This is a genomic window from Hyphomonas sp. UBA3195, assembly GCF_002366485.1.
Classification (GTDB): Bacteria; Pseudomonadota; Alphaproteobacteria; order Caulobacterales; family Hyphomonadaceae; genus Hyphomonas.
The window spans coordinates 1-57,671 of sequence record NZ_DEXB01000029.1 but is presented as its reverse complement, the minus strand read 5'-3'; the positions used below and the strand labels follow the sequence as shown (position 1 = coordinate 57,671).

Genomic DNA, 57,671 nt, shown 5'->3' with positions numbered 1-57,671 from the left:
GGCCAGCTTTTCATTACGGGCCGGGCCAAGGATCTGATCAAGTCCGGCGGAGAATGGATCAATCCCACCGAGATCGAAGCGCTCGTCTCCGGCCTGCCGGAAGTCGCCTTCGCCGCTGTCGTCGGGCGCGAGCATGAAAAATGGGGCGAGCGCCCTGTACTGCTTGTCCAGTTCCGCGATGGCGAGAGCCTTGAAGATAACAACTTGCTGGAGGCGCTAAGGGATCGTGTGCCCTCCTGGTGGCTGCCTGATGAGGTGATCCGTGTGCCAAGCATGCCACTCGCTGGCACTGGAAAGATCGACAAGATTCGCCTTCGCAGCCTTTATGGATCAGCCTGACACGGGAGGAGCTTACAATTGACACGCTTGAAACCGACCCTCATCGCCGTTGTCCTCGCCGCGCTCACGCTCTCCGGATGCTCGGCCAAAGAGGCTAAGTCCTCCCAGACGGCACTCGCAGAGAAAATCGTCCTGCCGGGCCCTGTTGTCAGCGTCGCGCAGGGCGAGATCGAAGGTGTGAACCAGGACGGCATCAATGTTTTCCGCGGAATTCAGTATGCCGCCCCCCCGGTTGGTGAATTGCGCTGGGCGCCGCCGATTGCGCCTGCTGCGTGGGAGGGGGTTCGCGACGCCAGCGACTTCGGGCCGAGCTGTATTCAGCCGCCGGTGCCGCCTGTCAGCGTCTATTATGATCCGCCAGAAAGCGCGTCGGAGGACTGCCTTTCCCTCAATGTCTGGGCACCTGAACACGCAGAAGATGCGCCGGTCATCGTCTGGATCCACGGCGGATCGCTTCGTATCGGCGGTGCCGCGCAGCCTGTCTATGATGGCACGGCTTATGCCGAGCGGAACGTGGTCTTCGTTTCAATCAACTACCGTCTCGGCGTGCTCGGCTGGCTCGCGCATCCCGAGCTAATTGAGGAGAGCCCGGGGGGACTGTCGGGTAATTATGGCCTGATGGACCAGATTGCCGCGCTCGAATGGGTTCAGGACAATATCGACCAGTTTGGCGGTGACCCGTCCAACGTCACCGTGATGGGCGAATCCGCGGGCGCGCTCAGCGTGACCTATCTGCTCACCAGCCCGCCTGCCGAAGGCCTGTTCGACAAGGCGATCATCCAGTCCACCAATACCCGCAATTTCGCAGAGCTCGGTGAAGCAAGCTACGACCTGCCGGCTGCAGAGATGGAGGGCGTAAACCTGTTCAAGACACTCGAACTGAAAACGCTGGACGCCGCGCGCGCCGCCGACCCGCAGGAGCTCACCAATCGGAGCACAATGGCAGGCTATGCCCCCGCCGGGACGATTGATGGCACTTACGTACCGCGCCAGCTAAATGAGGCATTTGACGATGGCGAATTCGCGAAAGTGCCCGTGCTCGCAGGATTCAATAGCGGCGAAGCGCGCACCTATCGAATGCTCCTGCCCAGGAAGCCGAAGACGCCCGAGGCCTACGAAGACGCGATACGTGCGCGCTATGGTAACGAGGCGGAGGCCTTTCTCGCGCTCTACCCGGCCGATGACATGGAAGAATCCATGCTGGCTGTGAACCGCGACAATGTTTTCGGCTGGTCAACCGAACGTATCGTACGCAGCGCGGCGCAAGCGGGCGAACCCGCCTATCTCTACGTCTTCGATCATTGCTATCCGGCTATGGAAGCGCGCGACCTCTGCGCCTTCCATGCGAGCGAAGTGCCCTTCGTGTTCGGCACGGTCGGCACCCCGGAATCCTATCCGCCGCGATGGCCGCAGCCGGAGGTGGACGAGGTTGAAGCGCTGGCCTCAGTTCTGGTCGACTACTGGGCTTCTTTTGCTTCGACAGGCCGGCCTGAAAGCGCCAATGGGCCTGCCTGGGCGCCCTATAGTGACGACGAGGCCTATCTCCATATCGGGGATAAGCCGGAGCTGCGCCATGACGCCTATTCCGGCATGTTCGAATTCCATGAGGCGCTTTACCAGAAGCGGCGTGCGGCCGGCGAAGGCTGGTTCATGCGCGTCGGGCTGAATGCAGAGCCGATCGAGTAGGCGCGGACAGCCTCAATGGCCGGCCTTGTTCGGCGCAATCAGGGTCATCTCTGTCTCGTAATTGTCGGACCAGTTTTGCGGCGGCAGGGGCAGGGCGCGGCTCTCGCGCTCGCGCGCCGGCGTGAAGGCCGGGCGGGGGTCTGCCGAGCGCACCTGTTCGAGCCAGATGACTCCGTCATATTTGCCGCTGTTTCCGCGGGTTGTGACGAGATCGAGATCGCCATCACCGTCCATGTCGGTCGCAGTGAACGCGTCATACATTCCACGTACGCGCCGCGAAATGTCATGGCGTGTCCACTCCGTCGTCGGATGTCCGGCGTTCTCGAACCACACGATCCGGCCTACCGAAGAAGACGCTGTCACTTTGGGCTCGTCATAGTCGCGCGACGCGCCGGAATAGCCGCCTTCCAGGATATTGAGCCCTGAATAGCCGCCTGTGATTGCGTCGAGGTCACCATCGCCATCAATGTCTGCAAGTTCGATCCCGATGATGACGTCCGGCAAGATGTCGCCGATGCGATAGTGGACCCATGGCTCGTCGAGGCTTTCGGGTTGTTTTAGCCAGCCAAGCGAGGCCATGAGCGGCGAGCCATTCACGGGGAACGGTGTCTCATAAACCGCAACAGCGAGGTCGAGCCTGCCGTCGCCATCAATGTCCTCAAAGTCGCTCTGAAAGGCGCTGGACGTGCGTTGCCAACCTTCGGGCGCTGTGAGGCCGGGTATAATTTCGATCGTGTGCGGCAATACTTCTATGCCGCCTCCCTCGCGCGGACCCGTATTCTCCAGCATTGTCATTGTCTGGTGCAGGCGGGCGGCAGCAAGCACATCCATGTCGCCATCGCCGTCCACATCGACTGGCATGGCCGTGTTAGGCACGACTTCGCGCGAGAGAACCTGCTCTCGCCAGCTTGAAGGCTCAAGCGGGTCGCCCTCAATCAGGAAAAGCGAAGTCGGTCGTGATGCAGAGGGAAGCGATGGATCAATAATGTCTGACGCGCCCTTGTTTGCACCGAGCACATCCATCTTCCCATCGCCATCGACATCGGCGATGAAGGCACGCAGCCAGGAGCCACGATCCTGTGTGACCGGCGGAATGAGGTTCTGCCAGGACTCAGACCGCGCGGCCTCGCCCGGGTTTTGGAAATAGATGAGATGGGCCTCTTCGCAGGCTGCGACGAGATCCGGCCAGCCATCCCCATTTAGATCGCCCACGGCCACGTCTTCGATTGCCGCGACCTCCGCGCCCTCGCCAATCGTTACATTGACCCAGACATCCGGACCATCTGTCGCGAAGGCGATACGCAGATGGTTGGAATCCTCATGGACCGAAACGATGTCGGTCCGACCGTCGCCGTCCATGTCAGCCATTTGGAACCCGTCGCCGCCGCGGATCGGGATGCCGCCATTCATGTCTTCATCATCGACCCGATGCTCGATCCAGGAGATGAACTGCCCGTTCGGCGTTTTCGCCCGTGTCGGCGTGTCGGCGACGCTCATCACTGAAGCTGGCATCTGCGCGCAGGCGGCGAGCGCCAACACTAGCGTGGAGGCGCTCGCGATCCGCATCAGACTTGCCGCCTGGCGATATCTTCGCGGACCTTGTTCGCCGCCAGAATGTAGTGGGTGACCGACCATATCGCCGCGACCGTACCACAGATCAGCATGGCCGTGCCAAGCGGCGCCACCATGCCATTCCGGGTGAAAACATCGCTGAGGAAGCCGACGATGACAGGGCCAAGACCGAGCCCGATCAGGTTCAGCACGAAGAATAGCACCGCCGATGTCATTGCTCGCATCCGTCCGTTGACGAGATTGTGCGAGACGGCCAGCACCGCGCCGAGATAGGCGGCGGAAAGGAAGTGGAAGGGCGCTGTCATGATCAGGGCGAAATAGACCTCGCCGGAGAGCAATATTGCGAGCTGCACCGGAACAAGAAGTGAAGTCAGGATGGCGGGCACCCAGAGATACCAGCGCACATCCTTTGCCCCGAACTTGTCAGCCATCCAGCCGCCGCAGAAGGAGCCAAGCCCGCCGCCAAATCCGGTGGTGAGTGCCATCCAGGCGCCGATCGTGCCGATGTCGAGCTCGTAGGTTCGCAGAAAGTAGGAGGGCAGCCAGTTGCCGATGCCGTAGATGATGAAGGCTTGCATACTGGCGGCCAGCGCAATGTGTCGGAAAGAAATGCGCGACCAGAGTAGTCGGGCCACATCCCCAATCGGTGGGGCAGGCTCGACCGCTTTCGTGTCGCCTTCGGACCAGCCGCGGATCGGTTCACGAACCGTCAGGAGAACGAGCAGGGCGAGTGCGACCCCCGGAATACCGACCACGAAGAAGGCAAGGCGCCAACTGAACGCGTCGGCCAGGAAACCGCCTGCTGCAAAGCCAATCAGGATGCCGATATAGATACCGATGGAATAGACCGACAGGGCAAGCGCCCGATTCTTTGGCTTGAAGATATCCGAAATCATGGAGTGCGCCGGCGGGCTGCCACCCGCCTCGCCGACACCGACACCGACACGCGCGAGCAGAAGATGGGTGTAGTTTGCCGCAAGCCCGCACATGGCGGTCATCACGCTCCAGATCGTCAGCGCGAGGGCGATGATGGTTCGCCGGTTTCCCTTGTCAGCCCAGCGGGCGATTGGAATACCGCAGATGACGTAGAATAGCGCGAAGGCAAAGCCTGTCAGCAGGCCGAGCTGTGTGTCCGAAAGGTTCAGCTCCGCCTTGATCGGCTCCTGCAGGATGACGAGTAGCTGGCGATCAACAAAGTTGAAGACATAAACGACAGTCAGGACCGCCAGCACATAATAGCGATAGAATGGCTGGGTATAAGGGGTATTGGTCGTGTCAGCGTCGTCGTCTGGTGATTTTTCGTGGGCAGTTTCCGCACGTGGCGCATGGATAGTCATATGTCCTCCCGCGGGCTTCAACGTCCCGTCATTTGCTTCGTTCTAGAGGGATCTCCAGAACAAACTTGTATCTGGGAAAGATACTCACTCAAACGAGAGTGAAGTCAATATCCCTATCCATTTGAGCCAGCAATCCTTGGGTTTAGTAGCGGCTTTGATCGCGCGGGCTTGCGCTTCGGAACTAGGCGCTCCGTCCGATATAGCCCAAGCTGGTTGCTACACGGACGGCTTGAGCGCGACCGGAAACCGACAGCTTTTGCCCTGCATTTGTTAGATGAAAGCGAATCGTAGGCACAGAAATTCCCATAATCGTTGCGATCTCGCTGTCCGTTTTGCCAATGGCAGCCCATTTCAGGCACTGAATCTCTCTGCGAGTCAGATCGACCAGTTCTGGGAGGGCAATATGTGAGTCATTTTCCCGGTAGGCGGAGAGAAATTTAAGCGTTAGTTGATGCATGCTTGCAGCGTGCGCTATGAATGTTTTCGCAATGTCCGCAACCGCTTTGTCGCCAGCCCAGACGATCGCGCCCAGCACGCCATAAGGCATGTAACATGGGCAAATAATTGCACTGGCAACCCCGTACGCATCATATTCAGCATTCTCGTTGAAGACGTCCAGCGCTCGGTTCGTTCGCCAGCTCTTCAATGCCTTGCCGTCAAAATAGAAGGGTTCGGCACAGATTCGCGCCGCTTGGACAAATCCTGAGCGGAGGGCGAAAGTGCGATCATCCCAATAGTGGAAATCCGGATCGAACCATTTGAACAGGCTCTCCGCATAAGGCGAGCCATCCTTGTCAAGCATGGGGTTTGGGTCGCTGACATCCGCTGATGCGGCGATGTAGGGAAGACCTGCGCGGTTGCCAAGCTTGACAACTTCCATCGCCAAAGCGTGCACGTGATGCTCTGAGGTTTTCGGACCGGTTACCGATGGGATAGAGGGTTTCATACCTATTGGTTCTGGTAGCTTGAGCCGTGACGGTCGAAGTCGCTAGTGTTCATGGCGACCATGGGAGATATTCGATGAATCTGGGCCTATCTGATAAAGATATCGCGTTCCGCGAGGAAGTGCGAGCCTTCCTTCGCGACAATCTCACGCCAGAACTGGCCGCTGCTGGCAAAAAGGCCACTAGTGTTTTCGTGGAGCCTGAATACACACTCGCCTGGCAAAAGAAATTGCACGCGAAAGGTTGGGCGGCGCCGAGTTGGCCTGAAGCGTATGGTGGGCCCGGCTGGACGGAAATGCAGCGCTACATATTTGCATCGGAATGCGCCATCGCCGGGGCACCTCCGTTGGCACCCATGGGTCTTAACATGGTGGGACCCTGCATCATCGGATACGGGACGCCTGAACAAAAGGCATTCTTCCTGCCGCGTCTGTTGGCGGGGGACGACTATTGGTGCCAAGGGTATTCTGAACCGCAATCAGGGTCCGATCTGGCGTCTCTGTCTCTCAAGGCGGAACGAGATGACGACCATTACATCCTCAATGGATCGAAGATCTGGACGACGCATGCCCACCATGCAAACCGCATGTTCTGTCTCGTGCGAACCGACCACACAGGCAAGCCCCAGCAAGGCATCACCTTCCTCCTTCTCGAGATGTCGGCACCCGGTATCACCGTCGATCCGATCATCACATTGGCGGGCGAACATGAATTGAACCAGGTGTTCTTCGATGATGTCCGCGTTCCGGTGTCGGGCAGGCTTGGCGAGGAAAATGACGGCTGGACCGTCGCGAAGTACCTGCTGGAATTCGAGCGCAGCGGCGGGTCGTCGGCCGGTCTCGAGGCGGCGCTGAATCGACTTCGCGCCCATGTTTTGGAAAGCGGTCTCGAAGAGCCGGGATTACGTACCCGGCTCGAGACAACCGCCATTCTGCTCGACGCCATCCGAGTGACCGAACAGCGCATCGTGGCGTCGCTCAGCGCGGGTCGGCCGCCGGGCCCTGCCGCTTCGATGCTCAAGGTACAAAGAACGGAGATGATGCAGAAGATCGACGAGATCGCGATCGAGGCTGCAGGCCCATATGCGGCTGTTCATGAACCGGCGACCTGGCATCCGGAATCAAATCTGGACCCGGTCGGACCAGATGCGCTCAGCGTCGCCATGGCGAAATACCTCAACAATCGAGCCGGTTCGATTTATGGCGGATCGAATGAGGTCCAGCGCAACATCATGGCCAAGGCGGTGCTTGGATTGTGAGACGGCCCTATCAACCTTGATAGCTTGCCGGGAGTGACCGTTTCCGAGGAACCTCTCCCTACAGCTCCAAACATAGGAGCATAGGGAGGAAAATTTGGAAAACCGGTCTAAGTACTTGAAATCGCTATGCTTGGGAGTCTCACTCATAGCACTCTGGGCAAGCTCGCCCGCCATCGCACAAGAGGCAGACACCCCCTCCGCCGAGAGCAGCGAAGATTCGCAAAGCTCCATGAAGCTGGAGTCCATCACGGTCACGGCCCAGAGGCGGGAAGAATCCGCCAATGATGTCCCGATGTCGATCCAGGCATTTGGCGGGGACCAACTCGATACGCTCAGGGTCAATGAGGTCGATGACCTGCAAGCGCTCGTGCCAAGCTTCTCAGTCTCGCAAAGCTATCAGGGCGTGCCGACCTACACCCTCCGCGGTATCGGCTTCAATACCATCAACGTCTCTGCAACTTCGACCGTCGGCACCTATGTAGATGAAGTTGCCTATCCCTATCCCTTCATGAATTCGGGGCCGATGTTCGATATCGAGCGTATCGAGGTTTTGAAGGGGCCGCAGGGAACTTTGTTTGGCCGCAATACGACGGCGGGTCTGATCAACGTCGTGACGAACAAGCCGGTCGATGAGTTCCAGGCAAGTGTCTCCGCCGACATCGGCAACTACGACACCTGGAATCTCGAAGGCATGGTGAATGTGCCGCTTGCGGAAAACGTTCAGGCGCGTTTCGCGATCCGCAGTGAGAACAGCGACGAAGGTTGGCAGGAGTCGATTTCCCGCGGAGAAGACCGGGGAACGGTCGATAAGCTCGGCTTCCGTGCGGCGCTCGCGATTCAGCCAACAGACAAGCTCGAAATTGATCTGTCCTACAATGGCTGGATCAACAAATCCGACACGATCGCTGGGCAGGCAATTGGCCTGACGCCCAATACCGACCCGACATTCATCGTGCCGGGAACCAACGGCCCGTCGACGGCATCAGGCTTCAACCAACCGGGCCTTGTTGACTTTATCAACAGCAACTTTCCGACCAATGCTGAACAGGCCGACTGGGCACCTTCATACCTGCGGTCAGCCGATATCGGTGCAGGCGAGGGCATTGACGGTCCGCATGAAGAGAATTCGAGCTTCGATGCCATCAAGCTTGGCGTAAGCTATGAGTTCGACAATGAGATGCGGTTGGTGTCACTGACGGGCTATAATAAGCTGGATCGAGAAGCCGTGCTCGATTGGTCTGGCGTGCCGTTTCAGATCCTGCTTCAGGACATCGAAGGCGAGATCAAATCTTTCAGCCAGGAGCTTCGCCTTGAAGGTTCAACCGACAAGGTCGACTGGTTGGTGGGGGCCTATTATGGCAAGGACGAGACCACAGACGGCAACCGCACAATGCTGCGGGACAACGCCAATTCCAACTTTGTAAGTACGGCGGCCTACCTGTTGACGGTTGACCCGACCGCTCTTGGTTTCCCGCCGCAAATGGCTGGTCTCGTCTCCTTGGTAAACGTCGACCCTGAAACAGGTCAGCCCTATTCGGCTGCCGAATTGCTCTCTTCCTTCCAGACCTATTACGATACCGGGGACTTTGAATCGACGACTACCAGCATCTTCGCAAATGCTGATTGGGAATTGACCCCGGAATTTTCCTTGACGACCGGTCTTCGTTATACGGATGACAAGCAGGAATATGTTGGTTGTTCGGGAGACGTGAATGGTTCGATGCAGCCAAACGTCAATGTATTCAACCGCGTTTTCTTCACAGCGATTTACGGTCTGGCTACGCCACCAGCGCCATTGCTCGAAAACGGATGCAATACCTACGACCTTGAGACCAACTCGTTCACTGCGGTGACATCGGACGTTAAGGAAGACAATGTTTCGTGGCGAGTGGTTGGCAATTGGACGCCAGCTTCATTGGAGAACACGCTTTTCTTCGCATCGGTTTCCAAGGGCTACAAGTCCGCCTCAACTCCGGTTAACGCAGCCTCCAAGTCGGAACAGAATGCCCCGGCAACGCAGGAAAGCCTGCTGGCATATGAAGTTGGTGTCAAAGCTGGGCTGTTCGACCAGCGCATGCAAGCGAATGCGTCGCTGTTCTACTACGACTATACTGACAAACAGGTCTCGTCCTTCTTCCCGGACCCAATTTATCGTGCCCTGTCACGCCTTCAGAACGCCCCGGAAGGAGAGGCTTACGGTCTGGATGCGGAGCTGACATGGTTGGTGGCAGAACACCTGACGGCCATTGGCGGCCTGACGCTGCTGCAAACGGAATTCGGATCATTTGAGACGTCTGATGCATTCGGCCTGCCGACCAATCGTCAAGGTGATCCGTTCATGTACAGCCCGGAAACGACCGCCAGCCTGACATTGATGTATGACCGACCCGTTTCGGACACACTGGGTTTCAGAAGTGCGTTGAGCGGACGTTGGCAAAGCGAGTCTACCGCGGGTGATCCAGATGACCCTCAGTATGACATAGACTCCTACGGTGTGCTCAATGGCAGCGTCGGGATCTACTCACTTAACGACAATTGGGAAGTTTCCGTCTGGGGCAAGAACCTGACCGACGAGTACTACTGGCAGCAGATCGCATCCAACGCCAACGTTGTTCTCCGGTTTGCCGGGCGTCCGCGCACGTATGGTGCATCGCTCAGCTATCGCTTCTGATTTCCTCTGAAAACTGGCTGCGCCTCCATATCTGTGGAGGCGCAGCCTTCCTTTTTTAAGTGAATTCAGGAGTGCCGCTGAGAGGTGCCCTGAGAAACCCTTGGGGTCGGGAAAACCAAATTAAACAATCGCGACTATCGGGAGAATTCAAATGAGTCACGAGGGCGCCCTTACGAGCGCGGATTTTGACCAGATGCCAACTCTGGGTGACATCGCGCGCTTCCATGCGCGTGAAAGGCCGGATGCCATTGCGCTGAGCTTTGAGGGGCGGGATACCACCTTTCGTGCTTTTGATCGTCTTACGAACAAAGTTGCAAATGCCTTGATAGCATCCGGCGTGAAGCGGGGTGAGCGCATTGCTTACATTGGCAAGAACAGCGACCACTATTTCGAACTTCTATTCGGGGCCGCCAAGATGGGCGGTGTGACGTTGCCGATTGGATGGCGGCTCGCGCCGACGGAGATGGCCTATATTATCGGAGACGGTGAGGGATCACTCGTTTTTGTTGGTCCTGAAGTTGCTGATCAGGCCAGAGAAGCGCTCGCCGAATTGAAGCATCCCCCAAAAATCATATTCATGGAAGACGCCGGGCCCGAGGGCTTTGTCATTTGGAGGGATAGCGAAAGTGACACAGATCCAAGTGTCCCGATAGCATCGGACGACGTTGCACTCCAATTGTATACATCGGGGACCACAGGCAGGCCAAAGGGCGCCATGCTCAGCCATGACAATCTCCTCGGCGGTCGCCGGGAATCTGTGGAGGCACACCTGCCCTGGAATGAGTGGGGGCCAGACGATGTCAGCCTCGTAGCTATGCCCGTAGGCCATATTGGCGGAACCGGCTGGGGGATTGTGGGCTTGTTCAATGGAGCGAAGGGCATCATCGCCCGAGAGTTCGACCCGTTCCGTGTGCTCGATTATATTGAGCAGGACGGCATCTCAAAAATGTTCATGGTACCTGCCGCGTTGCAGATCGTTGTGAGGCAGCCAAATGCCAGGAGCGTGGACTACTCCCGCCTGAAATACATTTTGTATGGTGCGTCGCCGATCCCTCTCGACCTGCTGCGCGAGTGCATGGAAGTCTTCGGCTGCGGCTTTTGCCAGCAGTACGGCATGACCGAGACGTGCGGAACGATCATCTACTTGCCGCCTGAGGATCATGACCCGAACGGAAACCAGCGGATGCGGGCGGCCGGTATCCCGATGCCGGGGGTGGAAATCCGTATTGAAGACAATGAGGGGAATGTGCTTGCGCCTCATCAGGTAGGCGAGGTTGTGACTCGGTCGCGTGCCAATATGAAGGGCTACTGGAATCTGGATGAGGCGACGCAAAAAACGATCACATCGGACGGATGGCTTCATACAGGAGACGCAGGCTACCTTGATGAGGACGGCTATCTCTACATCCACGATCGCGTGAAGGACATGATCATTTCAGGCGGGGAGAATATCTATCCAGCTGAAGTCGAGAATGCTGTTTACGGCCATCCGGACGTTGCCGAAGTGGCAGTTATCGGCGTGCCAGATGAAAAATGGGGAGAGGCGGTGAAGGCGGTTGTGGCGCTGAAGCCCGGCGCGGCGTCAGATCCGGAATCAATCCTCGCATTCGCGCGTACGAGAATCGCGGCGTTCAAGGCTCCTAAAAGCGTTGACTTTGTCGAGGGTCTTCCCCGCAATGCGTCAGGGAAGATATTGAAACGGCAACTGCGCGAACCCTTTTGGGGCGGTAAAGACAGGGCCGTGAACTAAAAACACTTTGGGAGAAAACCATGGTCATTCAAACCCGCTTAACGAAAGAATTCGGCATCGAGCACCCTATCGTCCAAGGTGGCATGCAATGGGTCGGATACGCAGAAATGGTGGCACCCGTCGCAAATGCTGGAGGACTTGGGTTCCTGACGGCGCTGACCCAACCCACCCCGGAAGACCTTGCTAAAGAGATCGCGCGCACGAAGGAGATGACGGACAAGCCTTTCGGTGTGAACCTCACCATCCTGCCCGCAATCAAGCCACCCCCTATGCCGAATACAGGCAGGCGATCATCGAGGGAGGGATCAAGATCGTCGAGACAGCGGGCTACAAGCCGCAGGAACATATCGACCATTTCAAACAGCATGGCATCAAGGTGATCCACAAATGCACGGCCGTGCGTCATGCGCTGTCAGCCGAGCGGATGGGCGCCGATGCGATCTCGATTGATGGGTTTGAGTGTGCGGGTCATCCAGGGGAGGATGACATTCCCGGCTTGATCCTGATCCCGGCGGCGGCACGCAAGGTCAGTGTCCCAATGCTGGCGTCTGGTGGATTTGCAGATGGCGCGGGGCTCGTCGCAGCCTTGGCGCTCGGCGCCGATGGCGTCAATATGGGGACCCGGTTTTGTGTCACGCAGGAGGCTCCGATTGACGAGGCGTTCAAGCGACAAATGGTTGAGAATGATGAGCGCATGACCAATCTGATCTTCCGGACGCTACACAATACGGCCCGGGTCATGAAAAATGCCGTGAGCGATGAGGTCGTGGAAATCGAGCGCAAGGGCGGCGCAAAGTTCGAAGACGTCCAGCACCTGGTTGCGGGAGTTCGCGGGCGAAAGGCCATGGCGGATGGAGACACGGATGGGGGAATCTGGTCGGCCGGCATGGTGCAGGGGCTGATCAACGATATTCCAACCGTGAAGGAACTTATCGACGGTATCGTTTCTGACGCAGAGTCGATCATTCATGGACGCCTGGACAGGATGACAGTCTGATTAGCACGACTGTGTGGGGCCCCTTGGGCTCTGAGGCTATATTGTTGGATCACGCTCGTCATAAGCGAGATGTGGAGCGAAAGATCCAGTTTACTCGTCACCGGTTGAAAGCCTCCCTGGTTTGATAGGGAGGTGGCTTATTGAATGTCTTCTCGACGCAATCGATAAAAAAGAGAAGCAAACGCAATGAGGCGAATACAAATGGACAGTCGGGGACTGGGTGCAACGCGGGCACATTCTCGCCTGTAAATTGGATCGGTGTGACTGATTGTTGTGCAAGCGAAGGGCGCCAAGCATTAGTTCTCTATTGTTTTGCACTATCCGCTTGTCTTCCATCTTTGTCTCTGATCGGTAATAGTCATGACGATGCCGTCATAGGTCATTTCGACGTCCGCCGATGGACTTTCGAGTGTAGAGCGACCGGCCAAGCTGCGCCGGTTCTGTTCCTCAAAGTTATCAAGCCCGAGCCGTTTGGGCTGGGCAAACCATCGCGGACCTTCATCATGATCTCATATTCAGACACTACTCTTTCCTCTCCCCAGCGCGGCGTATTCGCCGGATCCGCCGCGCTCCTTGCCTGTTTGCTCGCTGCCTGTGGTGGCCCGAGTACAGATGCTCCGTCAAGTTCCCCCAGTTCATCCGAGTCGACAGCCTTGGTTATCCCGATGGAAGGGCTTGAGAAAACCGAGCTTACCTTCGGCTTCATCAAGCTTACCGACATGGCCCCGTTGGCGATTGCCTATGAGAAGGGCTTTTTTGAAGATGAGGGGCTGTATGTAACACTTGAGCCGCAAGCAAACTGGAAGGTCCTGCTGGATAGGGTCATCGACGGCGAGTTGTCGGGCGCGCACATGCTGGCGGGCCAGCCACTGGCGGCGACCATCGGCTACGGCACAAAAGCCCATATCGTCACGCCGTTCTCCATGGATCTGAACGGCAACGGTATTACTGTCTCAAACGAAGTCTGGGAAAAGATGCGTCCTAATATTCCGAGCATGGAAGACGGGCGCCCGGTGCATCCCATCAGCGCCAGCGCTCTGAAACCTGTGGTCGAGGAATATGCCGCTGATGGCAAGCCGTTCAACATGGGCATGGTGTTCCCAGTCTCTACGCACAATTACGAGCTGCGCTACTGGCTGGCTTCGGGGGGCATCCACCCGGGCTTTTATTCGCCCGATGATGTGTCGGGCCAGATTCAGGCCGACGCCCTCTTGTCTGTCACACCCCCACCTCAAATGCCCGCAACGCTCGAAGCTGGCACGATTTACGGATACTGCGTGGGTGAACCATGGAACCAGCAAGCAGTCTTCAAGGGGATCGGCGTGCCGGTCATCACGGATTACGAAATCTGGAAAGACAATCCGGAAAAAGTCTTCGGCATTACCGCTGAATTCGCGGAAGAAAATCCAGTGACGACGAAGGCAGTTACACGCGCCCTTATCCGGGCAGCTATGTGGCTGGACGAAAATGACAACGCGAACCGGGCTGAAGCGGTGGAGATTCTGGCGCGTTCCGAATATGTCGGCGCGGACGCGGATGTGATCGCCAATTCGATGACGGGCACGTTCGAATATGAGCGTGGCGACAAGCGTGAGGTGCCAGACTTCAATGTCTTCTTCCGCTATAATGCAACGTACCCATACTATTCGGATGCGGTCTGGTATCTTAGCCAGATGCGGCGGTGGGGTCAGATCTCCGACAGCAAAGATGATGCGTGGTACGACGCGACGGCGCGCGAAGTTTACAGGCCGGACATATATCTCGAGGCCGCCCAGTCCCTGGTTGATGATGGCTTGGCGGACGCTGCTGATTTCCCCTGGGAAACAGATGGTTACAAGCCAGTCACATCAGACTTCATTGATGGCGTCTCTTATGACGGACGCCAGCCGAATGCGTACCTTGAAAGCCTGACGATAGGGCTGAAGTCCAGCCAGACCGTTGCTGCGGGCGAAGTCATCGAATGACCAGCGGGCTAGAGCGGGCCACCAGATTGCCGGCCCATGTTCTCAAATTTTCCAACCATCGGAGTCAATAAGATGGGAAGTATTGTTTTCAACAAGGTTGACGCATCTGTCGATGAGCAGGTCGTTGGGAGCCCTTCCGAGATCACCCGCGAAGTCTCCGAAAAGGAGGGCGCAGACTCAAAGAGCGAACGTCAGGAAAAAGTATTCTCGGGCATTAACAAGGCTTCGAAATTTCTTGATGTGTTTGCATTGTCCTGGGTGACGCCGCTGCTCATGATGGCCGCAGGTGACAGTCCGAAGCGAAACCTGCCATTATTGGGCCAGCGGCTTGTCGTGCCGATCGTTGCTATTCTGACCTTTCTGGCGGCGTGGGCTGTTCTGGCGCCCCAGGTCAAGACATCGCTTGGTGCGATCCCCGGGCCAGCCCAGGTTTGGGAGCAGGCGGTGGTGCTTCACAAGGATCATCTGCAGGAAAAGCAGAAAGCCGGACAATTCTATGAGCGTCAGGCTGCACGCAATGACGCCCTGATCGCGGCCGGGCGTGAAGGCGATGTGTCCCGCGTTTCCTATACGGGCAAACAGACTTTTTACCAGCAGATATGGACAAGCCTTCAGACGGTCTTTTTCGGCTTTTTTCTGGCCGTGGTGATCGCGGCTCCCCTTGGCATCGTGATGGGCATGTCGTCGACCATGAATGCGGCGTTCAATCCTCTGATCCAGATATTCAAACCGGTGTCGCCGCTGGCCTGGCTCCCCATTGTCACCATGATTGTCTCTGCGACCGTTGCGACAGATTCCGGGATTTCGAAGTCTTTTCTGACGTCGGCAATCACGGTGACCCTGTGTTCCCTGTGGCCCACATTGATCAACACGGCGCTTGGCGTGGCATCTGTAGACAAGGATCTCGTCAATGTGGGCAAGGTTTTGAAACTGAAGCCACACACCCAAATCACAAAACTCATCCTGCCATCTGCGTTGCCGCTTATCTTTACAGGTATGCGCCTGTCCCTGGGTGTTGGCTGGATGGTTTTGATTGCAGCGGAGATGCTTGCGCAGAATCCGGGATTAGGAAAATTTGTGTGGGATGAATTCCAGAATGGGTCGTCGCAATCACTGGCCAAGATCATTGTCGCAGTTCTGACGATCGGGATTATCGGCTTCCTGCTCGACCGGGTCATGTACGCCTTGCAGACCATGTTCACGCATACCAGCACGCGATAGAGGAAAGAGAATATGTCGATCCTTGAGCTGAAGAATGTATCGAAATGGTTTGGTGACGATTCTGATCGCGTAGATGTCCTCCATGACATTGATCTGGCTGTGGAAGAAGGGGAGTTCGTCGCGATTGTCGGGTTCTCCGGGTCTGGAAAATCAACCCTTATCAGTCTCATGGCTGGTCTCGAATTTCCGAACAGGGGTGAAGTAACTTTTCGGGGAGAAACTGTTGAAGGACCTGCACCGGACCGGGCCGTCTGCTTCCAGAGCTATTCGCTGATGCCGTGGATGACTGTGAAGGAGAACATTCTCCTGGCTGTTGATGCGGTGTTCGGAAAGGAAAGCAAAGCAGAGCGCAATGCACGGGCGCAAAAGTACATCGACATGGTCAGCCTCAGCCATGCCGTCGACCGGCGCCCGGCAGAGCTTTCAGGCGGTATGCGCCAGAGAGTGGCGGTCGCCCGGTCGCTCGCCATGGATCCGGAAGTCCTGCTGCTGGACGAGCCTCTGTCGGCCCTTGATGCACTTACACGGGCTAACCTTCAGGATGAGATCACCTCCATCTGGGAACAGGACCGGAAGACGGTCGTCCTCATCACAAATGATGTGGATGAAGCCCTGCTTCTGGCGGATCGTATCATCCCTCTGAACCCGGGACCGAACGCGACCTTCGGACCATCATTCAAAGTAGATTTGCCGCGCCCGCGAGATCGCACCGCCATGAATCATGACGAGACGTTCAAGACGCTTCGCCGCGACGTTACCGCATATTTGATGGATGTCGGAATTGCGAAGAAGCGGGCCCAAGTCGAGCCACCCTTGCCGGAGGTGACCCCAATCACATTGGGCAAGCCAAAAGCATACCGTGAGGCATCTGAAACCTCAGGCTTCAACGATGATCGCTTTCTTGAATATTCCCAGGTGAGCAAAGTTTATCCTACACCCAAGGGGCCACTCACCGTGGTCGACGGGTTCGATATCAAAGTGAGGAAGGGTGAGTTTGTTTCGATTATTGGTCATTCGGGGTGTGGCAAGTCCACTGTCCTGACGATGACGGCCGGTCTGAACGAGGTCAGCCGTGGCGGGATCATTCTGGACAATCGGGAAGTTGCGGCGGCCGGCCCGGATCGGGCCGTGGTTTTTCAGGCTCCCTCTCTGTTTCCCTGGCTGACAGCAAAGCAGAACGTCGCCGTAGGCGTGGACCGTGTTTACCCAGATGCAACTCGCGAAGAGCGCGAGCAGGTGGTGGAATACTACCTGCACAAGGTTGGCCTGGGCGAAGCCATGGACAAGCTGGGGGCGGATCTCTCGAACGGGATGAGACAGCGTGTTGGCATTGCTCGCGCTTTCGCTCTTTCGCCCAAATTGTTGTTACTGGATGAACCTTTCGGGATGCTTGATAGCCTGACGCGCTGGGAGCTTCAGGAAGTGCTCATGGAAGTGTGGCAGCGCACACAGGTTACAGCCGCGTGTGTGACGCATGATGTGGATGAAGCCATCCTGCTTGCGGACCGGGTCATCATGATGACCAATGGACCGAATGCGCGGATCGGGAAGGTCATGGAAGTTGATATCCCGCGCCCCCGCACGCGCAAGGCTTTGCTCGAACATCCGGACTATTACCACTACCGCGAACAGGTTCTGAGTTTCCTCGAAGAGTATGAGAAGGGCGCTCACAGCTCCAAATCAGATTCGGAATCAAAGCCTGAGTCAGAGACGGAGGCGGCGTAATGTTCAGATCGTCCGTCTTCAAACAAATAGTGACTGAGGGGGAATAAAACATGCCCCAGGAAAAACTTGTGATTATTGGTGCGGGGATGGCAGCCGGACGGTTGCTGGAAAACCTCGTACAGGCCGCACCGGACCGCTTTAGCGTTACGTTGTTCAATGCGGAGCCACGCGGAACCTATAACCGGATCATGCTGTCTCCCGTCCTCTCGGGCGAAAAGACCTATCAGGAAATCGTCACTCATGACGATGACTGGTATGCTGGGCATAGAGTTAATTGCCGGTTCGGCGAAAAGGTTCTGGAAGTGGATCGGAAACGGAAAGTCGTCATCGGTGAAAAAGGCGATGTCCCGTATGATCGACTTGTCATCGCGACTGGATCAAATCCGTTTATCATTCCATTACCCGGTCACGACCTACCTGGTGTTATCGCGTACCGCGACCTGGACGACACCCACACGATGATTGAGGCTTGCCAGCCGGCTTCAAGGGCGGTGGTGATCGGCGGCGGCCTCCTTGGGCTGGAGGCTGCCGCCGGTCTGCGTCTGAGAGGAATGGACGTCACGGTTATTCACCTCGCGCCGACATTGATGGAACGCCAACTGGATCCGTCCGCAGGGTATCTCCTGGAAAAGGAGCTCGCCAATAGGGGCATTACGATCCTGACAGGGGCGAATACCAAGGAGATCTATGGGGACGGCAAGGTTGACGGAGTACGACTGGCAGACGGAACGGAGATTCCTGCCAGCCTCGTCGTCATGGCGGTTGGAATTCGGCCAAATATCGAGGTTGGCAAGCTAGCCGGTCTGGAAGTCGGCCGGGGCATCAAGGTCAATGGCGTGATGCAAACGTCCGACCCGAACATCTATTCCGTTGGAGAATGCGTCGAGTTCGATGGAAATTGCTATGGGCTTGTCGCCCCCTTGTTCGAACAGGCGCAGATTTGCGCAAAAGTAATGACGGGACAGGGGAAAACGGAATTCTCCCATTCTGAGACCGCAACAAAGCTGAAGGTCACTGGGGTAGATTTGTATTCCGCAGGAGATTTTGCTGAAGGAGATAATCGCGACGAAATTGTGTACCGAGATCCTGGGCGCGGTATCTACAAGCGCCTGATCCTCGAAGAAGGGCGACTGATCGGGGCTGTTCTATATGGAGAAACATCCGATGGAGCATGGTTTTTCGACAAGATAAAAAAGGCGGAATTCATAGAGGAGGATGAACGCGACACGCTCATATTTGGACAATCCTATGCCGGAGGGACTCCCCTGGACCCTATGGCGGCCGTTGCAGCCTTGCCGGATGAGGCAGAGATCTGTGGTTGTAACGGCGTTTCCAAGGGACAGATCCTTTCGGCTATCGACGAGAACGGGCTTGCCGACCTGGATGGCGTAAGAGCTTGTACCAAGGCGTCGTCATCATGCGGAACGTGCACGGGTCTGGTGGAAAGTCTGCTAGCCTTCAAGTTGGGAGATGCGTTCACGGCTTCCGCTAAGCGCACGGTTTGCCAGTGCACGGATCTAGGCCATGATGATGTGCGGCGTTTGATTGCCTCTCAGGACTTGAGATCCATTCCTGCCATCATGCAGGAGCTGGGCTGGAAAACATCTTGTGGGTGCGCCAAGTGTCGACCAGCGCTCAATTTCTATCTTTTGGCAGCATGGCCAGGCGAGTATGTCGACGATAATCAGTCTCGCTTCATCAATGAGCGCGTCCACGCGAATATTCAGAAAGACGGGACTTATTCTGTCGTACCTCGCACTTGGGGCGGCGTGACCACAGCAAGTGAGTTGCGAGCGATCGCAGACGTTGTGGACAAGTTCGATATTCCTACGGTGAAATATACAGGCGGGCAGCGCATCGACATGTTGGGCGTGAAGAAAGAAGACCTCCCAGCTGTATGGGCAGATCTGAATGCGGCGGGCATGGTCTCGGGCCATGCATACGGAAAATCCCTGCGCACGGTGAAAACATGCGTCGGAACCGACTGGTGCCGGGTCGGAACGCAGGATTCGACCGGCCTTGGGATCAAGCTTGAAAAGCTCATGTGGGGATCGTGGACCCCCCACAAGGTGAAGCTGGCTGTTTCCGGATGCCCTCGAAACTGTGCGGAAGCCACTTGCAAGGATATTGGTGTGGTTTGCGTTGACAGTGGATACGAAATTCACTTCGCCGGCGCGGCCGGTATGGAGGTCAAGGCTACGGAATTGCTGACAAAGGTCACCGACGAAGCAGAGGCGATCGAAATGTGTACGGCCGTGCTCCAGCTCTATCGCGAGCAGGGCTTCTATCTTGAGCGCATCTACAAATGGGCCGCGCGGGTCGGCATCGACCGGGTTCAGGCGCAAATTGTCGAAGACGCTGAAAACCGGGCAAATCTGGTCGAGCGCTTCGCATACTCCCAGCGTTTCGCTCAAATCGATCCCTGGGCAGAGCGGGCTACAGGCGGGGTTGATGCGCACGAATTCAAAAAACTCGAACCGGTGGGATAGATCGAATGAGTACTCAGACCGCCATTATGTCATGGGCCGAGCTGTGTGGGGTTGACGATATTCCCCTCCGGGGGTCTCGGCGGGTAACGCTCGATGCTGAAGAAGTGGCCGTGTTTCGGACCGCAGCGAACACCGTGTTCGCGATCCAGAATGTCTGCCCGCATAAGGGGGGGCCACTCAGCGAAGGGATCGTACATGATACTGCGGTCTCATGTCCCCTGCACGCGATGGTGATTGATCTGGAGACGGGCAGGGCGCGCGGCGCCGACACCGGTTGCGTGCGCACCTACCCAATCGAAATTCGGGAAGGTGGCCGAGTTTACATCGGTCTTCAATCCGGCTGACCCCCCCCCAATGGACCGTATGCGCCCGACAGCAGAAGAAGTCTCCACAACATGCCCTTACTGCGGTGTGGGCTGCGGCGTTCTGGTCAAACCTGACGAAGGTGGGGAAGCCGCCACAGTGCGCGGGAATCCCGATCATCCGGCGAATTTTGGCCGACTTTGCTCGAAAGGATCTGCGTTGGGGGAGACGCTGGATCTGGACGAACGCCAGCTGTTTCCAACCATTTCTGGAGAGAGGGCGAGTTGGGATTCTGCTTTGGACAAAATCGGCAACGGATTTTCAGAGGCGATTGCTACCCATGGGCCCGATAGTGTCGCGCTCTATGTCTCCGGACAGATTCTGACAGAAGACTATTATGTCGCCAACAAGCTCATGAAAGGCTTTGTAGGGTCGGCGAATATCGACACGAATTCGCGACTTTGCATGGCGTCTTCCGTGGCCGGTCACAAGCGCGCGTTCGGTTCGGATACGGTTCCCGGCTGTTATGAGGACCTGGAACGGGCTGACCTTGTTGTGATGGTGGGCAGTAACCTGGCCTGGTGCCACCCCGTGCTTCACAATCGGATCTTGGCGGCAAGGGAAAAGCGTGGCACGCGCCTCGTCATTATCGATCCCCGCAAGACGGCCACCACCGATGCAGCTGACCTTCATCTTCCGATCCGTCCGGGAGCAGATGTTCTGTTGTTCAATGCGCTCTTTGCTCACCTTGCTGCGAGCGACGCTCATGATACGTCGTTCGTTAATGCGCACACCAAGGGGCTGGACGCAGCGCTGGATGCCTCAGGGCCCCTCGGACTGGCCGAACTTTCCATAGCCACAGCGCTGCCAGAATCTGACTTGCGGACCTTCTTTCAGTGGGTGGAGCAGACGCCCGCGACGGTAACCATCTATTCTCAGGGTGTGAATCAATCCTCGGCAGGCTCAGACAAGGTCAATGCGATAATTAATTGCCACTTGGTCACGGGACGTATCGGGAAGCCCGGCTGCGGGCCATTTTCCGTGACGGGCCAGCCCAATGCCATGGGGGGGCGCGAAGTTGGCGGTCTCGCGAACCAATTGGTCGCGCACATGGATTTTGCACCGAAGGATGTCGACCGGGTGCAGCGTTTCTGGCAGGCGCCGAATATGGCCACACAACCTGGTCTGAAAGCGGTCGACCTGTTCGAGGCTGTGCATGAGGGAAAGATCAAAGCACTCTGGATCATGGCAACCAATCCCGTCGTCTCGCTGCCGAATGCTGATCGCGTTCGAGCTGCCATTAAGGCGTGTCCCCTGGTTATTGTGTCGGACGTCACCGGGCGGTCTGATACAGCCAAGCTGGCTGACATTGTGCTCCCGGCCACGGGCTGGGGGGAGAAGTCAGGTACGGTCACCAATTCCGAACGCCGGATCTCCCGTCAACGGAGCTTTCTGAGAGCTCCCGGCGAAACGCGACATGATTGGTGGGCGATTTGCGAAGTGGCGCGCCGCATGGGGTTCAACGGGTTTGACTTTACGTCAGCCGCCGAAATCTACCAGGAGTATGCTGCGCTATCTGCGTTTGAGAATGATGGAACACGCGATTTCAATATCGGGGCCCATGCCAATATTGACGAGAAGGCATATGATGAACTTGTGCCGTTCCAGTGGCCGCTGGCGGAAGATACCCCTCGCTCTGGCAATTTGGCGGCCCTCAATCATCGCTTCTTTTCCGACGGCGAGTTTTTCACGGACGATCACCGCGCCAGATTTGTTGCGACGCCGTTCCTGCCGGCCCTGTCGCAACCGAGCAAGAAACGTCCTTATGTATTGAACACGGGCCGTGTGCGGGATCATTGGCACACGCTGACACGGACAGGAAAATCGCCGCGTCTATCCGCCCATACCGCAGAACCATTCCTCGAAATTTGCCCTGAAGATGCTGACAGGCTGGGCTTGCATCCAGCGGGGCTTGCGGAGGTAAAGAACGAGTATGGGCGTGTAGCCCTGCGGGTTCTGGTGACGGACCGGGTTCAGCCCGGAACTGTATTCGCCCCGATGCACTGGACGGCTCGGTACAGTTCAGGCGGCCGCGTGGACTGCCTGGTTGCGCCAAATGTAGACCCCGTGTCGGGACAACCCGAGTCGAAACATTCTGTCGTGTCCCTAGCACCTCTACGGCCGGATTGGTTTGCATTCGTGGTTTGCAGAACAGAGCTACCGGGCCAGGTTCTGGGAAAGCTGGACTATTGGGCCTCTGCGCGCGCGAGTGGGGGATGGCGATATGAATTGGCTGGGTGCGGAAAACTGCAAGAATGGGCAGAACAATTATGTCCGGACATCTTGGCGGTCCAGATGATCCGCGCAAACGGTCAAATCGCTCGCGCGTCCTTTCAAGATGACTCCCTCGACATATGCTTGATCGCGTCAACGTCCGGACCTGTGAGCGCGGATCGTGGCTGGCTCGCTGGCTTGCTTGCCGTCGACATGGACGAGACAACGAGGCTGGGCCTGTTGGCGGGACGTCCTCCAAGCGGGAAATCGTCCGGCCGGCTTATCTGTTCCTGTCTGGGGGTTGGCAGCGTGGCAATTGGCGAGGCGATCCAGGCCGGGAGCAGGAGTGTCGAGGGGGTCGGGGCCGCTACGGGCGCGGGTACCAATTGTGGGTCATGCAAACCTGAAATTCGTGCCTTTCTGGAAAAGTTGAAGCCGGAAGAAACATCCCCACACACGTTGGCTGCGGAGTAGGCACATGCTTGGAAAATTGACTTTGATCGGTTGTGGTCCGGGCGCATCGGATCTCCTGACAATACGTGCCGCGCGCCGGATCGGTGAGGCAGATATTGTTTTTCATGACCGATTGGTCGAGGCTGATGTGCTGGAACTCGCAAGCCCTGCGGCCACCCTGCAATATGTTGGAAAAAAATGTACGGATGGTGGGCGTCAGCAGACTGACATCAACAGCATGTTGCGTGGCGCCTTGCTGGCAGGACGCCATGTTGCACGTCTGAAGTCTGGCGATCCCATGATATTCGGCCGAGCCGCTGAGGAAATTGCGGTGGCTGTTGAGCTTGGCGCCGAAATTGAAATCGTTCCGGGTGTGACCGCGGCGTTGGCGGCGGCGGCGGAATGCTCGATCCCAGTGACCGAGCGAGCCGAGTTGCAGAGCTTTGTCGTGACGACAGGTCGCTCTGCGAACAAGGACAAGGAACCCGATTGGGCCAATTTATTGAAACCCGGAATATGCGTGGCTTTCTATATGAGCGTAGCGCAGGCATGGCGCATTCAGACCGCCTTGATGGCGCGAGGTGTGCCGGGGTCACTCCAGGCGGAATGGGTGGAGAATGTCGGAAAACAGGACTGTCGCAGGGTAGAAACTCGCTTGGACCGTCTTGCTTTGGATGCTCGGCAACACAGAGTCCGGAACCCTGCCATACTTTTCATTCGTTACCCGCTCAGTGCGACGAATGTGGAAGTTATTCCCGCTCCAGCTGACGGCATGACTATTTAGCCAAATGGGTGATTTGGCTCGTGTCGAGGGCGCCGAGCCGACTTCTCTGGTCTCTGATGGTGAAGCCTGAAATGTAGCCATCAATATTGGTCGGATCGAATATGCGCCGATCCATGAACTGGTCTGCCCCCATGGCGACGGGCTCTGTTGCATCACTCAGTAGCCAGGCATGTTGATGCGCACCTTCCATTTTTTCATCGGCGCTGGGGCAAGCTATGCCCAGTCGCTCGACAGCCTCGCAGTAGATGTCAGGTCGGAAAGCCAGCCTGGCGATAGCACTCGCATCCACATCGTCTGGAGCTTCTCCCCACCGGATCATCTGGGACAGGATCCACTTGGCGTGTGACCGCCAGGGGAAGTTAGCCGCGTAGCGGTGGAAGACGTTGAAATCGGGCATATCTATGCGGAGTTCACCACCCGTCTGTCGGTTCTTTCCCGTCAGTGAGCCTACAACTTCGTCGAAGGGCGCATTCACATAGTCGGGGGTCGAAATGATCTGGGCTGCGGTTAACCGGTTGTCCATGTCATCCAGCCAGGCGCAAGTCTCCGACAAAGCGGCGATGAGCTTTAGATGCCATTCCTTGTTCTGCTCGGTCCAGTCCTGACGCACTCCAAGAACTTTTTCAGGGCCATTCGACCAGATCTCTCCGGATGTGATCAGTGTGCGTCCAATACCCGCAACCACAGCGGCATTGTTCCACGGCTCGCCGACGCAATAGCCATCGATCTGTCCGGCCGCGAGCGCGTCAACCATCAGGGATGGCGGCACGACGACGAGGTTGAGATCGCGCATCGGATCAATGCCGGCGGCGGCCAGCCAGTAGCGCAATTCAAGTGCATGCATCGAATGAGGATACACATGCGCAAAGGTCAGCGCGGCTTTGCCATCTTCCTTGCGCTGGTCTATCACGCGTTTGAGGGCGTAGGCGGAGAGCGGACGACGAGAAATGGTCTCCGGTGCCATCTGCGCCATGGCTTCGAACAAGGTGGTTGAAACGGTGATCGCATTGCCATTGAGGTTGAGCGTGAAGGCTGTCGTGAACTCACCTGGGAAGGGACCGATGCCGGCTGCCGAGGCAACGACCATGGGTGACAGCATGTGGGCGCCATCAATCGCGCCGGTGCCGAGCGCGTCGCGCATGGCTGCCCAGGAAACAAACCGTTTAAGGGTCACATCCAGTCCATGCGCTGCGAAAGCACCACGCTCCTTGGCTACCGCCAATGGGGCGCAATCTGTGAGCTGTGCAAATCCGAGTGTGAGAGAATGTGCCATCAGATGTTGTCCGGTGCATGCTTGCCGGCAAGCATGCCGACAATGGTCAAAATGTTTTCAGCCACCTCTTTGATGGGCTTGCCCTGTTGTTGGGACATGGTGCGTATTGAGGAGAAGGCTTGGTCCTCCGTCATGCCATGATGCTGCATCAGCATGCCTTTCGCGCGCTCTATCACTTTGCGAGCGGCGAGATCGTCCTTGGTTTTTTTCAGTTCGTTGCGCAGGCCATCCATGTGACGGAAGCGGGCAATGGCCGTGTCGATGAGGGGCTGGACCCGTTTGGGGGTTAAGCCATCAATCACATAGGCGCTGACGCCGGCTTCAATTGCCTCCTGCATACCGCCGCCACCTTCTTCCTCCACGAACATCACAATGGGTTTGGGGTTGGATTGGGCGACCAGGCGCAGGCTTTCAATCGTGTCTCTATCCGGCGAATTGCAATCCATGATGATAACATCCGGACTGATCCGGGCGATCAGGTCGAGGAGAACCCGTCCATGGGTTTGCGTGGCTGTGTGCACCACGGCATTGGCGATCAGTCCCTCTTCAACCTGCCGGGCCCGTTCCGGATCTTCATCAATCAACAGCACGCTCAAAGGCGCAGCCGAAGTGACTGCGCCTTGAGCTGGAACAGCTTCAACTTCCTGACCCTTAGAGGGCGAAGTCAAACTGGATCCAGAACTTGCTGGTGTTTGTGGCGAAGTCATCTGCGCTGTAATCCGCATATTTGAGGGTGATACCGATCTTGTCCCATTTTGCAGAAGCCGCGAGATCGAGTTCGCTGCCATAATCGGCCCCTCCGACATCTGCGCTGAAATCATGATAGACTGCAGTCAAGGCCACACCACTGAACGGGCCGACATCGCCAACCTGATACGCTGCCTTTGCATAAATATCTTCCACACCGGTCGTGGGAGTGGTCAAAAACTTGTCGGCCCAGCCCTGGAATTTGTGAAGCGTCGCCAGCGGTGTTTGAAATCCGCGTGCATCGTCGCCGCCGAGCACTTCAATGCCGGCGCCGAGCGTAACTGCTTCAACAGAATATGTGCCTTCAACGAGATAGTAATCGGCCGAGTAATCCAGGGAACTGGAGCCATAGTCGGACTGGGTAGCGTAGGAAACTGTGTATCCGAGCTTTCCGGTCCCGATGGCTTGCTTTCCCGCCAATCTGGCGCCGACTGTCTGGGACGAGAAAACGCCGCCAGCATTGTCAACGTCAATCTGATAGGCAAAGCCAGTCAGCGTGCCGATCGGGGTGGGGTGACTGAGGTTCAGCAGATAGGAATCGCCATCCCAGCGTCCCACGGCGGAATCATCTCCAAAGATGCGGTTGATCTGGGCGATATAGGTGAAATCGACCTTCAGTTCACCCAACGAGGAATTCTGAACCCTTGCTCCATCGAAGGTCTGCTCATTCTGGCGCCATCCGACATTGCCCACAAAACGCGCGTCATCCAGGCCGATCCTTTGGCGACCCAGCGTGATTATCGTATCCGGCAATGAGGTATTGGTTAGTTGAAATCGGTTCAATTCCGTTGCATTCGGATCCGCGACGACCGGATAGCCGGTCTTTCCATTGATGGTCGAATTGAAATCGTCGATGAGGTCGTCGATGTGATCGAACTCGACCAAGAGAGCGGTGTCGAAGATTTTGCCTGTCTCGAAGCCGGCTCGGAAGCGATAGGTGAGGGCGCTTGCATCCTCCGGCAGGCCTTCCTGTTCGACGCCCTCATAGCGAAGCCGTGCATTGAAGATCGGCTTTGTGTCAGCCAGTGCGGTTTCCCAGCGGGAAGTGGTCTGGTCGGCTTCGGCTGCACACGGGAGTGCAACGGAGAGCAACACGACAGGCGCGATGAGCGCGCGGAAATTGGGTTTTGCAGACATGATCAGTCCTCGGTCTGAACTGGCATCGCCCTGAAAGGCGTAGACCAGCAGAAAGAAAAATAGCCCGGAAACCAGCGTCCGGACGGTTCAACTTCTTCACCGAAGATTTGCGCCCAGCTTCGGGCGCGAAGACTTTGACCATTCAAAGCTGGCTAGTTTTTGCCCCGGGCCACCGAACTGTGCAACGGGATCAAGGAGTGACAAAAAACTTCCGCCAATTCAGATCAGTCTCTGGGCGGGATGATTGAGGTCTGCCAGAAATTCAGTCATTCTGGGCAGGTCGGGAAGATGTAGCGGTTTACGCTGCTGTCACGGGGAAAGGATCTTTGAATGACGGTCATGGGGTGCCTGTTCGCGGGAGGCGCAGGACGCAGGCTCGGCGGCGTTGAAAAAGCGTTGATCGAATTTTCCGGAAGTCCCCTCTGGAAGCGCGCCACCCACCGGATCACCCCCATGGTCGACCAGATGGTGGTCACGGGTCCTACCGCGCCGGAGTGGTCGGAGGCTGTTCCGGGGCTGGTTTTCGTGCAAGATTTCCAGCCGAACGGTGAGCCTATCGGCCCGGCGGGGGGGCTTCTCGCAGCATTGGAGCATTGTCTGCGAGAGAAAGGACCAGAGAGCTTACTGCTGACCGTTCCGATTGATGCCCCGTTCTTCCCGGTGGACCTATTCGCACAATTGTCCACTGGCCGCGGTAACGCACGCGCCGCCCTGGTCGAAACGGAGTTTCGTCTACAGCCGACATTTGGCCTTTGGTCATGTGCGCTCGCGCCAGATGTCCGCTCTTGTGTCAAGCAGGGCAAATTGGCGCTCCACGCAATCGCCGATCATGTAGGAGCAGTCAAAGTCCGGTTTCAGGCCGAAGATGAGGCGTTCCTGAATATAAATACGCCGGAGGATATTCAGCGCGCTGAAGCTGTAGCGACCTTGTTGGAACAGTCTTAGCCTGCCTCTCCGACGGGTTTGATCAATCGATCAGGCCAGCCAGACACCTTCCACCATATCTCCAGCCGCCAGGGCCGGCGCGTCAGAGGGGCGGTGAATCAGGAAGTTCGTCTCGATAAAGGGCGTGAGCAGAGAGCTGTCCTGGTTGCTGGCGGGCGTGATACTGGGGGCCTCATTCTTGGTGTGGGCTAACGTCCCTCTCAGGAAGGCCTCTCGCGCTCCGTTTGCCGATAAGGACGCTACGAGAGGCGCCTGCATCCATTGGGCGTCGGCTGGTTGGCCTTGAAGGGCATTCATCAGGGGCCTCAAAAAGAGATGGGCGCAAACAAGAGCCGAGGCCGGGTTTCCCGGTAGTCCCAGAACGTATTGATGATCTCGTCTGGAATGCCAGGTCGGCTTTCCGGGCTTTATGGCGATTTTGGTGAAGATGGGGTCAAAGCCGAGATGCCCGAAAACATCCTTCATGTGGTCATGATCGCCCACGGACGCGCCGCCGATTGGGACAAAGACATCCGGGTTACCCGCGTCTTCTACGCGGCGTCTGATATCGGATGGGTCATCCCTTGCTGTACCGAGATTGATGGCCTCTGCTCCCCAGTCGCGGATCAACGCCTTCAGTGCATATTCGTTGGAGGATATGATCTGTCCGGGTTGCAGGTCGGAGCCGGGAGGTTTCAATTCGTCGCCATTGGTCAGTAATGCCACACGTGGGCGACGATACACAATCATGTATGCATGATTGGCGGCCGCACAAATAGAGAGGTGAGCTGGCCTGATCCGGGCACCTGCTTCAAGAAGCACTTGCCCTGCGTGAAAATCGACCCCCGCTTGCCGGATGTTGCGCGGCGATACCTGGGGCACATTGATCCAGACTGTGGTGTCCTGCCGCCGGACATCTTCCTGAATGATGACATGGTCACATCCGCGCGGGATAACCGAGCCGGTGAAGACCCGCACACATTGGCCGGGAGCGACAATGCCATCAAAGGGCGTGCCTGCGGCGGCCTCTCCAATCAATGCCAGAGGCCCATTGCTGAGCGCTTCTGCGAATCGCACGGCGTAGCCATCCATGGCAGACATGGCCGCGGGCGGATGGGTCAGTCTCGCCGCCACATCTTCCGCCAATATTCGACCGACACACTCCTCCAATGGAAGCGTTTCCGTTTCCTGGATGGCTGGCACACTGCCGATATGCGCCAAGGCTTCCTGTCTGGTAATCATGGGATCGGTCTATACATGACTGGTCAGAAGGCGGAAGGCCACGATCAACACGAGCAGTGCAGTGATTGCTTTCACCCAACGCTCGGGGAACATGCCGAGAAGGAGTTTGTGCCCCAGCCAGCTGCCGAAGGCGACAGCGATGAGGAGGGGCCAGAATTCCCAGAGATCGATCGTCATTCTGCCAGTCTGCAATGACAGTGACTTTCCGACCAGTGCGGCAACAGAGTTGGCCGCGATATAGGCACTGGACAAGGCAGCTATGGTTCGTGGAGGGGCCCATCTGACGAGATGGAGGATCGGTGCCAGAAAGATGCCGCCGCCAATCCCGACAAGGCCTGACACATAGCCAATCCCTGCGCCTATTAAAGGGGCCGCGAGTTTTGGCAGGCGCGACGTGCTCAATGTCTCAGGGGACGTGCGCATGAAGCTTGTCCATGCCAGTTGGATGCCCGCTGCAAGCAGGGCGCCGCCCAGTAGCAGGACGAGTGTGCGTTCGGGGATAGGTGTCAGTCCGCCCAGGAAGGCTGCCGGCACAGACATGGCCAGGATCGGTAGGACGCGAGAGTTTGGATACAGGCCAGCCTTCCAGCATTTCGCCACCCCCAGGCTGGACACGAGGATGTTGCAGCAGAGGGAGACAATCGGCACCAGCATTACGGGCACGCCCGAGATCACCAGCAGGGCCGTATACGTCGAGCCGCCGCCGAACCCAACGCTCGAATAGAGAAGTGCCACAAGCGCGAAGCCGAGCGTAAGCCAGATCATCGTATCTTGGTGCCTCCTGAAAAAAGGGATGTAAACATGCGGCTATCCCGCGCTAGGTTGTCCGGGTTGTCAGGATTGTTCGAGGAATTCCAGCGTGATCCGTATTCAAAGCGCTCCGTTGGACATAGAGTCCGAACTTCAGGCATATCGCCTGAGCTCTCCGGATTATGGGGCGCTTGCCAGTTTCGAAGGGTATGTTCGAAGCGAGCATGGGAACGTCACGGCGCTCGAACTTCAGCATTATCCTGCCGTGACCGAAGCGGAGATCGCCCGGTTCGAACGAATGGCCCGGGCTCGGTTCGATGTGCTAGACTGCCTGATAATTCATCGTGTTGGTCGAATATTGCCTTCAGAAGCGATTGTACTGGTAGCGGTTCTGGCAAAACACAGGAAACCTGCCTTCGAAGCTGTCGACTTTCTTATGGATTATCTGAAGACAAGTGCTCCCTTTTGGAAAAAGCAGATCGGTCCCGACGGAGAGACCTGGATCGAGCCCAGATCGAGCGATCATGCGGCCGCAGCTGCGTGGAACAAAGAAAGTTGATCCCGTATGACCGATAAGCCGGAACTGCCAGCGCCCGGGGGCAAAATAGTGATGGAGCGCGCCTTCAAGCCCGTTCGTATCGCCCTGCTGACCGTTTCGGATTCGCGCGATGAATCGTCTGATACGTCAGGTGCTATTCTCTCAGCGCGCGTAGAAGAGGCAGGTCATATACTGGCAGCCCGGACGCTGGTCACGGACGACAAGGAAATCATTTCCGCGACAGTCCGGACGTGGATCGACGCGTCGGACATCGACGTCGTGATCTCGACGGGAGGAACCGGGTTGACGGGCCGGGACGTCACGCCGGAAGCTCTGATGCCGTTGTTCGAGAAGCAGATCGAAGGATTTGCCGTCGTCTGGCACATGGTGAGCTATCAGAGCGTCGGCCTGTCCACATTACAGTCTCGCGCCTGTGCTGGCGTGTCGAATGGCACATTCATCTTCTGCCTGCCCGGGTCGAATGGCGCTTGCCGGGACGGCTGGGACAAGGTGATCCGGTGGCAATTGGACAGTCGCCACGCCCCCTGCAACATGGTCGAACTGATGCCCCGCTTGAAAGAGAGATGACGTCATGAGCGGAGAGGGACTGACACATCTTGATTCCCAGGGACGACCACAGATGGTCGACGTATCCGCGAAGGATGTCAGCGCGCGGGTCGCGATGGCTGAAGGCGTAGTTCGCATGTCCGCCGCAACGCGGGATCTTGCATTGGGTGGAACGTCGAAAAAGGGGGATGCAATCACGACCAGCATTCTGGCGGGGATCATGGCCGCGAAACGGACCGCCGAATTGATCCCGCTCTGTCACCCGCTTCCCTTGTCACGGGTGAATGTCGACATTACGCCCAATGAAAATGGCCTTCGAGTGGTGGCAGAGGTGCGCACTTCTGGCCGGACGGGCGTGGAAATGGAAGCACTGACGGCGGTGAGTGTCGCTTGTCTCACGCTCTACGACATGCTGAAGGCTGTGCAGAAGGACATGGAGGTCTATTCCATCCGACTGCTGAGTAAAACCGGAGGCAGTTCGGGTGACTACTCCGCGTCGCCGGCTGAGGATTCGGCTTGAAGGTTCGTCTTATCGGGCCCGGTGAGGCGGAGGTTGGCGCATCAGGCCAAGCGCCACCGCGTTCCGCGCTCGTCGATGGGGCAGGGCGGCGGGTCAGCTATCTTCGGCTCTCGGTCACGGACCGGTGTGACTTACGATGCACCTATTGCATGCCGGAGCGTATGCGGTTTCTACCGAAGACGGACATTCTCAGTTTTGAGGAATTGGCCAGGCTGGTTGATGGGTTTATCGCGCGAGGCATCACGAAACTGAGGATCACGGGTGGAGAGCCCCTTGTGCGCCGAGATGTCATGCAATTGCTGGAACATCTTTCGCGCAGACTCGGCACGACCGGTCTGAAAGAGATTTCCTTGACCACGAACGGGACGCGCCTCGAACACTATGCAGCGGATTTGAAACGTCTGGGTATTGAGCGCATCAATGTGTCTCTGGACACGCTGTCGCCGAAGATGTTTCAAAGGGTCACGAGGAAAGACCAGTTCGAGACGGTCATGCGGGGGATCGCGAAGGCCCGTGATGTCGGATTGAAGATCAAGATCAACACTGTGGCCTTGCGAAACATCAACGAAGACGAGATCCCCGAAATAGTCGAATGGGCTCATCGTCAGGCCTTTGATGTCTCCCTGATTGAGACCATGCCATTGGGCGAAGGTGTGGCCGCTCGTGAAGACCACTACCTTTCGCTTCTTACAGTACGTGAGACGTTGGCTAAGCGCTGGAGCCTGGAGCCGTTGGTCTATTCGACTGGTGGACCTTCGCGGTACGTACGAATTGCCGAAACAGGCGGCCGATTGGGATTCATTTCACCGCTCAGCCACAATTTCTGCGGGACGTGCAATCGTGTGCGGGTTACCTGCACGGGTATGTTGTATACCTGTCTTGGATACGAGGCCGGGGTAGATCTGCGCGGTGCCCTGCGTGCAGAGCCGGATGGATCAGTGTTCCACGACGTATTGGATCAGGCATTGCGCCAAAAGCCTGAGCGCCATAATTTCGATGCAGAGCGCATTGACCAGCCCGCCACACAACGCACTATGTCTGTTACGGGAGGCTAGGCGTGGCGAAAGGAAAAATCCTGTTTTTCGGAAAGCTGTCGGATCTGGCGGGCGCCAACGAATGGCCTATGCCCGAATTCGATGGAGACTTGCCTGCAACCAGGTTTATTGCGCACATATGTCAAACGCGTCCTGACCTTGCCGCGGTGCTCTCCGAACAGCAAAATCGAATCTGTGTGAATCATGAGATTCATCCCGCAGCGGCAACACTCCGAATTTCAAGTGAGGATGAGGTCGCCTTCATCCCTCCAATGAGTGGGGGATGACTGCATGGCCTCAAGAAGGTGTTGTCAGGGCAAACATCTGGAGGCGACCAATCCTGGTGTTTAGCCTGAGGAAATGGCCAAGAACCCGTTTCGCTACTTTAAAGCCTCGCCTGAGATCATCCAGCTTGCGTGTTGATGTACGTCTGATTTCCGCTGTCGCTCCAAAATGTCGAGGACCTTGTCCACAAGCGAGGGAGGGATAGATGTCAGCTACGAAAGCCTGAGGCTCTGGGTTGATCGGTTCGGCACATTGTTCGCACACAAGATCTGGAGGCGGCGCTCAGAGTCGATGCGAAGAAGCCTCCAATGGCGGTGGCACCTGGACGACGTCTTCGTCGAGATTCGCGGCTTACACCACTACCTCTGGCGAGCCGTGGATCAGGAAAGCGAAGTCCTGGAATCGTTTGTCGCGAAGAAGCGCCATAAGGCTGCTGCGTTGAGGTTTCCTCAAAAAAGCAATGAAGCGACATGGGAATCCACGAATTATTGTGACTCGTAGATGGCCGTCTAATCGGGCCGCGATGAAGGTCATCGGAAGTGAGGCGCGCCAAGAAACTGGTCGCCATCTGATTAAACGCGCATAAATTTCACACCTATCCTTCCGCAGGCGAGAGCGGGCGATGTCCCGGCTCAGGCGGATGCGAAGTCTGCAGAAGTTCGTCTCAGTTTCTTCGTCAGTGCACAATCACTTCAACTTTGAAAGGCACGACAACACCAGAACCCTGTTCAAACAGAAACGAGACACCGCGCTTCGCGAGTGGCGCGACCTCCTTGTTGCCTAGCACCTGCTCGTCCGCGAATTGTGGAGACTGGTTCGCATTAGACTGACAGCATCCGCGCGAACATGCTGAGCGATGCGGCCGATTCTCATCTTGGCGGCGGTTCCGAGACTAAGCCTGGGGCTCGGACGGGCCCGCCGGTAGCCGGGCTAAGCCCCAAACCCATGGCGGCTGACGAAAGTATCGTAACGATTGCCGCCGTCAGCAGGGCTGCATAACCACCGATCTGGTCTAGAAGACCGGCGCTGCCCGCACCGAGCATCATGCCGAGCGCCATTGATCCCATCATTAAAGCATATGAGGTGGCCGCCACGTGCTCTTCACACACGCGCATGCCCAGTGTCACCATGCAGAGGTAAAACCCGGAAACGATCAGGGTGTAAAACAGGTACCAGCTTGAAAAAAACAAGTCGGTTGTCGAAGCGAGTGCCACAAAGATGAATATGGCGATGACACCGGCCACGATACCCGATGTCCAATATCCGAGTGTGGCTGGCCCGATTGTGTCGGTTACCCAGCCCCCAACCAACAATAAACCGGCACTGGAGATCAGATATCCAATCCCCGCCAAGGACGAATATCGCGTCTCTCCCCACTGCATTTCCTGGGCTGCGAATGCCGGCAGCGTCGCTTCGATTATACCTTGATGCATGCCGTAGAAAACGCAGAGACCAATGATCAAGAGCGGGTCACGCCGAAGCAAGACGCGGAACGTTTCGCGCAACACAGGCCACCAGGCGTCTGGTTTGGCATCGCGGCTCTGGACCGACGTCTGGCCCTCATTCCATGGAAAGAGTTTTTCACCCGGGCGTTCCCGGATCAGGATGGCGGCGAATGCGGGGATCGAGAACAGGCAGGCGGTTGCGATCATCGCAATCGGAAAGCTCTGATACTCAAGGAAATACCCAACCAATGCCGCGCCGCCAGCCATGCCCACAGACTTTCCGCCCAGCATGAAAGCATTGATCTTTCCGAGTTCATTCTTGGGAGTCAGGTCGATGATCATCGCGTCCAGCGCCACGTCCTGAACGGCCGTCATGGCCGACAAGACCGCGCCAAAAATGATGACCGTCGCCAGCTCACTCGGTAAAGGGCTCCGAATGGCGAAGGCGATGAGCGAAATGATCAAACAGGCCTGCGCGCCAACAAGCCATGCGCGCCGACGGCCCATCGGCAGAAAGGCATACCGGTCGACAACGGCGCCAATAAAAAACTTGAGACTCCAGGGTAATGAGATTGCTGCGATAAACGACCCGATCGCCCCAACGGGCTGTCCGTTCACGGCAAGCCAACTCGGAATTGCGACGAAGAATAACCCCTGGGCCAAGCCTTGCGCCAGATAAAGTAAAGTACCGGTCGCAAAGCGCAAACGTGCATTTTCGGTATAAGCTGGCAGCGTAGAGGTTCCGGCTTTTAGAGCGATATTCGCGTTATCCGTCATATCAAAGTGCCTCACTCAAACAGGGTTGTGGATAACCGGGAGCCAACCCTGCTTATCGCCTTTGCCGGAGACCTCTGTTGCCAGTAAAATTAGGGGGGGCATCCAGAAGTCTCCGGTCGACACAGCTATGCCAAGCCTCTCGGTCGGAGGTCCGATAAGCCATGCAGCACACTGTTTTTATTAATGTAATCCGAGTAAACTGTGCAGGGTCACGGCGACCACCGTCAAGCGATGCAAGCGTCAAAATAGTGTCAAATCGGTCGATAGATTATGTGACCATGACGGGTGCGGACCATACTGAGAAGCAAATACGACACCCCACATATCGAGGTTTGACCAGGAAACGGGGTGCCGTGAAAGAATTCCGCACTGTTAAATGCCGGCTTTATTTAAGGTCGATCTCATGCACGATGTAGCTGCCGGTGATTTCGCGCAATTCTGGATAGGTCTCAAGCGCCCGCTTTGAATCCGCATCAGCTTGCTCCTGGCCGAGCGCGTCCATGATTGCCTCATACTTCTCTTTCGATGGAGCCATATCGGCAAGACTGGCATACTTTGTGACAAGCAGCAGATTAAAATCACCGCTCTCAGGCGTAATGCTCGAATAGATGGAATAGTCCTCAATATAGCCGAGCTCTTTACTGATTTCCGCGCCCCGAACCCAGGTCGCCTTCAGACCCTCGAGATAGTGATCGCCCGCATTGGTCTTCACCTTGATAGTTCCGATTTCCCAGACCGCGTCGCTGATCTCATAATCAGTGAATGGCTCTAGTTGGGCCTGCGCAGGTGTGAGTCCGATTGAAAATGCGATCAGTAGCAAGCTGAAAATTCGTTTCATGGTTTCTCTCCGTAATTCCCTTTTTGGGTACGCGGAGGATGGTGCTCTTGTGCCAACACGGTCAATTCGAGGTGGCGTCAAAAAAGCGTTAATTCGCCTGGGACTTAGCGCGGGTCTGAGGGGATAAGATCCGGCCAACCATATTTTTCCCACGCCTCAACCATGCCAATGTCTTCAGCAAACGCCATGAAATCCGGGTGCTGAAGCGTACGGCCGATGGGGTCGATGTCGGTCCAGAGGCTCATCAGCCCCGGCATATTGGCAGGGTGAATCTGTTCACGATAGACCTTCATCACCAAGTCAGAATGCCCCATCCAGACCGCTGGCCAAGCGACGGTTTGATCGTAGGGGTCGAGCAAGGTTTGGTGCAGCATGTCAATCAGTTTGCAATAGGTCTGGCGGGCCTCTTCATTGCCGCTGCAAATGCCTTCCGCGGCGGTTTTCAAATAGAAATCGCGCGCTTCGTCTGAGATTTCGGCCGCGCCAGGTGGCGACATAATGAGTGTTCCGACATAACGCCGTGTCTCAAAATAAGTTTTGACAGCGGTTTCGTGATTGCCGGCAGCAGCTTGAGCGACCCCGAGATAGAAACCTGGAATCCCGAGATCTGCCATCCGTTGTCCTGCACGCATGGCCGCCTCAAGATCTCCAACATTTAAGTGTGCGACACAAAGCATGACATAGTTCCGGCCATAGACGGGATCCTGTTCAATCGCTGCTTCGATATAGGGCAAGGCCTCTCTTGTGCGTCCGAGATACAATAGGCTGGATCCCAGTCTCAGGGTCACATCGGCATTGTGGGGTTCCAGCCTATAGGCTTCCAATGCGTATTCCAGCGCCCCAGCGGGATTAAAGCACGTCCATTCATGGATACTGAGTATCGCGTAGGCATAGCCTTGATTGGGATCGAGATCCAAAGCGCGCCGCGCGCAAGATGCCGCTTTTTCTGATAGCGCAACGCGCTCGAGACAGGGCGTATAGACAGCGACATGAATGAACGCCTCGCCGAGGGCCGTCCAGCATTCAGCAAACTCCGAGTCAATCTCCAAGGCTTGCTCAAGCAGCTCGACAGCTTTTAGCAATCCCCCTTCCAGTGTTACCCGCTGGGTCAATGTTCGCCCCTGCAGATACAGCGCATAAGCCTCACGGCTGCGCGTCATCGTCCGTACCGGCCGCGAATTTCGCTCAAGACCCATGGCATGGCTTAAGCCCGCAATGGCATTTTCGCCGATTAACTTACGCTGGTCGAAAAAGTATGTTTCGGACTCAACGATCTGATCGAACCAAATCTGTTTGCCGGAAGCCCCCTCTATCAGTCGTATGGAGAGATTGACTGAACCTGTGGATCGATGGACCGCGCCTTCAATGAAGTGTGTCACGCCAAGCTTCTCGGCCATCTCTGGAAGCGTTAGTGCTGATCCAGCCACCGCCTCCACAGATGTTTGTCCGGCAAGCGCCAGTCCGTTCAATCCGCCAAGACGTGACGAGAGTTCCTCAACCGCCGCATCTGCGAGAAACAGATCGCCACCTACTTCGTCAATCTGCTTGAAGGGCAGGATTGCAAGTCCTCTACGCTGACGTAGTCGAGATATGCCACTCCAACCGTGCCAGGCTTGTTCTAGAGCTTCATGACGCTCGTCTAGCCCGCTCGCTCTCAGCGCCGACAACAGGCGCTGTGTGGAAATCCGAAGTCGGTTTTCGATCTGACCACGCTGGATTGCGAGCCATTGAGTCAGGTCGTCTCCCAAATCGAAATTCGCGAGCAGAGGCTTTCCGGATAGCTCAAGCAGAAGCTGTGTTGCAAGGACATCATCTCTCTCTTTCAAGGCTGTTTCCAGCGATTGAAGGTCAGTGTGGATCAAATGTGATTTGACCGCGAGCTGAGTGTTGGAGATCTCCAGAATTTCCCAACCCGAGCCTTGAAATTCGCGTTTGAGATCGTGCAGGCATTGTCGCAGACTGGCGCGCGCCTGAGGCTTGAAGCGGCCTGCCCATATTAGCTTGCTGACCAAGTCCCGGCTTAAGCTTTGCCCTGGATTTATACTCAGCATAGCGAGAATGGTACGCGCGCGCCGGTTGGAAATGTCGATTGGTATTTCGGATGGTGTTGCGACTTGAAATGAACCAAATAGCGAAACGTGGAGTTGGAACTCGAGGTCTTCAATTAGCGGCAATCCCCGTTCTCCCAATATTTTCGATTATGCAGAGCTTACCGACCGGGCCTTCTCCCAGCAACCAAAATGTCGTTTCCAATCATTCAACAACCGCTGAGGATGCGAAAGAGGACATTGGAACTCAAGTGTCATTGGCCCTTTGTTGTTGGCCGGCAATATAAACCCAATGACGTCTTCCAGCGTCATTCGCCCCGTAACATCAACGCGCCCAGCTGAGACAGGTACGGACAGGCCTCCGAACGGCGTATCTATTGGGAAGGAGTTCTGTACCAATTAGTGAAAATCACGCGCACCAGCCAAAACACCATCAGTGCCAGAACGGCGACAATCGGGGCGGTGAGGAAGAATGGTGTGCGCAGGACTTCCGGCAGTACGTCATTGTTACCGAGAAAGAAGATCGTCACGGCGATGAACAGAGACAGACACATCCGCCAGAGATGGCGCGCAATCCGATGCTTACCAGTACAGCCACCGCGCCGGATCACAGCAACATCATACGCCCCAAACAGCCCCGCGAGCGCGGCCAGGATGAAAAAGGCGGCGGAGGGAACATCGTCCTGTAACGGAGCCCCGCGGATTGTTTCGGTCAGGCCAATTCCGATTGCGAACGCGCCTGCAAGGAGAATGAAAAGACAATTCGCTAGCTCAAACCGCTCCGTTTTACCTTCGCGGCGTATCACGGTCGCCCAGCCACTCGAGAGCAAATAGAAGGCCATCACGCTCAGGAAAATAGTAAAGAGAATGGATCGCGAGACGCTGAAATAGAGGCCACTTGCGATCAGGAGGAGCATTGCGCCAAAGAACAGGTTTCCGGCCACCCTGTGCAGACGGAGCCCCTTTGCGACCGGCAATGCTCCCGCACCAGAGATGACGGCCAGTGTGCCCATCAACAGATGTGCCAACCCCATGAGTGGAAGTTGAGACATGTTGTTTCATCCTGATAATATCGGGCACTCAGGTCGCTGAGGGCATCAGCTCAGGTGACCTGCGGGCCAGCATCACGACACCCACACAAACAAATCAGACGATCTGGCTGAGCCCTGAAACGGCGTTGAGGGGTTCGAAATCTGGATAGATCGTCACGATTCCGGCAAGCCCGATGAAAACGCCGAACAGGTTCAACGCTCTTGGCAAACCGCGACGCCGCAGTCCGGCCAGGCTGGCCAGCGTGTTCCAGACGCCGCCGACAAACTCGGTGCCCCCGCCCAAAACATTCTGCACAATGCCAATAGCGAGCCAGACCGTTGCGGCGCGTTCGGTATCAGTTTCAGCAAGGCGCGTGACGCTGTCCGCGCCAAGGATGGAGAGCATGCCGCTGACCTTCTCGCCGGATAGGTTTCGTCAATGAGCAAGTCAGAACTGAAGCGTTTCATCGCAGCCCGGTTGACGGGTGCAGGAATGTTCGAAACAGGGATACCGGGTGTTCAGCTGTTTCGCATAACTGAGCCGGTGGGTTGCGCCCCGGTCATTTATGAACCTTGTATCATGGCAATCCTGAATGGCGCCAAAGAGGCCATCCTCGATGGAGACCGCCATGTCTATGACAGTCGTCAGCACATGTGCTGCTCCCTAAACCTTCCCGTCGAAGCCGGGGCGCCCAAGGCGTCGCCGAACGATCCGCTCGTCGGCGTCTATATCGCGCTCGATCCGCGCGTAATGACTGAGCGCACCATGGAAATAGAAAGTATTGGCGGTATCGACGCCATGTCGGCCGAAGGAGCTGTGGTTCGAGGTCTTTCGTTTGCGGGCTGGAGCCCTGATTTCACCGAAGCGATATTACGCTTGATTCAGTTGGTCGGCAGTCCATCAGACATTGCGATTTTCGGGAAAACCCGTCTCCGGGAAGTTTACTATGCAGTCTCTCTTCGTGGAGCGGGTAATTCTTCTTGTTCGGAATCAGGACAACGTGGCTTCAGTGGCATCGGCCCCCGTGGAAATCCTAATCAAATCCTAAGTCATTGGGCGGATATTCCAGTCCGGCTTTTGCAGAGGGCTAACTGAGCGTGGGTAGGGTTAACCCTACAGGCCGAGGATCCCCATGCAGCAATATATCAGTAAATCCAAAACGTCTTCCTGGGATGGCCCGATTGATGAGCTGGCAGAATCCATTCTGAGCCCGGATCGTCTGCAGCAATCGATCATCTTCTACAGTGCTCTTACAGCCCTCATCATCATGATGATCACGATCACGAGCCTTCTTGTGGTTGGTCAATACGAACTGAATATCGGAACCTTCATAGACGCTCTTACGGCGGCAGCGTTGATTGCATCTGCTTACTTCGCAGCCAGACGCAAGTTCATGTTGCTCCAGGGATTGCTGCTTTGTGTCAGTGTTCCGGCAAATTTGCTCGCCATGCTTGTATTGGACCATGAAGGCATATTTGTGGGAATGCTATTACTCAGCATCACGCCGATCATCTGGGGGCTCTTCACCACGATGAAGCTGAGCTTTGCCTACACTGCTTTCATCATCGGGTTCATCAACTGGTATATGGGACCAGCCGATCGGTTGGACGTAATTGTAGGCGGAGTAGACAATACGGCACTTACAGCTATCGGGCTGAGCCTGATTGCTATTGCGTGTTGTGTTGCGGCCGTACTGCCGAAACAATTCGGACACAATGTCTACACCACGCTGAAAGAGGTTCTACAGCGGGAGAATAGATATCGGGGGCGGTCTACTTCGTATGCCGAGATGTCTTCGGACTGGCATATTGAAGTCGATTCGACTGGCAAGATTGTCCATTATTTCGGCAAGGGCGACGCTCTCGGTCGTCGTTGGCGCGACGTGCTGATTGGATGGGAAAACGACGAGGCGGTGTTCACAGGAGCTATTCAGCGTCGTGAGCCGTTTTCGAGAATAAAGGGTGTTCTGCGAGCCGATGGCGTCAATTGCAGCGTTGAGGTTAGCGGGCGTCCGCTGTTCTCCGAGAATGAGGAATTTACCGGGTATCTGGGCGTGGCGCATGACATCAGTGTACGTGAGGAATTTGAGCAGAAGCTGAAGCAGCAGGCCACGACGGATCTTCTAACAGGCTTGGAGAACCGCCACGCATTCAATTCTCTGATCGAATCTTGCAAGAGAGATGATCGCCCTGCCTTGATGAGCGTCCTCTACATCGATTTGGACAAGTTCAAGGAATTGAATGACCGGCATGGTCATGCTGGCGGGGATGCGGCGTTGATCGCACTCGGGGGTCGGTTGAAACATCTCGCCGACAAAGACGATAGCATTCGCGTGTTCCGGATTGGGGGCGATGAGTTCTGTTGTGTTGTCGGCAGGGCGGTGAATCTTGATGATATCTCGGTCTTGGCAGACCGAATCAGATCCTTGGTATCAAAGCCAATCGCATATGATGGTCGCTTGATTGATGTAACAGCGTCCATTGGCGCGGCCATCGGCTTGCAGGGAGAATCCATTGCGGACGTGTTGGAACAGGCTGATGCGGCAGTATATGAAGCGAAGTCACAAGGCGGCGATTCCTGCGTTGTTCCAGACGCGAAAGTACGTCAACGCCTGGAGCGTCGCCTGTCCATTCACCGGGACCTCATGCCTGCAATAGATGAAGGCAAGATCGGATTGTACTACCAGCCGATTGTGCGGGTCTCAGATTGCCAGTTGGTTGGTGTCGAAGCGTTGGCGCGGTGGACCCACCCCAAGTACGGATCGATCAATCCGTCGGAATTCATCGAGATCGCTGAGGCAAGTCGGCATATTATTGCATTCGGCCAGTATGTGTTGCGTCAGGCATGCGAAGACGTTCTCGGGTGGATGTCGAAGAGCGGTGACAGCATTCGGTTGAGCGTCAATGTATCTCCCAATGAATTATTGTCCGATGGTTTTTCTGAATCGGTCGCTGAAATACTTCAAGAGACGGGGTTTCCCCCACACCTGCTGGAGCTCGAAATCACGGAGCGGGGCGTGCTGCGCAATATCGAAACTTCGTGCAAGGTGATTGAGGTTATCCGGGAAATGGGTGTCACGATCGCTTTGGATGATTTCGGGACCGGAAATTCTTCCCTCAGCCGTCTGGAGCATTTGCCGGTGGACCGGGTTAAGATCGACCGCTCATTCTTCGTTCGTGCGGAAGAAAGTGATCGCGCCCGGCAAATCCTCGGCATTCTGTCAGGCATGAGTCGGGTTCTGGATATCAAGGTGATTGCTGAAGGTGTGGAGACAGAAGAACAGTTCCGGTTCGTGAACCTGGCAGGCTTTGGTGAAGTACAAGGCTATTTGTTCGGTCGACCTGCGCCTATTTCACAACTGGGACTGGGTATCAAGTTAAGCGACCGCATGGGGCAATTGGCCTGAGTGCTCACGTGTTGCTGATCGCTTCTTCGATTTTTGGAAGCGTATGATGCGCCAGATCGCGGTTAAGTTCCGCCAGGATTGAAACCGATCCTGAATCTGTCAGCATCGGACGCAACTTCCCGAGTGAGCGAGGATCTGCTGCGACGACAAGGCTGGCAGGAGTTGACTGGCCTATTTCTTTCAGGGCCATCTCGGCGACGGTCGACAGAAAGCGTTCTTCTGCAATGTCGTGCCAGTCAGTCTGTTCTGTTGCGGCATGTGCGCCAGAAGGTGTCTTGAAGCGCCCGGCCCGATCACTTGACTGATCTCGATTCGGCGGATTGTCGTCCGTTAGAGCCTCGACAATTCTCAAATCCAGCAAATCGGCATCGCCCTTGTTTTCCAAAAGCAGGGCTTTTGAGCCATCGCACACAAGGACGAACGCTCCGGTTGGCAAATGCATAATCGAGTCTCCCATATGACGCATACAGAGTGCAGATTTATTCGTTTCGCAGTTTGACAACTATCAACCTGACCTCTTTCATGGAGACAGGACTATTGATGTCCAAGGCGGATCGAGGCGGCAACAGTGTCCAGAGTCATTCCGAGTTTTTGCTGATCGCGGCCCGCGCATCTGTTGTGATAAAGCAATCAGCATAATCCCTGCAAACGGGCTCTGGTGACAGTCGGATCGTCGCGACAGCTTCATATTCTCGCTTGGGCTTGGAGTGCCACGGGCTGTCGAGTTCATAGACACCGAAATAGTAAGGGAACAGGGCATCCGCAGATTGATGATAGGTGCAAGTCGTGTCGGGGGCTGTTCTGAGCGTTGTTGTGCAGGCGGTCTCCCGACCGACAATCGTGAAGCTTCCAGCGGATTCCTCTTCAGCGATCTCGACCATACGGTGAAACAGGCTCGCTTCTACCTCGTCTCGGCTTGTCTCTGAATTCCCCCTGAAGCCTACGCGGATCAGCCCATCGCCAACGTTTTCACTCGTATAGCCGTGGAGTTCAGTTGCAGGCTGGTAAGGAGTCGGCGCCGTCGCGCAACCTGTTAGCAGGGCTATGGCCAACAACGCGATGGATGCGACGGGCGAGGGATTGAGATTGGCCATAATTCGATTGCCTCCACTGATACGGACAAGATGATGGACCTTAACCAAACGCCAGCGCCCTTTATTGATGCTTATCAACTGTTGAAACAACTTCGTCCTTATCGGATACGCCGCATGGCAAGCCGCATCTGCTTTTCCACTTCGAGCAAACCAAACACCGCAATCCCGGTACCGACTACGATGGAAGCGTAAAAGGGAGAAAGCGAGACGGTGCCAAATATACTCTGCGCAGCTGGAAGGTAGGTCGCCATCAGTTGACCGACCATGACAATCAAGAGTGCCACCCATACAGAGGGTGTGCCCTTCAGCCCGTCCAGTGTGCTGGACGCTCCATGTAGATAGCGAACGAAAAACAGATAGGCGATCTGGAGAACAACAAGCGTGTTGAACGCAACCGTCCGGGCCAGCTCAATGGAGGCGGACTGATCTAGCGTATAGGTGAAGACTGCGAAGACGGCAGCCGCGAAAAGGATAGTTGCAACGACGATGTCTGCGAGCAATCCACCGTCGAGCAAGGTCGCATCGCGCTTGCGAGGGGGCTGTTGCATACTTCTGGGCTCAAGAGGCTCCAGGGCGAGTGCGAAACCAAGGGTCATTTCCGTGATCAGATTGATCCACAATATCTGGATTGCTGTCACTGGAAGCGTCGTGCCGAACAGAAGTGCCAGAATTACGACACTGGATTCCCCGCCACCGGTGGGGAGAGTCCAGCGGATCAGTTTTCGAATATTGTCGTAGATCCGGCGCCCCTCAGTGACGGCGGCAGCGATCGAGGCAAAATTGTCGTCTGCGAGGACGACTGCGGCAGCCTCCTTCGCGGCTCCGCTACCCTTGACGCCCATTGCTACGCCTACATCGGCACGTTTCAGGGCAGGCGCGTCATTCACGCCGTCTCCGGTCATCGCCACGATCATGTTTTGGCTCTGCAGGGCCTGCACCAGGCGCAGTTTGTGTTCAGGGCTCGTGCGCGCGAAGACATTGGTCTCCAGCGCCGCGTGGACAAGGTCGACATCATCCATCGCGTCCAGATCACGACCTTCCAGGACGTGACCCGGGTGAGGAAGTCCGATTTCCTTTGCGATGGCAGCCGCGGTGCCGGCATGGTCGCCAGTGATCATTTTCACCTGGATTCCAGCAGCATGACACTCAGCGATAGCATCCACAGCCTCGGCGCGAGGGGGGTCTTTCAGACCCACGACACCCAGAAAAACCAAAGCGCCTTTCAGCGCTTCCGGGGTCAATGCCTGGTCCGGCTTGGCCTCTGCTGAGGCCAATGCAAGTACTCGCTGTCCCTGCGCAGCCAATTCAGCGGTAATCGCCGTGATTTCTTCACGGTCGATGGGAACCGGTGTTCCATCTGCACCGATCATGTGCGTGCAAAGCGCCGAGATATCCTCTGGAGCACCTTTTGCGTGGATTCGTGCGCCAGCCGGCCCCGAATTCTTGGTAGCCATGAAGCGGTGGCGAGAATCGAAGGGCAGGACAGCCTGACGGGGAGTGTCGCGTCGCACATCCTCGGCATTTCCCAGGACCTTTCCGGCGAAGGCAAGAAGTGCACCCTCCATGGGGTCTCCACTGACGATCCAGACGTCTCCCTCCTTTGCCAGACTGGAATCGTTGCAGCGCGCCGCTGTTTCCGCGAGTAGCTCAAATACAGGACGGATGGTCTCCGACGGCGATGGCGTAATATCCCCGCTTGGCGTGTATCCATCTCCTGTCACATCGAATGCCTGTGATGCGATGATGAGTGCTGAGACCGTCATTTCATTGTGAGTTAATGTGCCGGTCTTGTCCGTGCAGATGACGGAGACAGCGCCCAGGGTTTCGATAGCAGGCAGACGTCGAATGATTGCATTCTTTCCAGCCATTGCCCGAACACCTATCGCCATGGTGATGGTCAGGACTGCTGGCAGGCCTTCCGGAATGGCTGCAACCGACAAGCCAACCACGGACATGAAGGTTTCGGAAAAGTCGGCATGTCTGATGAACACGCCATATGAGAGCAAGGCTGAGCCAATCAGCAGGATCAGAATGGTCAACCATTTGGCGAAGGCATTCATCTGGCGCAGCAATGGCGTCTGCAGCTCGTCCACAGACGACAGCATGCTGCTGATCCGGCCGATCTCCGTATTGACGCCTGTTGCGGTGACCAATCCCTGAGCCTGCCCAGCAGTGACAATAGTGCCACTGAATGCAGAACTCGAACGGTCGCCCAGGACCGCATCGGTGCGCGACGGTTCCACGGACTTTTCGACAGGTACAGATTCTCCAGTCAGGATTGCTTCCTGAATTTTCAGGCCGCTGGATTCTATCAGTCGAAGGTCTGCCGGAATTCGATCTCCAGCCTCAACGAGCACGATATCCCCCGGAACCAGGGTTTCGGCGTCGACCGTCACCCTGTCTCCATCTCGCAGCACGGCAGCGTGAGGTGAGAGTAGGGTAGCGATCGCTTCCATGGCGGATTCAGCGCGGCCTTCCTGAATGAAGCCGATGACACCATTGGCCATCACTACGAACAGGATCACGGCAGTGTCGATGGGATGGCCTAACCACCATGTGACGGCTGCAGAGGCGATCAGCACATAGATCAAAGCATTGTGAAAGTGACGCAGAAACCGGAGCAGAAGCGGCGTCCTGCGTCCGCGGGGCGTCCTGTTTAATCCGTATTCACTCAAACGGGTTGCCGCTTCAGCTTGTGTCAGTCCCAGCCGGGAGGATGAGAGGCGTTCCAAAGCCGCTTCCGTCGGTTCTGCATGAGCAGGCACTGGCATCTCATTAGGCGTTGGCCGATGATCATGCATGGGCGTGCTCCGGGATCCTGTGTCGGGATGCTGGATGGATACATGATTGCGTGTGGTTCGCGTCTCCGTAGAATTACGGATGGAGACGTTGTGGTTCCGGTTCAATATAGGGCCTCGTGTTCGTGAGACGTGTGGTCTCGCTATCCCCTTGAGAGGATTACGCCCATGACGTTCAAGACGATCTTCGCTCCGCTCGCTTTTGAAGAAACAGCAAAACTGGTGTCAGAGACTGCCTTGTTGCTCGCCGGTGCGTTCAAGGGGCATGTGATGGCTCAACATGTGCGTCCGCGTTTTGCAGGCTATCCGCCCATGGAATTCTACCCGGCGTCAGCCTCAGCGACCGTGATGGCAATGGAGGGGCATGATGAAGCCGCGGGCCACTATGCCCGCGCGTTGCGAGCGAAGTTCGAAGGTCTCTGCGCTGCTTCGGACGCCCATGTCGTGCCGGTACCGGAGGCGTTGAAACAAAACGGTGTGACCGCTTCGTGGACAGAAGAAGTTGGACAATTCCCGCTCAATTACGGTCTTTCGGCACGTGCGGCAGACCTTGTCGTCATGGCAATTCCCGATGCCAAGGGGGCGCATCCGGAGCGTGAGCTGTTTGAAGCCGTGTTGATGCAATCGGGTGCGCCAGTTTTCCTTACGCTGCGTTCTGGCCTGAGCGCCGTACCGCGCCGACCGCTGGTCGCATGGGATGGCAGCCTGCAGGCATCCAGAGTCGTCCGTGCGGCTCTTCCCCTACTATTGCAAAGTGACGAGACGACATTGCTGACGATTGGGGAAACGGACGCAGCCACGCCGAGCCTTGAGCAGGCAAAGCTGTGGCTCGAGCGGGCAGGGGTCTTGGTCACGAGCCGTCACGTGGAGTGGCCGGAGCGGCCAATCGCGGAACGAATTCTCAATCAATGCGAAGCGAGCAACAGCGATGTTGTCTTGATGGGCGGTTACTCTCATTCCCGGTTGCGTGAATCCATCTTGGGCGGCGTGACCTTGCACATGATCCAGCATTCAGACTTGCCAATCTTGATGGTTCATTAGGGGGGCGTGGATGAACGTGTTGACGCCCGCACCGGCATCGTATGCAGATACCGATACGGGCGTGCTTCTGTCTGCCCGGGGGCTGACCAAGGTCTATGACACGGGTGAGGTCAAAGTTCAGGCGTTGCGCGGGGTTGATCTGGACGTTCGGCGCGGCGAATTGTTGGTCATGCTGGGAGCGTCCGGCAGCGGAAAGTCCACCTTGCTCAACATTCTAGGGGGACTTGATCGCCCGACCGAGGGGGATGTCCAGTTCGAAGGCAAGTCACTTACCCGGAGGTCGGACGCGGGATTGACCCGGTACCGCCGGCACCATGTTGGCTTTATCTTCCAATTCTACAATCTCGTACCCAGCCTGACAGCGCGTGAGAATGTGGCGCTGGTGACAGAAATTGCACGCGATCCCATACCCCCTGAAGACGCCCTTGCCATGGTTGGGCTGAGTGCGCGCCTGGATCATTTCCCAGCTGAACTGTCCGGGGGCGAACAACAGCGCGTGGCCGTTGCACGAGCGATCGCAAAGCGACCCGCATTGCTCTTTTGCGATGAGCCAACCGGTGCCCTCGATAGTAAGACCGGCATCCAGGTTCTGGAAGCGCTTGACCATGTAAACAGTGAACTCGGCGCGACAACGGTCGTCATCACGCACAATGTCGGTATCTCCGAAATGTCGGACCGCACAATTCGGCTGTCTGATGGGCGCATTGTGGATGTTGAAGAAGTCGGCAGGGCAAAAAAACCGGCTGATTTGTCATGGTAGGATGGATATCAGCGCTGGACCGCAAATTGTTGCGGGATCTGTTGCATATGCGCGGTCAGGGGCTGGCGGTGGGCGCGATTGTGGCGTGCGGCGTAGCGATCATGGTGATGGCGCTAGGTGCGATATCGTCTCTCGAGTTGAGCCGCGATACTTATTACGACCGGTTTCGATTTGCGGACGTCTTCTCGAATGCGAAGCGCGCGCCCGAGCGACTCGCAAATGAAATCTCGGAGATTGATGGCGTCCGAACCATCGAAACACGCATTTCTCGCCTTGTAACACTGGACATTGAAGGCATGCGCGAGCCAGCGAACGCTCAATTGGTGTCGGTGCCTGAGAACGGAGAACCAAGACTGAACGGCGTCCTGCTGTATTCCGGACGCTTCCCCGATCCCAGCCGCCCGGACGAGGCAGTGGTTTCCAAGGCGTTCGTAGATGCGCACGGGTTTACGCTGGGCAGCCGTGTACGCGCCATCATCAATGGACGTGCGCGTGACCTGGAGATTGTCGGGGTTGGGGATTCCCCAGAGCATGTCTACATGCTGGGCCCGAGCGGTCTGCTACCTGATGAAAAACGTTTCGCTATCTTCTGGCTAAGCCGTAGGGCACTTGAAGCGGCCTTTGATCTGGATGGGGCGTTCAACAGTGTGAGCGTCTCTCTCAGTCCCGGAGCCAACCCACAAGGGGTGATCGACTCGCTGGACAAATTGTTGGAGCCATACGGCACTGGCGGGGCTTATGGCGCGGAAGATCAATTGTCTAATGCGTTCATCGAAAGCGAGATGCAGCAACTGGCATCGATCGCTGCGATCATACCGCCAATATTCCTGATTGTGTCAGCCATGCTGATAAATGCGATTCTGGCGCGACTGATCGCGACGGAGCGCCAGCAGATTGGTTTGCTGAAAGCTTTCGGTTTCGATGAGTGGGAAATCGCCTGGCACTATGTGAAGATGGCGTTGGGCATGGTGACCGGCGGTATCCTGGTTGGTTTTGTCCTTGGTGCAGCATTGGCGCGCTTGATGACCAATCTCTATACGGATAGCTTCCGGTTTCCCGATATGATTTTCCGGCTGGATCCGTCGGCATTTGTGATCGGTGGGGGGGCTGCAACCCTTGCAGCGATATTTGGCGCAGTCGGGTCCGCGCGATCTGCAGCGAAGCTAGCGCCAGCCGAGGCAATGTCTGCTGCGCCGCCAACCGTTTATGGAAAAGGACCGGTTCAGCGTGCGTTCGCACACATACATTTTGATGAGCCAACCCGTATGATACTAAGGCATGTCACGCGGTGGCCCGTGCGTGCAGGCGTGACCGTCATAGGCGTTGCGGCGGCGCAAGCCTTGCTGGTGGGGACTTTGTTTGCGTTCGATTCAATTGACGAAATGATGGAGCAGCACTTTCACCGCACGGATGCATATGACGTCGCAATCAACTTTGTCGAACCGACAAATATTGGCGCTGTGCGAGAAATAGAGCGAATCCCGGGTGTGCTTTCGGTGCAGCCTAATCGGGACATCTCTATCCGCGTGAGGCATGGCCAGTTGGACGAACGGGTGAGGTTGGTGGGTGTGGAGCCTGACGGCCGGCTGCGGCGGCTGCTGGATGATCAGGATAAATTCCTGGGTGTTCCGGATCGAGGATTGGCTGTGTCTTCGCAGCTGGCAGGAATGATCAATGTCGGGCGCGGTGATCGGGTCAGTCTGGAAGTGCTTGAAGGGGAAAGGCCGACGCTGGATGTGTCCGTTACGGCCATTGTGAATGAAGCCATGGGATGGCCAGCATTCATGGATGTGGATTCGCTAGAGCGCGCCTTGGGTGAAAGCAATGTCGTCAGCGGTGTTTATGCCATGATTGATCCTGACAGGGAGGCAGTCTTCAGCGCTGCGGTTCTGGAGCGCCCCGGGATTGCCAGCGTCTCTCTCCAGCGCGCTTCGATTGAGAGTTTCAATGACTCAATGGAAGAGAACATCAATATCATGATGACAATCTACGCTTTGATTGGCGGTGCGATTGCCGCGGCGGTCGTTTACAATGCTGCGCGTATCGGCCTGACTGAGCGAGGTCGCGAGTTGGCCAGCCTGCGTGTGCTCGGATTTTCGGAAGGCGAGGTATCGTACATCCTGATTGGAGAATTGGCCTTGCTGGTTTTCCTGGCTCTGCCGCTGGGCGGGGCGATGGGAATGGGGCTCGCCTATCTCGTGGCGACATCAATGGCGACTGAATTATTCCGAGTACCCATTACAGTCGCCCCCTCCACGCACGGGCTGGCCGCTTCCATTGTGATCGTGTCATCGATCGCCGCTGCTCTATTCGTGCGCCAGCGCGTGAAATCGCTCGACCTTATCGCCGTTTTGAAAACCCGGGAGTGACCTCATGGCCCTTCGCAATCGTCTTCTGTTTTGGGCTGTCATCGCCATAATTGTGCTGGCGCTGGCGGTCTGGGCATTCTCACCCCGCGCCATCGACGTAGATATCGTGAAAGCAAGCAGTAGGTCGATGACCGTTTCCGTAAATGAGGAAGGCAAGACGCGCATTCATGATGTCTTTGAAATCTCCGCGCCCGTCTCAGGGCAATTGGAGCGGATCAGCCTCGAAGCAGGCGATTGCGTATATCAAGGGGAGACAATCGTCGCAGGCATCCGTCCCGTGGCTGCGCCTGTGCTGGACAGTCGATCCCAAAAGCAATTGTCGGCAGTTGCCGATGCTGCCGCTGCTGCTGTGACGGCGTCCAAGGCGGAACTCGACCGGGTTCGGTCCGAACTGAACCATGCCACCACGGATGCCAATCGCTATCGGCTGCTGGCGCCAGGTGGAGCAATATCGCGCCAGATGCTGGAGCGGGCCGAAGCGGAAGAGACGACGCTGCAGGCGGCTGCTCGGGCTGCGGAAGCTGCACTTGCCATGCGCCGGCAGGAACTGGCAGCCGCCCGCGCTGCGCTTCGCCCGAGCAGTGAGGATGAGGGCGGAGAACTGATCGATGTCATCGCACCTATCGATGGGGTTTTGCTGCGGCGCCTTCGCCAGAGCGAGGGGCCGGTGGCACAGGGCGCACCTCTTGTGGAAGTTGGGGATCCTGAGGAGATCGAGATCGTGGCGGATCTGTTGTCTGAGGATGCGGTGCGCATTTCACCCGGAGATCCTGTGATCATCTCGGATTGGGGTGGTCCCGTCCTGCAAGGCAAGGTTCGGCAAATTGAGCCTTTTGCCTTCACAAAAATATCCGCACTCGGGATTGAGGAGCAGCGCGTGAATGTTGTCGTGGACTTGCTGCAAGGCCAGCCTGCGGACCGGCTGGGTCATGGATACAGGGTGGACGTAGCTGTCCAGATCTGGTCGCAGGACAATGTTCTCACTATTCCAATAACCGCATTGTTCAAGCAGGATCGCAACTGGTCCGTCTATCGCATCGAAAACGGTCGCGCCCGCTTGCGTCAAGTAACGATCGGGCATTTGAATGGCCAGGAGGCAGAGATCCTGTTGGGTCTTGAAGAGGGAGATTTGCTGGTAGAGCACCCTTCGAGCCGGATTGTCGACAAGGTGTTGGTGCGCGCACGTGAAGCTCCACAGCCGACTTCCGAGGCGCAGGACGGTTCAGAGTCAGCAGCAGTGCAGCTATCGGCTACTTGGGACAATACTGTAGGTGGCTGCGATTTTCTGATCCGCTAGAGAAGAGAGGCACATTCGCGCGCAATGATGCGCTCTTCATCCGCGACAACGCGCACCACCGGCACCGACGCCCCCTTGGGAGACAGAACTTCTGCATTCGCTTCGTTCGCGGCGTCGTCAAGAGTTGGACCTAGCCAATCGAGGTGTTGAATAATTCGTGAGCGGATTGCTGGTGCGTTCTCGCCGACTCCGCCCGAGAATACAATTGCGTCAAACCCTTTCATATCTACGGCAAGTGAGCCGCATTGGCTGGCGATCCTGTAGCAATATAGATCGATAGCTTCTTTCGCCTCTTGGGCAGGGCTTTCCAGAAGCGTTTTGGTATCTCCTGATATGCCAGAGACGCCAAGTAGGCCAGACTTCGTGTAAAGCAGGTCGGAAACCTCTTCGACTGGCATAGCACGATCCTTGATCAGGTGCAGGACCACGCCCGGATCCAGATCCCCGCAGCGAGTCGCCATGGGCAAGCCATCAAGTGCAGTCAGGCCCATGGATGTGGCGATGCTTTTCCCGTCAATCATGGCGCAGGCGCTCGCGCCGCTGCCCAGATGCAAGGCAAGCACACGGTTTGGACGCGCGCCCAGAACCTCACCAAGAGTTTCTGCGATGTGCGCATATGACAATCCATGAAATCCGAAGCGCAATATGCCTTGCTCGCTTAGCGCACGGGGCAGGGCGTAGAGTTCGGCAATGTGCGGCATGGTCCTGTGGAACGCCGTATCGAATGACAAGGTTTGACGGATCTCGGGCAGGGCATTTGCAACGGCTTGCACGCCCGCGAGATTATGCGGTTGGTGCGCTGGCGCGAAGACTGCGAGGGCCTGTAAGCGCTCAATGGTCTTGTCGCTAACGGCGACCGGGCCCTCAAACAGGGTGCCGCCATGCACGATCCTGTGTCCTATACCGGAAAGGGTCACGCCCGCCTCCGGCCCGGTTAGCCAGGTCGCAAGCGCGGTGATCAAATGCTTTGGATCAGATATGCTGGCTATGACGCTCTGAAGCGGCTTCACTTTTTCCGGGTCTGATACGTCTAAGCGTCGCGCGCCGGAAAGATTGCGCACAGCGCCGCGAAAGAGGCATTCTCCCAACTCGCCGACAGCGTCGATTTCGAAAATCGAGAATTTGAGGCTGGAAGAACCCACATTGAATGTTGCGACAGCGCGGCGCGTCATGGCTGGTCTCGCTGCCAGTGCGCCACGGCTGACGCAAAGGCGCATGAAGCCAGTCGCTCCTCGGCGCTGTCGGCGCGGCTGGTCAGAATAATCGGAACACTGGCACCCAGAACAATTCCAGCCGCTGATGCGCCGGCTAGATAGTCCAGCTGTTTGGCCAACATGTTTCCAGCCTCGATGGCGGGAACGATCAGAATATCTGCATCCCCGGCGACCGGAGACTTCAGGCCTTTGGTTGCGACCGATTCAGGTGAGACAGCCAGATCAAATGCAAGGGGGCCGTCCACGACGCCGCCCTTGATCTGACCTCGGTCCGCCATCTTGCACAGGGCGGCTGCATCCAGGGTGGACGGTATGATCGGGTCCACCTCTTCGGTTGCAGACAGGATGGCGACTTTTGGCGGATCGATGTCGATGGCACGGGCCGCGTCAATTGCGTTTTGCGTTATCCAGCGTTTCGAGGTGAGGTCAGGCGCAATGTTGAGGGCGCCATCACTGATCAGCAACGGTTTGTGATAACCGGCGGTGGAGAGCAGGAACACATGGCTCATGCGCCGGTCAGTGCGCAAGCCACCGGCGCGTTTGACGATTTCAGCCATCATTTCATTTGTGTGGAGCGCGCCTTTCATGAGGGCATCTGCATTGCCTTCATGGATAAGCTCTACGGATCTTGCCGCGGCTGCGTGGCTGTAGGGTGCTTCAATTTGCACAAGGCCAGAAATGTCGAGACCGGCCAATTCCGCTGCTGCAGACATTTTTGCAATCGGTCCCACCAGGATGGGCGTCATGATACCAGCCTGCGCCGCGTCCAAAGCACCTTTGAGGCTGGAGGCATCTACAGGATGTATAACCGCAACGCGTAATGTCGGGCCGGGTTGAGCCGCGGCTTTCGCAATGAGCCAATCGAACTTGCCATCCATGTCGCTGGTCACGACCCTGACCGGGTTCTGGCGGGATATCGAATTGTACTTGTCATGCGATCACTCTCTCCGGAATACCGTTTCGCATACTCAATCCTGACGGAGACATTTGGGCAAGCCCGTAGAAGTACGTGAATTCAGGAGTAATGCGTATTTCGCGGCGAGATAGACTGCGGTTGTATGGTAAAAGACAGAACTCTAACCCCAACATTTCAACACATATCGGAGAGATGCCATGGCCCAGACTAAATCCACAACCCAGAAAGCGGCAGCGAGTCAAAAATCAAGTTCGCAAGTTGGCACAAACGGGACAGGGTTCATTCCCAACAGCGCGATACCGATCCCGGTGACCGACACAATGCAATTTGGTGCCGTCAGCATGAAGCACTTCATGGAAGCAAGTCAGGATATGGCGAAGTTCTACAACAGGCGCCTGCGGAAGGACATTTCTTTCATGAGTGAACTTGGCACTTGTAAATCGCCACAACAGGGCGCCGCAGTTTGGTTCCGCGCAGCCAGCGAAGCAGCGCATGACTATGTCGACCAGTTCGACCGCTTCGTCGCGATTACACTGGATAGTTCATCCTTTGAATAGCGTTAAGGCGCGCACAGCTTAACCTGTAGTCGGAGGTGAAAAATTTGCCTCCGGACGTATTAGTGTTCCGCGAGTACAAGATCACTCGCCGAAATTTCCTGCTTGGAAAGTCACCGCGCCATACGCCGTACGGGGATCAATGGGTTGTAAAGAGGACTGACTTACAGGGCCAGTCCGTGTGGTCTGCTATCAGCTTCATCATTCTGGCCGGCCAGGCGTTTGAGATATTGACGGTTTCTTAGGCGAAAGCGATCAGCCCGAGGCATGTCGATGACGCCAGTTTGCTTGAACTGGTTGAGCATGCGGCTGACGGTTTCAATTGTCAGGCCCAGATGATCGGCGATGTCACACCGGCTCATTCGAATAGGTGTGTAGCCATCGGCTTTGGGTGCAAAGCGTGAATCAAGGAAAAGCACGAAATCTGCTACCCGCTCCTTCGCACAGCGACAGGCTAGCAATGTGGCCTGACGGCGCGCGTCTGCGGACGCCTTGTCTATCTCGCGAAACACCGTCTGTCGAAATTGCGCGTCTTGCAGAAGGCATCGCTCAAAAGCTTCACGGCTCACATAGTTTGTTTCCACGCGGCTTAGCGCTTCTGCACTTGTCGGACTGGTGGCGCACAAACACAGAGAGACATATTCACCTGGGCCGGAAAATGCTTCGATCTGGCGATGTCCATCCGCCGTGACTCGGTAAACGGTCACGGTACCCGATACAATCTTGTGGATGCCTCGCTCAATATCGCCTTGATGGAAAAGATGAGTCCCGGGGGCGTACACTTGTCGTGCGCTAGCTAAGCTCGCATGTGCTTCAGGAACTGCTGCAAACCGTGCCATGCCATTCTCCTAACTTTGATCCATCAAAGAAGAGTGGTGCAAAGCGGTGGCGCGGACACTCCGGAAGAATACGCATATCGGAATAAGTGGGGCACGAGAAAACAAGCCGGCGTGCGCTGCTTGTTGAATGACGTGCTCATGAGACGGTTATCTATGCGATTAGACCCGACTGGATCGCCTTGACGACCACTTCGGTGCGATTGCGTGCTTCCAGTTTCAAGGCCAACGACCGCAAGTGTAGCTTTACTGTTGTTTCCTGAATGTCGAGCAACCGGGCGATCTGTTTGTTGGATTCCCCTCGCTGCAGGCAGAACAGCACTTCGCGTTCACGTGGGGTGAGACTTGAGCCGTCTGCTCCCTGACTCTTGTCGGTCTGGGTGGGACTGAAAACCTGTCCTGCCAGAATAAGACGGACCGCGGCGACCAAGCCGTCGCCCGGCATGGTCTTGGGGATAAAGCCCCGGGCGCCACTTTCCAATAGAGCAGTTATCTCCATCTGCCCTGCAACACCTGACAGGATCGCAATCGGTTGATCGGAAAACATGGCAATAAGCTCTTTGACGTCTTGAACACCCGTGATGCCCGGCATCCGCAGGTCCAGCAAAGCGAGATCATAGCGATCGCCATTCTGAAGAGCGGTCCTGACGACATCGCCATCGCGCATGATCGTAATCTTCGCGTCGGGCAATTCGTGCACCAGCAGTGACCGGACGGCGTCCAGCACGAGATCATGATCATCGGCAATTAGAAGGTGCATGCTGTAAATCCGATTCACTCGTTCGCTGACAATGGTGGATGTGCCGGCGCAGTTTTGCCAATCTTGTGCAGGGTTGCCCATAATTTTTCACGAGACAGTGGTTTGGCAATGGTCGCGGCCAGACCGGCTGGCAGGGGGGATGCGAGAGCGCCGGAACTCATTACGACGGGGATGTCCGCCCGGACATCCAGCAATTCGAGAACCAGCTCATCACCGCTCATTTGTGGCATGCGACGGTCTGTTACAATCAACTCGAAGGCCCAGGGTGCAACTTTGAAGACGCCAAGTGCGGCGACCGGATTTGTAAAACCCACAGCATCCCAACCGAATTCTCTCAACAGGGTAACGACAAGGTCCACTTGAAATTGATCATCGTCTATGACCAGTGCGCCTTGAGCGCCCGTACTTGGCTTATCGGGGTCGTTGATGGAATTGGGAAACGTTCTGGGCGCGCGTGCATCCAGCAAGGGCAAGTCGATCGCGACCATCGTCCCTTCGCCGGGGCGGCTGAAAGCGCGCATTCGGCCCATCTGACCCTGTAACAGGGCATCAACCGTAACCAGTCCAAGCCCGCGCCCGGTACCTTTGGTCGACTGAAATGGCAAAAAAGCTGTATCAAGAGCTTTTTGAGACATGCCGACTCCGTCGTCGCGCACGATCAGGCGCGCCGCCGGGAATGACTGGCAGTCTCCACGGTTGCAAATTGCGGATGGGTGAAAGTCAGGTTCCACCGTACTGTCTTCATCGATCTGCTCCAGGGAGAGGTAGACGCTCCCATTCTCGTTGATGGCCTCGCGTGCATTCTTGACAAGATTGAAGACCATCCGGGAAAACAGGGTCGGATCGGTTTCGCAGATGAGCTTGCTTGTGGTCACCAGGGTTTCGAAGCCCTGCGTTGCCAGGAACTGGTTGCTGTTGAGTTCGCTGACATCCCGAACGAGGTCGTTCAGGGAACAGACTTTTTGCTCTGGTTCGGTATCGAAATGCATCAAGTCTTCGACCAGATCATTGGCCTGATTACAGGATTGGAGAATGCGCTCTATCAACAATTCGAAGATGTCGGCCTGTCCGTCATCAGCCAGCAATTGTGCAGAGGCGTTTATGATGGCCAGTATGTTTGCGAAGTCGTGCCCAACTGATTTCGCCATACGGCCGAGAGCATCGCGGCGTTCTGCGTCGAGCAGCATTTCGTGCAATTGTTCTCGTTGGGCTTCGCGGCGTCGAATGATGCCCACATCGCGTGTGGAGCAGAGGATGCCTCCATCCGCGATCGCTGTCAGCGACAGATCCTGATGTACTTTTGATCCATCATTGGCAATGCCGGCGACTTCGCCGCGCCAATACCCGTTTTGCTGGAAGAGAGGAAAGATGTCGCGTTCAAATCGGCGCAACGTGTCCTTGGCGTACAAAATCGTCCAGGGTCGTCCGATACACTCACCGGCGTAGGCGTACCCAAACATACTGGCATGGGTCGGATTCATGTAGGTGAAAACGCCATCCTTGTTGGTGATGGCGACACCGTCAGCAGACACATCAATCGCGGTCGACAAGTGTTTGACTTGGAGGGCTTCCTCACGGAGTTGCTCGGTGATTTCATAAAGTTCAGCGGATCGAACTTCCAGCAGGTTTTCCGCAGCCGTGCGTGCAGCAGACTCTCTCTCGAGCTTCCGTTTTAGCCGTGCGAGATTTTCATCACTTTCGC

The 57,671-nt window shown here is 56.5% G+C and carries 46 protein-coding genes and 2 pseudogenes (1 of these 48 running past the window's edge); 27 read left to right on the top strand and 21 right to left on the bottom strand.

Annotated features, from left to right (window positions below):
- Together B2344_RS09760 and B2344_RS09755 are read left to right on the top strand one after the other, a co-directional pair.
- Positions 1-339, top strand: partial view of an AMP-binding protein gene (locus B2344_RS09760; RefSeq protein ID WP_349679792.1) — the 3' portion only. 1,248 nt of this gene lie to the left of the window's left edge; 339 of the gene's 1,587 nt are visible here — the last part of the coding sequence; its start codon lies off the left edge, out of view; the stop codon is at positions 337-339.
- An 18-nt stretch (positions 340-357) separates the two neighbouring features.
- Positions 358-2,025 (top strand): carboxylesterase/lipase family protein, encoded by a 1,668-nt coding sequence (locus B2344_RS09755; protein ID WP_290485114.1) that lies wholly within the window; start codon positions 358-360, stop codon positions 2,023-2,025.
- A 12-nt stretch (positions 2,026-2,037) separates the two neighbouring features.
- On the opposite strand, the gene B2344_RS09750 is transcribed toward B2344_RS09755, so the two are convergent.
- The 3 genes from B2344_RS09750 to B2344_RS09740 all read right to left on the bottom strand — a co-directional run bounded on the left by B2344_RS09750 (position 2,038) and on the right by B2344_RS09740 (position 5,880).
- Complete coding sequence (locus B2344_RS09750) at positions 2,038-3,591, bottom strand: FG-GAP repeat domain-containing protein (protein ID WP_290485113.1); 1,554 nt, start codon at positions 3,589-3,591, stop codon at positions 2,038-2,040.
- Positions 3,591-4,934, bottom strand: coding sequence for a spinster family MFS transporter (locus tag B2344_RS09745; RefSeq protein ID WP_206993102.1), 1,344 nt, complete (start codon positions 4,932-4,934; stop codon positions 3,591-3,593). Before B2344_RS09745 ends, B2344_RS09750 begins: the two co-directional genes overlap by 1 nt.
- Before the next feature lie 181 nt (positions 4,935-5,115).
- Positions 5,116-5,880 (bottom strand): helix-turn-helix transcriptional regulator, encoded by a 765-nt coding sequence (locus B2344_RS09740; protein ID WP_290483353.1) that lies wholly within the window; start codon positions 5,878-5,880, stop codon positions 5,116-5,118.
- Positions 5,881-5,954: 74 nt separating this feature from the next.
- Between B2344_RS09740 and B2344_RS09735 the strand changes: the two genes are divergently transcribed.
- The 11 genes and pseudogenes from B2344_RS09735 to cobA all read left to right on the top strand — a co-directional run bounded on the left by B2344_RS09735 (position 5,955) and on the right by cobA (position 23,767).
- A complete protein-coding gene (locus tag B2344_RS09735; RefSeq protein WP_290485112.1) occupies positions 5,955-7,136 on the top strand; it encodes an acyl-CoA dehydrogenase family protein in 1,182 nt (393 codons plus the stop codon).
- Between the two features lie 130 nt (positions 7,137-7,266).
- On the top strand, positions 7,267-9,807 hold the full coding sequence (locus tag B2344_RS09730; RefSeq protein ID WP_290485111.1) for a TonB-dependent receptor: 2,541 nt from the start codon (positions 7,267-7,269) through the stop codon (positions 9,805-9,807).
- Between the two features lie 151 nt (positions 9,808-9,958).
- The gene (locus B2344_RS09725; RefSeq protein ID WP_290485110.1) at positions 9,959-11,557 is read left to right on the top strand and encodes a fatty acid--CoA ligase; all 1,599 of its coding nucleotides are present in this window, start codon (positions 9,959-9,961) and stop codon (positions 11,555-11,557) included.
- Between the two features lie 20 nt (positions 11,558-11,577).
- Positions 11,578-12,554: pseudogene (locus B2344_RS09715) on the top strand (NAD(P)H-dependent flavin oxidoreductase).
- Positions 12,555-13,219: 665 nt separating this feature from the next.
- Positions 13,220-14,518 carry a CmpA/NrtA family ABC transporter substrate-binding protein gene (locus B2344_RS09710; protein WP_349679726.1) on the top strand — a complete coding sequence of 433 codons (1,299 nt, stop codon included), beginning with the start codon at positions 13,220-13,222 and terminating at the stop codon, positions 14,516-14,518.
- A 72-nt stretch (positions 14,519-14,590) separates the two neighbouring features.
- Positions 14,591-15,739 (top strand): ABC transporter permease, encoded by a 1,149-nt coding sequence (locus B2344_RS09705; protein ID WP_290485107.1) that lies wholly within the window; start codon positions 14,591-14,593, stop codon positions 15,737-15,739.
- A gap of 12 nt (positions 15,740-15,751) precedes the next feature.
- Complete coding sequence (locus tag B2344_RS09700) at positions 15,752-17,464, top strand: ABC transporter ATP-binding protein (RefSeq protein WP_290485106.1); 1,713 nt, start codon at positions 15,752-15,754, stop codon at positions 17,462-17,464.
- Positions 17,465-17,514: 50 nt separating this feature from the next.
- Complete coding sequence (gene nirB / locus B2344_RS09695; RefSeq protein WP_290485105.1) at positions 17,515-19,953, top strand: nitrite reductase large subunit NirB; 2,439 nt, start codon at positions 17,515-17,517, stop codon at positions 19,951-19,953.
- Between the two features lie 26 nt (positions 19,954-19,979).
- Positions 19,980-20,297 carry a nitrite reductase small subunit NirD gene (gene nirD, locus B2344_RS09690; protein ID WP_349678450.1) on the top strand — a complete coding sequence of 106 codons (318 nt, stop codon included), beginning with the start codon at positions 19,980-19,982 and terminating at the stop codon, positions 20,295-20,297.
- Between the two features lie 10 nt (positions 20,298-20,307).
- Positions 20,308-23,004 carry a nitrate reductase gene (locus tag B2344_RS09685; RefSeq protein WP_290485104.1) on the top strand — a complete coding sequence of 899 codons (2,697 nt, stop codon included), beginning with the start codon at positions 20,308-20,310 and terminating at the stop codon, positions 23,002-23,004.
- A 4-nt stretch (positions 23,005-23,008) separates the two neighbouring features.
- On the top strand, positions 23,009-23,767 hold the full coding sequence (gene cobA / locus B2344_RS09680) for a uroporphyrinogen-III C-methyltransferase (RefSeq protein WP_290485103.1): 759 nt from the start codon (positions 23,009-23,011) through the stop codon (positions 23,765-23,767).
- Here cobA and B2344_RS09675 read toward each other — a convergent pair.
- The 3 genes from B2344_RS09675 to B2344_RS09665 are packed head-to-tail and all read right to left on the bottom strand — an operon-like array spanning position 23,760 to position 26,924.
- Positions 23,760-25,040, bottom strand: a complete 1,281-nt coding sequence (locus tag B2344_RS09675) for a CmpA/NrtA family ABC transporter substrate-binding protein (RefSeq protein WP_290483046.1) — start codon at positions 25,038-25,040, stop codon at positions 23,760-23,762. The genes cobA and B2344_RS09675 overlap by 8 nt on opposite strands.
- Positions 25,040-25,708 (bottom strand): ANTAR domain-containing response regulator, encoded by a 669-nt coding sequence (locus tag B2344_RS09670; protein ID WP_290480744.1) that lies wholly within the window; start codon positions 25,706-25,708, stop codon positions 25,040-25,042. Before B2344_RS09670 ends, B2344_RS09675 begins: the two co-directional genes overlap by 1 nt.
- Positions 25,692-26,924: a hypothetical protein gene (locus B2344_RS09665; protein WP_290480745.1), complete on the bottom strand. Its 1,233-nt coding sequence runs from the start codon at positions 26,922-26,924 to the stop codon at positions 25,692-25,694. The genes B2344_RS09670 and B2344_RS09665 overlap by 17 nt, the downstream gene beginning before the upstream one ends.
- 330 nt (positions 26,925-27,254) lie before the next feature.
- On the opposite strand from B2344_RS09665, the gene mobA reads away from it, so the two are divergent.
- Positions 27,255-27,869, top strand: a complete 615-nt coding sequence (gene mobA, locus B2344_RS09660) for a molybdenum cofactor guanylyltransferase (protein WP_290483045.1) — start codon at positions 27,255-27,257, stop codon at positions 27,867-27,869.
- Positions 27,870-27,899: 30 nt separating this feature from the next.
- On the opposite strand, the gene glp is transcribed toward mobA, so the two are convergent.
- Both glp and B2344_RS09650 read right to left on the bottom strand, forming a co-directional pair.
- Entirely contained in the window at positions 27,900-29,090 is a 1,191-nt protein-coding gene (gene glp / locus B2344_RS09655) for a gephyrin-like molybdotransferase Glp (RefSeq protein WP_290485102.1), read from the bottom strand.
- A gap of 9 nt (positions 29,091-29,099) precedes the next feature.
- Entirely contained in the window at positions 29,100-29,855 is a 756-nt protein-coding gene (locus B2344_RS09650) for a sulfite exporter TauE/SafE family protein (RefSeq protein WP_290485101.1), read from the bottom strand.
- Positions 29,856-29,949: 94 nt separating this feature from the next.
- On the opposite strand from B2344_RS09650, the gene B2344_RS09645 reads away from it, so the two are divergent.
- The 6 genes and pseudogenes from B2344_RS09645 (at position 29,950) to B2344_RS15955 (ending at position 33,568) form a co-directional block, all read left to right on the top strand.
- Entirely contained in the window at positions 29,950-30,399 is a 450-nt protein-coding gene (locus B2344_RS09645) for a molybdenum cofactor biosynthesis protein MoaE (protein ID WP_290480749.1), read from the top strand.
- Between the two features lie 6 nt (positions 30,400-30,405).
- Positions 30,406-30,966: a molybdenum cofactor biosynthesis protein B gene (moaB, locus tag B2344_RS09640; protein WP_206993119.1), complete on the top strand. Its 561-nt coding sequence runs from the start codon at positions 30,406-30,408 to the stop codon at positions 30,964-30,966.
- Positions 30,967-31,018: 52 nt separating this feature from the next.
- A complete protein-coding gene (gene moaC / locus B2344_RS09635) occupies positions 31,019-31,465 on the top strand; it encodes a cyclic pyranopterin monophosphate synthase MoaC (protein WP_349678447.1) in 447 nt (148 codons plus the stop codon).
- Between the two features lie 11 nt (positions 31,466-31,476).
- The gene (gene moaA, locus B2344_RS09630; protein WP_349679791.1) at positions 31,477-32,520 is read left to right on the top strand and encodes a GTP 3',8-cyclase MoaA; all 1,044 of its coding nucleotides are present in this window, start codon (positions 31,477-31,479) and stop codon (positions 32,518-32,520) included.
- A 2-nt stretch (positions 32,521-32,522) separates the two neighbouring features.
- On the top strand, positions 32,523-32,786 hold the full coding sequence (locus tag B2344_RS16025) for a MoaD/ThiS family protein (RefSeq protein WP_290944795.1): 264 nt from the start codon (positions 32,523-32,525) through the stop codon (positions 32,784-32,786).
- A gap of 73 nt (positions 32,787-32,859) precedes the next feature.
- Positions 32,860-33,568, top strand: a pseudogene (locus B2344_RS15955) (IS6 family transposase).
- An 85-nt stretch (positions 33,569-33,653) separates the two neighbouring features.
- Here B2344_RS15955 and B2344_RS09620 read toward each other — a convergent pair.
- From B2344_RS09620 to B2344_RS09600, 5 genes are all read right to left on the bottom strand, one after another.
- Positions 33,654-35,006, bottom strand: a complete 1,353-nt coding sequence (locus B2344_RS09620; RefSeq protein WP_290485098.1) for an MFS transporter — start codon at positions 35,004-35,006, stop codon at positions 33,654-33,656.
- Positions 35,007-35,391: 385 nt separating this feature from the next.
- On the bottom strand, positions 35,392-35,844 hold the full coding sequence (locus tag B2344_RS09615; protein ID WP_290480755.1) for a hypothetical protein: 453 nt from the start codon (positions 35,842-35,844) through the stop codon (positions 35,392-35,394).
- A 104-nt stretch (positions 35,845-35,948) separates the two neighbouring features.
- Positions 35,949-37,856 carry a tetratricopeptide repeat protein gene (locus B2344_RS09610; RefSeq protein ID WP_290485097.1) on the bottom strand — a complete coding sequence of 636 codons (1,908 nt, stop codon included), beginning with the start codon at positions 37,854-37,856 and terminating at the stop codon, positions 35,949-35,951.
- A 410-nt stretch (positions 37,857-38,266) separates the two neighbouring features.
- Positions 38,267-38,809 (bottom strand): hypothetical protein, encoded by a 543-nt coding sequence (locus B2344_RS09605; RefSeq protein ID WP_290485096.1) that lies wholly within the window; start codon positions 38,807-38,809, stop codon positions 38,267-38,269.
- A gap of 229 nt (positions 38,810-39,038) precedes the next feature.
- On the bottom strand, positions 39,039-39,329 hold the full coding sequence (locus B2344_RS09600) for a hypothetical protein (RefSeq protein WP_290485095.1): 291 nt from the start codon (positions 39,327-39,329) through the stop codon (positions 39,039-39,041).
- Positions 39,330-39,362: 33 nt separating this feature from the next.
- Here B2344_RS09600 and B2344_RS09595 point away from each other — a divergent pair, with 33 nt between their 5' ends.
- Together B2344_RS09595 and B2344_RS09590 are read left to right on the top strand one after the other, a co-directional pair.
- Positions 39,363-40,019, top strand: coding sequence for an AraC family transcriptional regulator (locus tag B2344_RS09595; protein ID WP_290485094.1), 657 nt, complete (start codon positions 39,363-39,365; stop codon positions 40,017-40,019).
- A gap of 37 nt (positions 40,020-40,056) precedes the next feature.
- A complete protein-coding gene (locus B2344_RS09590) occupies positions 40,057-42,330 on the top strand; it encodes a putative bifunctional diguanylate cyclase/phosphodiesterase (protein WP_290485093.1) in 2,274 nt (757 codons plus the stop codon).
- A 4-nt stretch (positions 42,331-42,334) separates the two neighbouring features.
- Here B2344_RS09590 and B2344_RS09585 read toward each other — a convergent pair whose 3' ends face one another.
- From B2344_RS09585 to B2344_RS09575, 3 genes are all read right to left on the bottom strand, one after another.
- Positions 42,335-42,787, bottom strand: coding sequence for a host attachment family protein (locus B2344_RS09585; protein WP_290485092.1), 453 nt, complete (start codon positions 42,785-42,787; stop codon positions 42,335-42,337).
- Positions 42,788-42,908: 121 nt separating this feature from the next.
- Complete coding sequence (locus tag B2344_RS09580; protein WP_290485091.1) at positions 42,909-43,424, bottom strand: CC0125/CC1285 family lipoprotein; 516 nt, start codon at positions 43,422-43,424, stop codon at positions 42,909-42,911.
- 98 nt (positions 43,425-43,522) lie between these two features.
- Positions 43,523-46,195: a cation-translocating P-type ATPase gene (locus tag B2344_RS09575; RefSeq protein WP_414651734.1), complete on the bottom strand. Its 2,673-nt coding sequence runs from the start codon at positions 46,193-46,195 to the stop codon at positions 43,523-43,525.
- 195 nt (positions 46,196-46,390) lie between these two features.
- Here B2344_RS09575 and B2344_RS09570 point away from each other — a divergent pair, with 195 nt between their 5' ends.
- The 4 genes from B2344_RS09570 to B2344_RS09555 are packed head-to-tail and all read left to right on the top strand — an operon-like array spanning position 46,391 to position 51,689.
- A complete protein-coding gene (locus B2344_RS09570; RefSeq protein ID WP_290485089.1) occupies positions 46,391-47,263 on the top strand; it encodes a universal stress protein in 873 nt (290 codons plus the stop codon).
- A 19-nt stretch (positions 47,264-47,282) separates the two neighbouring features.
- Complete coding sequence (locus B2344_RS09565; protein WP_349679790.1) at positions 47,283-48,023, top strand: ABC transporter ATP-binding protein; 741 nt, start codon at positions 47,283-47,285, stop codon at positions 48,021-48,023.
- The gene (locus B2344_RS09560) at positions 48,017-50,392 is read left to right on the top strand and encodes an ABC transporter permease (RefSeq protein ID WP_290485087.1); all 2,376 of its coding nucleotides are present in this window, start codon (positions 48,017-48,019) and stop codon (positions 50,390-50,392) included. The genes B2344_RS09565 and B2344_RS09560 overlap by 7 nt, the downstream gene beginning before the upstream one ends.
- A 4-nt stretch (positions 50,393-50,396) precedes the next feature.
- Positions 50,397-51,689 carry an efflux RND transporter periplasmic adaptor subunit gene (locus B2344_RS09555; RefSeq protein WP_206990378.1) on the top strand — a complete coding sequence of 431 codons (1,293 nt, stop codon included), beginning with the start codon at positions 50,397-50,399 and terminating at the stop codon, positions 51,687-51,689.
- Here the strand turns inward: B2344_RS09555 and B2344_RS09550 are convergent.
- Positions 51,686-52,861 (bottom strand): acetate/propionate family kinase, encoded by a 1,176-nt coding sequence (locus B2344_RS09550; RefSeq protein ID WP_290485086.1) that lies wholly within the window; start codon positions 52,859-52,861, stop codon positions 51,686-51,688. The genes B2344_RS09555 and B2344_RS09550 overlap by 4 nt on opposite strands.
- Positions 52,858-53,793 (bottom strand): bifunctional enoyl-CoA hydratase/phosphate acetyltransferase, encoded by a 936-nt coding sequence (locus B2344_RS09545; RefSeq protein ID WP_290480769.1) that lies wholly within the window; start codon positions 53,791-53,793, stop codon positions 52,858-52,860. The genes B2344_RS09550 and B2344_RS09545 overlap by 4 nt, the downstream gene beginning before the upstream one ends.
- 223 nt (positions 53,794-54,016) lie before the next feature.
- Between B2344_RS09545 and B2344_RS09540 the strand changes: the two genes are divergently transcribed.
- A complete protein-coding gene (locus tag B2344_RS09540; protein ID WP_290480770.1) occupies positions 54,017-54,376 on the top strand; it encodes a hypothetical protein in 360 nt (119 codons plus the stop codon).
- Positions 54,377-54,537: 161 nt separating this feature from the next.
- Here B2344_RS09540 and B2344_RS09535 read toward each other — a convergent pair whose 3' ends face one another.
- The 3 genes from B2344_RS09535 to B2344_RS09525 all read right to left on the bottom strand — a co-directional run.
- Positions 54,538-55,212: a Crp/Fnr family transcriptional regulator gene (locus B2344_RS09535; RefSeq protein WP_290485085.1), complete on the bottom strand. Its 675-nt coding sequence runs from the start codon at positions 55,210-55,212 to the stop codon at positions 54,538-54,540.
- Between the two features lie 151 nt (positions 55,213-55,363).
- The gene (locus B2344_RS09530; RefSeq protein WP_290485084.1) at positions 55,364-55,969 is read right to left on the bottom strand and encodes a LuxR C-terminal-related transcriptional regulator; all 606 of its coding nucleotides are present in this window, start codon (positions 55,967-55,969) and stop codon (positions 55,364-55,366) included.
- Positions 55,970-55,983: 14 nt separating this feature from the next.
- Positions 55,984-57,671, bottom strand: a 1,688-nt coding sequence (locus tag B2344_RS09525; protein WP_290480772.1) for a hybrid sensor histidine kinase/response regulator, incomplete at its 5' end; no start/stop codon positions are given.

Bases quoted from the DNA above. Each gene is read 5' to 3' on its own strand.
- nirD (WP_349678450.1), top strand. From the start codon at position 19,980: ATGTCATGGGCCGAGCTGTGTGGGGTTGACGATATTCCCCTCCGGGGG.
- B2344_RS09605 (WP_290485096.1), bottom strand. From the start codon at position 38,809: ATGCTCCTCCTGATCGCAAGTGGCCTCTATTTCAGCGTCTCGCGATCC.
- B2344_RS09740 (WP_290483353.1), bottom strand. From the start codon at position 5,880: ATGAAACCCTCTATCCCATCGGTAACCGGTCCGAAAACCTCAGAGCAT.
- B2344_RS09710 (WP_349679726.1), top strand. From the start codon at position 13,220: ATGGAAGGGCTTGAGAAAACCGAGCTTACCTTCGGCTTCATCAAGCTT.
- B2344_RS09650 (WP_290485101.1), bottom strand. From the start codon at position 29,855: ATGATCTGGCTTACGCTCGGCTTCGCGCTTGTGGCACTTCTCTATTCG.
- B2344_RS09550 (WP_290485086.1), bottom strand. From the start codon at position 52,861: ATGACGCGCCGCGCTGTCGCAACATTCAATGTGGGTTCTTCCAGCCTC.
- B2344_RS09570 (WP_290485089.1), top strand. From the start codon at position 46,391: ATGACGTTCAAGACGATCTTCGCTCCGCTCGCTTTTGAAGAAACAGCA.
- B2344_RS09745 (WP_206993102.1), bottom strand. From the start codon at position 4,934: ATGACTATCCATGCGCCACGTGCGGAAACTGCCCACGAAAAATCACCA.
- B2344_RS09555 (WP_206990378.1), top strand. From the start codon at position 50,397: ATGGCCCTTCGCAATCGTCTTCTGTTTTGGGCTGTCATCGCCATAATT.
- B2344_RS09580 (WP_290485091.1), bottom strand. From the start codon at position 43,424: ATGGCCAATCTCAATCCCTCGCCCGTCGCATCCATCGCGTTGTTGGCC.
- B2344_RS09615 (WP_290480755.1), bottom strand. From the start codon at position 35,844: ATGAAACGAATTTTCAGCTTGCTACTGATCGCATTTTCAATCGGACTC.
- B2344_RS09535 (WP_290485085.1), bottom strand. From the start codon at position 55,212: ATGGCACGGTTTGCAGCAGTTCCTGAAGCACATGCGAGCTTAGCTAGC.
- moaC (WP_349678447.1), top strand. From the start codon at position 31,019: ATGGTCGACGTATCCGCGAAGGATGTCAGCGCGCGGGTCGCGATGGCT.
- B2344_RS09540 (WP_290480770.1), top strand. From the start codon at position 54,017: ATGGCCCAGACTAAATCCACAACCCAGAAAGCGGCAGCGAGTCAAAAA.
- B2344_RS09735 (WP_290485112.1), top strand. From the start codon at position 5,955: ATGAATCTGGGCCTATCTGATAAAGATATCGCGTTCCGCGAGGAAGTG.
- B2344_RS09700 (WP_290485106.1), top strand. From the start codon at position 15,752: ATGTCGATCCTTGAGCTGAAGAATGTATCGAAATGGTTTGGTGACGAT.
- B2344_RS09595 (WP_290485094.1), top strand. From the start codon at position 39,363: ATGAGCAAGTCAGAACTGAAGCGTTTCATCGCAGCCCGGTTGACGGGT.
- nirB (WP_290485105.1), top strand. From the start codon at position 17,515: ATGCCCCAGGAAAAACTTGTGATTATTGGTGCGGGGATGGCAGCCGGA.
- B2344_RS09725 (WP_290485110.1), top strand. From the start codon at position 9,959: ATGAGTCACGAGGGCGCCCTTACGAGCGCGGATTTTGACCAGATGCCA.
- B2344_RS09675 (WP_290483046.1), bottom strand. From the start codon at position 25,040: ATGGCACATTCTCTCACACTCGGATTTGCACAGCTCACAGATTGCGCC.
- B2344_RS09750 (WP_290485113.1), bottom strand. From the start codon at position 3,591: ATGCGGATCGCGAGCGCCTCCACGCTAGTGTTGGCGCTCGCCGCCTGC.
- B2344_RS09620 (WP_290485098.1), bottom strand. From the start codon at position 35,006: ATGACGGATAACGCGAATATCGCTCTAAAAGCCGGAACCTCTACGCTG.
- B2344_RS09590 (WP_290485093.1), top strand. From the start codon at position 40,057: ATGCAGCAATATATCAGTAAATCCAAAACGTCTTCCTGGGATGGCCCG.
- B2344_RS09585 (WP_290485092.1), bottom strand. From the start codon at position 42,787: ATGGGAGACTCGATTATGCATTTGCCAACCGGAGCGTTCGTCCTTGTG.
- B2344_RS09600 (WP_290485095.1), bottom strand. From the start codon at position 39,329: ATGCTCTCCATCCTTGGCGCGGACAGCGTCACGCGCCTTGCTGAAACT.
- B2344_RS09665 (WP_290480745.1), bottom strand. From the start codon at position 26,924: ATGTCTGCAAAACCCAATTTCCGCGCGCTCATCGCGCCTGTCGTGTTG.
- B2344_RS09705 (WP_290485107.1), top strand. From the start codon at position 14,591: ATGGGAAGTATTGTTTTCAACAAGGTTGACGCATCTGTCGATGAGCAG.
- B2344_RS09575 (WP_414651734.1), bottom strand. From the start codon at position 46,195: ATGCCAGTGCCTGCTCATGCAGAACCGACGGAAGCGGCTTTGGAACGC.
- B2344_RS09560 (WP_290485087.1), top strand. From the start codon at position 48,017: ATGGTAGGATGGATATCAGCGCTGGACCGCAAATTGTTGCGGGATCTG.
- B2344_RS09685 (WP_290485104.1), top strand. From the start codon at position 20,308: ATGGACCGTATGCGCCCGACAGCAGAAGAAGTCTCCACAACATGCCCT.
- moaB (WP_206993119.1), top strand. From the start codon at position 30,406: ATGACCGATAAGCCGGAACTGCCAGCGCCCGGGGGCAAAATAGTGATG.
- B2344_RS09530 (WP_290485084.1), bottom strand. From the start codon at position 55,969: ATGCACCTTCTAATTGCCGATGATCATGATCTCGTGCTGGACGCCGTC.
- cobA (WP_290485103.1), top strand. From the start codon at position 23,009: ATGCTTGGAAAATTGACTTTGATCGGTTGTGGTCCGGGCGCATCGGAT.
- glp (WP_290485102.1), bottom strand. From the start codon at position 29,090: ATGATTACCAGACAGGAAGCCTTGGCGCATATCGGCAGTGTGCCAGCC.
- mobA (WP_290483045.1), top strand. From the start codon at position 27,255: ATGACGGTCATGGGGTGCCTGTTCGCGGGAGGCGCAGGACGCAGGCTC.